Here is a 57,671-nt window from a genome sequence, read left to right as displayed (position 1 = left end):
ATCTATGCCATGCGTGACCGTCAGGAAAAGATCACGGCGAAGCATTTTGCCTATGCAGTGGACAAGGTCATGCTCGGTGAGAAGGTAGATCGTCAAGCATCAGAGGAAGAGAAGAAGCGCGTTGCACTCCACGAACTGGGACATGCCATTGTCAGTGAGAGTGTGCGACCAGGCTCTGTCTCGCAGGTCACGCTGAGTCCACGTGGCAAAGCACTAGGATACGTCCGACAAAATCCAATGGAAGACCGCTATCTGTATACCAAGGAAGCAATGGAGAAGCAAATCATGGTTAGCCTTGGGGGAGCCGTAGCGGAGGAAATCTACTACGGTGGGCGCAGTACTGGATCGAAGAATGACTTCGAGCAAGCGCTGGGAATGGCACAGGAAATTGTACAAAGCGGTATGTCCGAGCTAGGGATTGTACATTTGCAATACGTGGATAAGAATCGGATTCATGACGAGGTTGAGCGTTTGCTGGAGGGATTGCTCGTAGAAACTCGCAATCTTTTGAGACAGTACGACTCCGTATTCCAAACGGGCTTGTATACATTGTTGGAAGCGGAAGTTCTGCAAGGCGATGAGTTCAGGGCGCTATTGTCACAAACGAAGGAAGAAGTTGCTGTATAAGTGAAGATAAAGAACCTGCTAGCCAAAGGAAGAGTTGGTGAAGCAGGTTTTTTTGTGTTTGCTGGCAACTTTGGCAAATCAGGGTGAAACAATTTTGTAGACACGGTGCCAAATAGGGAAATGGATGAATATCCTACAAAAGTGATACGGGAATGAAATCAGGAGGCAAGGAGACCCTATGGCCAATGTGAACCGGCGAAAAGCTAACAAAAGTCTGAGTAAAACCTTTAGGCAGACCATGAACGAGTTACCGCTCTCATATACATCATCACCTGATCGGGAGTGGATGGAAGACCTCGAATTAAATCTGCTTGAAAGTAATTTGGAGAGCACTCACAGAATACCTCCCCTCTCTGCTGCCACACCGAAAGAGCAACAAAAACCGATTCCCAAAGTACCCAAGCAGGACCTATCCTCCAAACAGGACTCGTTTTCCAAGCAGGATACATCTTCCAAACAGGACTCGTTTTCCAGACAGGATTTGACTTCCAGACAGAATTCAATTTCCAGACAGGACCCAACTTCCAAACAGGATTCAACTTTCAGACAGGACTCAACTTCCAAACAGGAGGCATCTTCCAAACAAAACGCATCTTCTAAACAAAACGGATCCTCCAAACAAAGCTCAACTGCCAATCCGAACTTTTATTCGAAGGTCATCAAAGATCGCAATGATGATCGTGTCCAATCGTTTGTCTATACAGACGACTTGACAGATCAATCGGTGACAACTGAAAAAATTGCGAACCGTGCCATTGACGCGTCCAAGATTAAGCAAGGCGCCGTGGATAATTCGATTTTGAAGGATTATGCCGTGGACAGCAGTAAACTCGCGGACAAGAGCGTAACTTCCACCAAACTCGCACCGCACGCGGTACAAAGGGATCATCTGGGGCAAGGAATCGTAAGTGGCGAGCATTTGCAGGATTATTCGATTTCTGCGCAAAAATTGATCAACCATAGCATTACGTCGGAGAAGTTAGCTGATAAAACCATCGACTCGATGAAATTTGCCGACCACTCGATTCAGAGCAAGCATATTCAGGATCAAGCGATCACGAATGAGTTGCTCCAGGATCAATCGATTACTTCGGAAAAAATAAAGATGGGGACCATTCAAACAAGTAATCTCGCCAATTATGTGATAAACACAGTGAAGCTTGAGGATGGAGCTGTCACAGGCGATAAATTACGCGATGGAGCAGTAACTTCCACGAAGATAGACGAAGATGCAATTGAATCTCAGCATATTCGTGAAGGGTCCATTTACCACCATCATCTCACGGAAGAGCTAATAGATGGCAGTAACATTAGCGCTGGCAGCATCACGGATCATCACATTGCATTTCAGGCCATTTATAGCCAGCATTTACATCCAGAAGCGGTGACCAGTGATAAAGTGGGGCCATATGCGATATTGACTGAGCATTTGGACAACAACAGTGTCACGTCAGAAAAGCTCGCCAAAGAATCAATCGGCAGCACACATTTACAAGCTGGCAGTGTCCTATCGAGTCACTTGCAAGACGGGATGCTAACGGCTAAAAAAATCGGTGATCAGCAGATTACCACAGCCAAGATAGCTGATAAGGCTATCACTACCGACAAATTGGCGAACAGGAGTGTAGGAGAGCAACACTTGCTCGATGAGAGTGTGAGTTCACGACATCTGATTGACGGGACCATTCGCTCAGAAAAGCTGGCAAGAAGATCTGTGGAAGAACAGCATTTAACTGACAGAATCATTGGGGGCAATCATCTACGCGAGTACATCATCCAGACCCAGCATCTGCATGACCACTTGGTGACCACATCAAAATTGGCGCCGGAATCTGTTTCCACAGACAAAATTTCAGATTTAAGCATTACGACAAGCAAACTTGGAGATGCCGTTATCACAGCGCCCAAAATAGCTAAAGATGCGATCAAGACACGCCATCTGGGCAGATCATCCGTCACGGGGGAAAAAATTGCGGAAAAAGCAATTTCCTCTACACATCTCAACAGTCACATCATTCAGGCAGACCATCTCCAAGGTAACTCCATTTCCAAGGAAAAATTACAGGACGGCAGTGTCACTCGAGATAAAATAGCCGATCAGAGCATTGATGCGAGTAAGCTGGATAGCCATTCTGTTCATGGAGCTCATGTCATAAAAGGCAGCTTGGATGGAACGCACATTAAGGAAGGAACGCTCAAAGGGAATCATCTTATCAGCAAGAGCATAACAGAACAGCATCTGCAAAACCGGATTATTACGCAGGAAAAACTGGCAGAGGACTCCGTGACCGGTTCTAAAATTGCGTCCAAAGCTGTCACTACGCATCACATTGCGGATCAGTCCATTAGCGCTGAGAAGATGACCTTTCCCGTAATTGAGACGCATAATCACATAGGAGTAACCTTGCAACAATTCGGTTTCGTCCCCTTCAGACTTTCTGCCACTAGCAAGTCTACAGATGTGATCGTTCGATTGCCACAACCTTATGCGGATACACATTATTGTATGGTCGCGATGACAAATCAACCGGGGATATATACGTCGCTCAAATACACGAAAAGGACTTCAGCGATGATCACCGTATTTCGCAATCAGGAGGGGCAGGAAGCGACTGGAGTGATTCACTGGATCGGGATTGGAGTAAAAGGAGTAGATGTCCCACACGAAATGCTGGATTGGTCAACAGAGATGGGACAACTGGAGGCAGAAGAAGTCGAGGAAGATCAAAGTGACGAAGATCACGACTTTGAAACGGAAGACATGGATGATGAAGATACGTATGATGAAGACGTGGAAGTGGAGGACGTAGAAGACGAAGATATGGATGATGAAGACGCGGAAGATGGGGACATGGAAGACGAGGATACGGATGATGAAGACATGGAAGATGAGTACACCGACGAGGAAGACATGGAAGATCACGACATGGATGAATATGAAGAGGAAGAAGACACGGATGAAAGTGATTTCGAACAAGATTATGAAAGTAGTGAAGAATACGATATCGAGTACGATAAATAATTCGGTAGGAAACAACAATGGGGCGAGTGGATGATTCAGAAGCAGGGAGGCCGATGTTGAGATCAGGTCTCCCAAATGTACAATTGTTTACATAATTATTTTATGGTTAACATTTTGCAGGGAGACTTTCATTGAATTTGCAGGCCCCCAATAGTATAATTGGTAGGTATACTTAGTCTGTATTTGCGTGGCATGGTAAATGGAGGGAATCATTCAATGTTGACGACGATTGCCCGAATCGGGCAGCATGTTGGACAAGAAGTACGCCTGGGATGCTGGTTATACAACAAACGCAGCAGCGGCAAGATTCAATTTTTGCAGCTTCGCGACGGCTCCGGCTTCATCCAAGGTGTAGTAGTAAAAGCGGAAGTAGCGGAAGACGTGTGGGAGAATGCTTCACAGCTCACACAAGAAAGCTCACTTTACATAACCGGTGTAGTTCGTGCGGATGACCGCGCACCAAGCGGTTACGAACTGACAGTAACAGGCGTGGAAATTATTCAGATCGCCCAGGAATATCCGATTTCCTTGAAGGAACACGGTGTTGACTTCCTCATGGACCATCGCCACCTGTGGCTGCGTTCTCCACGTCAGCGTGCAGTCATGGCTGTGCGTTCTGAGGTGATTCGAGCCATGTATGAGTTCTTCCACGAGAACGGTTTCGTAAAAGTAGATCCACCGATTTTGACACCGACCTCTGCGGAAGGTACCACGAATCTGTTCCATACCAAATATTTTGAGGAGGATGCGTACCTCTCGCAGTCCGGCCAGCTTTATATGGAAGCAGTCGCTATGGCGTTAGGTCGCGTTTACTCTTTCGGTCCAACTTTCCGTGCCGAGAAATCCAAGACACGTCGTCACTTGATCGAGTTCTGGATGATCGAGCCGGAGATGGCTTTCGTGGATCATGAAGAAAATCTGCGTATTCAGGAAGCGTTCGTTTCTCATGTGGTACAATCCGTATTGAAAAACTGTGAGCGCGAACTGAAAACGTTGGAGCGCGATACAACAAAACTGCAAAATGTAACGGGGTCGTTCCCACGCATCTCTTATGATGATGCGATCAAACTGTTGCAGGAAAAAGGTAGCGAGATCAAATGGGGAGACGACTTCGGGGCACCGGATGAGACGATGATTGCGGATCACTTCGACAAGCCTGTTTTCATCACCCATTATCCTACTGAAATCAAGGCTTTCTACATGAAGCCACACCCTGAACGTCCAGAAGTGGTTCTGTGCGCGGACATGATCGCACCGGAAGGCTACGGTGAAATCATCGGGGGTAGCCAGCGAATTGATGATCCAGAACTCTTGGAGAAACGTTTTGCTGAGCATGAGCTTTCGGAAGAGGCATATCGCTGGTATTTGGATCTGCGCAAATACGGTACAGTTCCTCACTCCGGCTTCGGTTTGGGTCTGGAGCGTACGATTGCATGGATTTGCGGTCTGGATCACGTGCGTGAAACCATTCCATTCCCACGCATGCTGAATCGTCTCTACCCTTAGAGAGTTCCTTTATCACTGAACGATCTACACCCTGTTGCGCGAGGGCAGCAGGGTGTTCCTATTGTTTGACAGCGCGTTTTACGCACTCCCTTGTTATTCCAACCCAGAGGTGAATATGCGTTATGGACTCCCATATATTGCAATTGTTGCAAGAAGGAGCAACATCCGTCTCCAACCTTCTTTTGAAAATGTATAAGCGTATGTCATTGACTGATGACGAGATGATGCTGTTGATTCATCTGCTGTCCTTTCAGCAGGAAGGGAATCGATTCCCGACCTTAACAGAGCTGGAGGAACGCATGTCCATGACGAGCAGGAGATTGATTCAATCTCTTCAAAAGCTATTAAAAGAAGATTGGATTACGATAGATGAGTTTATCGATCCACAGACTGGCATGCGTCATGAACAATACAATTTGACCCCCTTGTACAAAAAGCTGTACCAGACCTGGCGGGAGCAGCAAGCAGACCCGAGAAGCATGGAGCCTTTTATGGAAGTGGCCGTTTCTCTGGATGCCGAACCTGTTGCCATTTACGCTCGTTTTGAGCAGGCATTCGGTCGCCCGCTAGCGCCATTTGAATTGGAGAACATCCACATGTGGACCGAACAGGACGGCTATCAGGAAGAATTGATTTTGACCGCTTTGCGTGAGGCTGCAACCGTTGGCAAACTCCACATCCGCTATATCGACAGGATCTTGCTCGAATGGCAAAAGCAACAGATTACAACCGTAGAACAAGCGCGTCTTTACAGCTTGAACTTCCGTAGACAAGCAAATATGAGAGACCACGGGCAACCGCTTTGATTTCCTCCAAATCAAGCGGTTTTTTCTATGTCACCGTACACGTACCCATTTTCCTTGACTGTCATAACATATTACGTAGATGCAAGCTTCAGGAGGCGATGACTTGTGGAAAAACGGAAAAAATGGGATCTGTCTCATTGGGTAACGCCAGGTGTGTTTTCAGGAAGTTATGTCGTAGATGAGGCAGTTCAACGTATTTCAATTGTAAAAGCCAATGAAAAAGAGGAAGAGGAAGTAACGGAAAACGTCCAGGAGTTGGTCGTAAATACAACAGGTGAGCAGCCGAAGGAACTGGTCTTGGAGCCTACCTTCGAAATTATTATGAGAGAGACCGATGAGGCAGTCGTAGAACAGGTTCACAAGCTTGAGCAAGAAGTGTTGGTACTGAGAGAGGCGCTGGCTTCGTGGGAAGAAAGGTGGGAGAAGCTTGAAGAGAACCATACAAAACAATTGCAGTACTTGTATCAAGTAGTTCTTTCACTGAAAAAGGAGTGGGAGATCGAGCGAAATGAACATCGCAATTATTAGTCCGGGTCCCTTTTCTGTACCACCGGTCAAAGGAAGCTCGGTCGAACACGATATAGACGAGGTCACAAAGATGATCGAGCCCATGCATAACGTGACGATCTACACTCGTAAATGTGCGACCTATCCAACCTCATCCGTGGAAGAAAACCGGCAGTTCATTCGCGTCCCGTATCAAGGGCCTAAGCCTTATTTGCGCCGGATCATTAACCATATCAAAAAGAACAAGCCAGATGTCATTCTCGTGGAAAACAGACCGATCTATGTTCTCACATTAAAACGCCATTTTCCCAAGATCCCGGTCTTCGTGAATATGCACTCTCACGTGTATGGATCACAGCCAATCATCAGCAGGGAAAAGATGCGGCGCGCCGTTCGCCAGGCAACAGGTTTTATTACGAACAGTGAATTTTTACGTCAACATTTTATTCGTTCGTGCAAGATTCCTGCAAACAAAATTCATGCGGTTCACCTCGGAGTCGATGTCACTCCTTATCAGGTTGCAAAGATAGCGGTCAAAAAAATGCGTCAAGAACTCGGATTGAAGCCAGATGATCGCGTCTTGTTTTATGCCGGCAGACTCATGCGGGGTAAAGGGGTGCATGTGCTGATCAAAGCCTTTCGTCAGGTGAGCAAACAAGATCCGAAAGCTAAACTCGTCATTGTGGGTGGCACGGGATACGGCAGTAATCGCCTGAATCCGTACGTTCGTGAGCTCAAGAGACTTGCGAAGCCTTTGGGTGAAAAGGTGCGTTTCGTCAATTTCGTACCATCCGCAAAAATGCCGCTTTACTACCAAATTGGGGATGTCGTGGCGACACCATCCGTTTGGAAAGAAGCGTTTTGCCGTGTCAATTTAGAGGCAATGGCTTCCGGAAAGCCCGTCATTTCCACTCCACGTGGCGGCATTCGTGAAGTCGTTGCCCACGAGAAAAGTGGCTTTATCATTCCGCCAAAAGATTGGAAAAAAGGATTGCCTGCTGTCTGGGAACTGTTGTGGAGTTCACCCGCCGTCCGGAATGAAATGGGCAAACAGGCTCTGCAACGAGCTAAGTTTTTTTCTTGGTACGCAACTGCGCAAGGCTATCTGAACGTGTTTGAAACAGTTGTTCCAACGCGGAGTGAAGAGAAACAACCGCTTTTAAAAACAGGTTAATTCGAATGGAACGGATGTAGGTGGTTGCCTTTTCTTGCGCCAATGTGGACGTCTGCCCTGTCCAGCTATTCAGATACGCATACCTTATAAGTATCGCAGAGCACAACTGGGGAGTGATACTTGTGAAAGGGTTAATCTTGTGTGCTGGACGTGGGACGCGACTGCACCCCTTTTCCTATTCGCAACCGAAAACCCTCCTCCCTGTGGCCAATCACCCGGTCTTACACTACTGCATTCGCAAACTGCGTGAAGTGGGCATTCAGGACATTGGCATCGTGATACATCCTTCTCAAGTACAGATTCCTCCCATGGTGGGCGATGGTAGTCAATTCGGGGCTACCATTACGTTTATCAGGCAGGAGGTACCACTGGGAATTGCCCATGCTGTCCAGCTAGCGCAACCGTTTTTGCAAGACGAACCGTTTATCTTGCTACTAGGTGATAATTTGTTAATGGATTCGCTTCACGGGCTAACAAAAGCGTTTACGAAGGGAAAATCTGACGGTGTCGTGATGCTAAGTAAAGTGGAGAGACCACAGGACTATGGGATCGCAGAAGTACAAAAAGGAAGACTGATCTCTGTAGAGGAGAAGCCACGTCAGCCAAAGAGCAATCTGGCGGTTATCGGCGCATACCTGTTTACGCCACCTATTTTTGAGTCGATTGCTAACCTGCAGCCATCTCCACGAGGCGAACTAGAAATAACGGATGCGATTCAATCGATGATTAATCGCGGATTCAAATTGGCTCACTCCGTCACCAACGGAAAGTATTCGGATGTGGGAACCATCGATCGCTGGCTGGAGGCCAACCAGTGGATGCTTACGAAGGAGCTAGGCAATCAACATCAAATTGGCAAAGGAACCATTGTGAAAAATGCGAAGATTACGGGTCCTGTAAGAATCGGTGAAGATTGTGTGATTGAAAATTGCCAAATAGGACCGTACGTCTCGATCCAAAATGGCGTAAGCTTGAGAAATTGCTCGTATATCGAAAATAGTATTTTGCTGGAAAACAGCTCGCTGCAAGACATTGCTTGGAAAATAACAAACAGCGTTTTCGGCCGCTCATCGATGATGACGGGTCAATCTTCTAACAGTACGGGAGTTTTCATTGTAAGCGACAAATCGTCCATTTGCATTCCGGCTGTCAAGAGGGAGGACGTATGAATCCGACCTTTACTGTAGTCATTCCGACATACAATCGCGCCAAGTTTATTCGCAAAGCCATCAACAGCGTTTTGAATCAAACCTCAAAAGATTGGAAGCTGTTGATCATTGACGATGCGTCCACCGATCACACCAGAAGTAAAATTGAAAAATATATGTACCACCCAAACATTCTGTATCATCGAATGGAAAAAAATTCTGGCATCGGCAAAGTGATGAATCAGGCATTGTCAATGGTGGATACCCCTTATCTCGTACAACTCGACTCCGATGACTGGTTACCGAAACGAACGCTGGCAGTGATCAAAAAGTACATTCACAAAAGCAAGAAAAGCACGGCTCTCTTCTACGGGAACATGAACATCTGGAAAGTTAAGCGCGGAAAGTATACCAAGACGATTAAGGTGAAACACAAGACCTTTCATAACAAATACCAGTTTTTGAAATACAATCGCTGGATGGTCTCTCCACGCTGCTATCGCGTAGAAGCTCTGCATCAAGTGGGTGGTTGGGATACCTCGGATCGATACGAGGGAAGGATTATGGAGGATCGGCGAATCATTTTGCGGTTAATTGAAAAGTATCCAGTGAGATACATCAACAAAATTCTTTACAACCGGACGAAGCATAAAGGTCAGCTCACGGACAGCAAGATGAAGTTTCGCCGTAATTATTTGCGAAAAAAAACATTCAAATATTATCTGAAAAGGTGGGGCAAGAAGTACAAGGCCATCTATGGTTACAAAAACGGTTATTTAGTCATTAAAAGGCTGAAGAAAGTGAGGCGTCGGAGACGATGAAGAAAGCTCTTGTCACCGGCTGTGCAGGCTTTATTGGGTCTCATTTGACACAGCGCTTGTTGAACGATGGCGTGACAGTCATCGGGATAGACGGTTTCATCGATAACTACGATGTTGCTGCGAAACTGCGTAATCTGGCCGAAATAGGAAAACATCCTGCCTTCACCTTCCACTCTACAACACTTCAGACTGGGCGTTGGGACATTTGGCTCGAGAACGTCGACGCTGTTTTCCATCTCGCTGCCTTGCCGGGCGTAAGAAATAGCTGGGGAAAGTCTTTTGCCGATTATGTTAGCCATAATATTTTGGCTACACAAGAATTGCTGGAGGCTTGCTTGCAAAGACCGAAGCCACCTGTCATCGTGGTCTCGTCCTCTTCCTCGGTTTACGGGACGATGCAAGGGACCGTAACCAATGAAACTGCGCCTCTTCGCCCGGTTTCCCCTTATGGTGTGACCAAGGAAGCGATGGAACAAATCTGCTCGGTTTATGTAAAAGCTTATGGACTCCCGGTTAGCATGCTTCGCTACTTTACGGTATACGGTCCCAGACAGCGTCCCGATATGGCTTTTCATCGTTTCTTTCGTCAAATGATGAAAGGCGAGCAGGTCATCATCTATGGGGATGGCCAGCAATCCAGAGACTTTACGTATGTGACAGACGCGGTAGAGGCGAATCTGCTCGCTGCACAGCATGCTGTTCCCGGTGACATTTTTAATGTGGGGGGAGACCGGGAAATCAAGCTCATCGATGTGCTATCCATCATGGGCACGTTAATGAATCTGACCCCTCGCATTACGTTTCAAAATGGGCCGGCAGGTGACTCCTTACGAACCTGTGCGGATATCCAATTTGCCCAACAACGCTTGGGATACAAACCAAAAGTGACGCTAGAAGAGGGACTTCGCCTTCAATTAGAAGAGATTCGTTCTCAATCGAAGGGGTAACACCCGTCATCAAGGAGGCCAGTTGCATGCATCGGGTCCTCGTTTATCGCAGAAAGTTTCTTCCCAAGAGTGAAACATTTATTTATGAGCAATTGCTTGGACATCAAGTGGTCAAACCCGTGGTGTTGACCCGACAGCGAGCCTTTAACCGAAAACAATTTCCTTATTCGCCGGTCTATGTGCGCAAGCATATGGCCGGCCTCTCCACTTGGCTGCGACGTAAAAAAATTAAATGCCTGCATGCCCGTTTTGGTCCTGCTGGATTAGAATTGCTTCCTTATGCACAAAAAAGCAAGCTCCCCCTGATTACTTCCTTTCACGGCTTTGATGCCACCAAGCGTGTCAAAGAAAATCCATTGTACAGACGGTCCCTTTCGCGTCTCTTTCGAAAGGGCCATGCGTTTACCGTCGTGAGCAATCACATGAGAAAGCGATTGATTCATCTGGGCTGTCCCCCATCTAAAATTACCCTTATCCGCTCAGGAATTGATTTGCGCAAATTTCCCATGCTGCCGCCACAGCCGGTGGAAAATGGGGAGTACCGATTGCTAAGCGTAGGGAGACTGACTGAAAAAAAGGGTATGGATACGTTAATTAAGGCGTTTACCCATGTGCATAAAAAACATCCCAAGGCAAAGTTAATCATCGTCGGCGATGGAGAAGAAAAAAAGAAACTCAAACGACTGATCAAGAAAAATAGGTTAGGCACACAAGTCGTGCTCAAAGGGGCTCTGCCACATCGTGAAGTCCAGCGTGAACTGGCCAAGTGCCATTTGTTCATCATCGCATGCAAGACAGCGAGAAATGGCAACCAGGAGGGGATTCCTAATGTCATCATGGAAGCGATGGCTAGCGGACGCCCTGTCATTTCCACCTATCACGCGGGAATCCCTGAGCTGGTTGAACACAAAGTGACTGGATATCTGGTTCCGGAGAAATCACCGACTGCGCTCGGGAAAATGATAAACCGTGTACTAACAGAAAGTCACGAGTGGGCACAGATCACGACGGAGGCTCGGCTGAAAGTAGAAAAAAACCACGATATCCACCAGCAACGGATGAGACTAGAAGAGCTTTATTTGCGTGTGTCGAAAAAATGATGAGGTGAAGGAATGAAAGTTGCCGTTATTGGGACCGGCTACGTAGGTTTGACGACTGCAGTTTCCCTAGCCATGAACGGTCATCAGGTGACGGGTATTGACCTCGTTGCATCCAAAGTAGAAAAACTGCGCCAAGGGATCTCGCCGATTTACGAGCCGGGCTTAGAAGAGGCATTGAAAAAAGTATTGGATGCTGGCGCACTTGCTTTTTATACAAATTTGATAGAGGCGAAGGACGCAGAGGTTTTTTTCATTTGTGTGGGGACACCTGAAGCAGCAGACGGCACAGCCGATTTAACGTATTTACTCGGGGCTGTTTCTGACATTCACAAGGTCCATTTGCTCGCACCGCAAGAACGCATCGTGGTAATCAAGAGTACCGTACCAGTCGGAACTGGCGAAAAAGTAGCGGGGATGCTGGCTGGCTGCCAAGGAGTATCTGTTGCATCCAACCCGGAGTTTTTACGGGAAGGGAGTGCATTATTGGACGCATTGGAGCCTTCGCGAATCGTCATTGGTGTAGACAATTCTCAGGCAGCCGCTCGCATGGAGGAACTGTACAACGGCGTGAAGGCACCGCGCGTCATCACCACCAGGGCTAATGCGGAGCTGATCAAATACGCTTCGAATGCATTTTTGGCAACCCGGATCTCCTTCATGAATGAGCTAGCACGGTTAAGTACTGCGCTCGGGACGGATATCGTGACGATCTCGCGAGGAATGGGACTGGACAGCCGAATCGGTCCGCAATTTTTACGGGCAGGAGTAGGCTACGGCGGCTCCTGCTTTCCGAAGGATACGATTGCGTTATTGCAGCTCGCAGCAGAGCGCAATATTCACTTAAGTATTTTGGATAAAGTGCGAGAGGTGAATGCTACACAGCCTGGTTGGTTTTTGGAGCAGTTGTGCTTGCAGCTCCCTGATCTGACAGGCAAACAAATTGCTATTCTGGGGCTGACGTTTAAACCGGATACGGATGACATCCGCGAAGCGCCATCGCTCAAATTGATTGAAATACTCCTGCAAAAAGGTGCCATCGTGAAGGCGTTCGATCCGATTGGAGCACCCGGTGTCAGCAAGCAGTTTCCACAGATCACGTACACGCAATCCGCGGCAGAAGCATGCGAGGGAGCACACGCCGCATTATTGGTTACAGAATGGGAACCGTGTGTTCGTCTGAATTGGAAACAGGTTTATCAAAGCATGGCACAGCCGCTCTTGCTAGACGGACGAAATGCCTGGCCGAACCAGGAGGTAAAGGAAGCAGGTTTTCATTATATTGGAGTAGGGAGAAGCTGACTTTCCATTTCGGGAAGCTCGGCTTTTTTTCTGTGGAAAACGTGAAAGCGCCTGATTGATTTGAACCTGTAGGCATAATACGATAGGATACACATATGGATGATTTGACCATTTCATCTTACATGAATAACGAGGGAGTGATCACGGTGAATAAAAGCAAAACACTGCCGAAACGCAGTGACGTCCCCGCTGAATACAAATGGCGTCTTGAGGACATGTATCCCACTGATAATGATTGGGAAGCGGACGTACAAAAAGTAAAACAGCTCACAGAAAAAATCGCAGCAATGAAAGGCTCTCTGGCTACTTCCGGTAAACAGTTGCTGGCCGTGTTGACTCTGCAAGATGAATTATTGAAGACGCTTGATCAAGTGTACGTCTACGCACGTATGCGTCGAGACGAAGACAATGCGAACAGCAAGTATCAAGGGCTGACTGACAGGGCGACCAGCCTTAGTACGCAGGTATACGGTTCCATTTCGTACATACAGCCAGAGATTTTGGCGATTGCCACGGAAGATTTGCAAACGTGGATCAAAGAAGTAGAAGGACTTGAGCACTACCGCATTTTATTAGAAGAGATTACTCGCTTCAAGCCACATACGCTATCCGCAGAGGAAGAAGCATTGCTGGCAAATATGAGCGAGCTTGCATCTTCTCCATCCAAAATTTTTGGGATGCTCAACAACGCGGACATGAAATTTCCGATGATCACGGATGAAAACGGCGAGGAAGTCGAGCTGACCAAGGGACGCTACACGCAGTTCATGGAAAGCAAAGACCGACGCGTGCGCAAAGATGCATTCGAGGCGCTGTACAGTACGTATGGCAAGTTCCGCAATACGATCGCAGCCTCGTTGACATCTGCCATCAAAGGGGATGTTTTCTACGCACGGACGAGAAAATATCCGTCTGCCCTGTACGCTGCCTTGTTTGCCGATAATGTGGAGCTCCCTGTTTACGATAACCTGATTGCAACGATCCATGAGCATCTGCCGCTCATGCACCGATACATTGCCTTGCGCAAAAAATTATTGGGCGTAGATGAATTGCACATGTACGATTTGTACGTGCCGATCGTACCTGAGACGGACATGAAAATCCCGTATGATCAGGCTGTTTCAACGATTAAAGAAGCTCTTCATCCACTGGGTGAGGAGTACGGTCGCATTTTGGATGAGGGCTTTTCCAACGGTTGGATTGATGTGCATGAAAACGAAGGGAAGACAAGTGGAGCCTATTCATGGGGCGCCTATACGTCACATCCGTTTGTACTCATGAACTATCAGGACAATGTCAACAACATGTTTACGCTAGCGCATGAGATGGGGCATGCTTTGCATAGCTACTATTCCAATCACGCACAGCCTTACACGTATGCCGATTACAAGATTTTCGTAGCAGAAGTGGCTTCTACACTGAACGAAGCACTACTGATGAATCATTTGCTCGAGACGACGACTGACAAGAAACAACGCATGTACTTGATTAATCATTACCTGGAACAGTTCCGTGGAACGGTATTCCGTCAAACGATGTTTGCTGAGTTTGAGAAAATTGTGCACGCAAAAGAAGAGCAGGGAGAGCCGCTGACAGCCGAATCTCTCAGTACGATTTACCGTGAGCTCAATGTTTCCTATCACGGACCGGACATGGTTGTAGACAGCGAGGTAGATTTGGAATGGGCACGAATCCCTCATTTCTATCGCGGCTTCTATGTGTATAAGTACGCGACTGGCTTCTCGGCCGCGACGTCTCTTTCCAAGCAGATTGTGGAGGAAGGCCAGCCAGCCGTAGATCGTTATTTGCAGTTCCTCAAGGGCGGCAGTTCAGATTATCCGCTTAATCTGCTCAAGGGCGCAGGCGTAGACATGACGTCGCCAACACCGATTGCAGAAGCATTGAGTGTCTTCAAGGAATTGCTCGAGGAACTGGAACAACTGATTGAACAATAACAGGGCTCAAATTCAAAAGGCAGTTCAAGTCTATGACTTGGCTGCTTTTTTTGTAAATTTTTCCTCAAGATCGTCCAAAAAAAGGTAACTTTCCCAGTTTTCTTGCGTATCTATTTATGCACTGTTAGGTACTGTTCTCCGTCTCGGGGCGGATATGAATTTCCACCCGCTGACTGTTTTGCAGCAGAGGTAAAAACTGGCACAATTACGCCATGAGGAATGATTGTGAAAATTTGGAGGAATTCTTGTGAAAAAACGGGCATCAATTATTCTGGCATCGGTAATGTTGGTCACTGCTGGTTGTTCAGCACCAGCACCAGAGGCACCGCAGCAGACAGAGGCAAAGGCGAAGGTAGTAGAAGTAGTGAAGGTTCAAAAAGCAACAAAGCCAGTGATGCTCGCAGTCACAGGGATGGTAGAAGCCAAGCGGGACGCGGTGTTATCGTTTGGTACAGGCGGAACGATCTCCGCGATCTCTGCGACCAAAGGAGCAAAAATCGCGCAAGGTCAGTTATTGGCCACATTGGATACCCGTTACCATCAAAAAGAAATTGCAGCGGCACAGGGGCAAGTAGAGGAAGCAGCAGCGCGGAAAATCAAGACGTTAAAGGGCGCGACAGCAGAAGCACTTGAGCAGAAGCGTCTGCAGGTAAAAAGCGCGCAAGACAGTCTGGATAAAGCAAAGCAGGATCTCGCAACAAGTGAGAAGCTATTAGCTGGTGGAGCCATTTCGCAAAACGAAATAAATGCGAGTAAACGGGCTGTTACACAAGCAGAGATTACACTGCGTGACGCTCAGCTGTCTCTGAATGAACTGCAAAAAGGAGCGGAACCAGAAGATGTCATGGTCGCCAACGCATCGATTAAAGCTGCTGCCGGCGGTGTAGACCGTGCGAAGAAGAGCTTGGATGATGCGAAAATTCAGGCGCCATTCGCAGGAACAGTCGTGGATGTGAAATTGCAAATTGGAGAGCAGGTGTCTCCCGGTCAGGAAATCATTCGCCTCGTCGACCTGTCTGAAGTGAAGATAACCTTGGATGTTTCCAATGATTTGATCAGTCAGTTCCATGAAAAAACGAAGGTGCAGGCGCTATCTGACGATGGAAAGAAAAGTGAAGGAACGATTGCCTTTATATCTCCAGTTGTGAACAAGGATACAGGTAAATACCGCGTCGAAATCACGATTCCGAATGCAGATGGTTACTGGCGTGGTGGAATGGCCGCAACAATTGAGGTGCCTCGCCAAGTAAATGGCTTCCTCGTACCGCTGGAAAGTGTCGGCGTGAGTCAAACAGACCATTACGTAATGGCAGTAGAGAATGGACTTACTGTAAGAAAACCAGTGAAGACCGGTCAATTGGTCGGAGACTCCATCGAAATCGTATCTGGAGTGAAAGAAGGCGACCAACTCCTGCGCAGTGGAATTACATTCTACGTCGAAGGGCAAAAAGTAGAGGCGAAGGGAGAATAGTTACATGAACAAGGTGATTCTCTTTTTGCTGAAAAGACAGCTAATCGTCTACTTGTTTACATTTTTACTCGTGATTGCAGGTTTGGGGTCCTTATTCAGCTTTAATATCGAACTCGTTCCAAAAACGAACTTTCCTGATATTTACGTAAGAATTTCCGGTGGTGCACTGCCACCAGAAGAGATGGAAGAAAAAGTAACGAAGAAAGTAGAGCAAGAACTAAAATCGATTAATGATATTAAAAAATACTCTTCTTCAACAAGTGCAGGTTCTGTCAGAATCAATATTTCAGCAAATGAAGGTAAAGGCGAGCAGGTTAAGCAAGATGTACAAAATGCCGTCAACCGTCTCCGAAACGGTTTTCCGAAAGCTGTTGACTCTGTAGATATCTCCCAGAGCAATATGGGTAGCGATCAAATGATTGATTTTGCCGTCGTGGGAGCAGAGCCGAAGACCATGCTGAGTTTGGCAAAAACTTCAATCAAGGACCGCATTGAAGAAGTCGAGGGAGTCAAGGAAGTAATCGTAGAAGAGAAAAGCTTCGAGAATAAAATTACCATATCTTTTTTGCCACAGCGATTGAATGCCTATCAAACAACGCCAGCGGCTATCATTTCACAGCTTCAGGATACAAACTGGAAGCAAGGGATTGGTACACTGGAGAACACGGGATTTGATACAGTTGTCATGATTGACAATACTTATCAGACTCCACAGGAAATAGAGGCACTGCCAATTGATACACCGAGAGGAACCGTTTCTCTGAATCAACTGGCACAAATTGAAGATTTGCGTGGAAAAGTGAAAGACTTCGTCGCTCTGACAAACGGTTCCGTGTTTATTCAACTCAGCGTGACGCGGGCAGACGGCTATGACTTGATCACAACACAAAAGAACGTAGAAGAAGTCGTTCGCAAAATGAACACAGAAGCAAACGGTAAATACAACATCAAAGTCATGTTCGAAGGAGCTTCCTTTGTTGAGCACGCCGTGAGCAACCTCAGCCGGGATGTCATGATTGGTGGGGCGCTTGCGATCATCATCTTGTTCGTCTTCCTACGCAACTGGAGGGTCACACTCGTTATCGCTACTACATTGCCGCTCTCTGCGTTCATGACGTTCATCGCGATGAAACTCGCAGGCTACAACATTGATATGATCAGTTTGCTGTCCTTGAGCTTGTCAGTCGGCTTGATCGTCGATGCCGCTATCGTCGTATTGGAAAGTATCTATCACTACCGGGAAAAGGGCGAAGAGCTGAAGCAGGCTATTATTAAAGGAACGAGAGAAGTTTTGACACCTGTGTTCACCTCCCAGCTCACGATCATCATCGTCTTTTTGCCACTTGTCTTCGCGGATTTTGAAGATTGGTTGAAACCGGTTTTGGCTACAATCGCCTTTACGGTATCCGCTGCCATTATTGCATCGACGATCGCTGCTTACTTCTTCGTTCCCGTGTTTTCCAATCGCTTCTTGCAGAAGGATAAGCACGTTTCGCTAGAAGGAGAAGGCAAGGAACACTTTATCATTCGCGTATTCAGCGGCATTTTACATGTAGCGATTAGACATCGGATAAAAACGGTTTTACTCGCAGTAGCATTGCTGGTTGGTGCCGTTTTCCTCACACCTTTTATGAAAATGGGTCAAGGGATTAACCCGAATGAAAATATCGTCTTTGTCAATATGAAAATGCCAATCGGAGCTACGTTGGAAACAGCTCAAAAAGCAGCCGTCACCGCGGAAACATCGCTGCGGGAGATCCCGGAAATCAAGGATGTATTCTTCTTTACTTCAAAGGAAGAAGCAACATTGTTCATTTCCTTAATTCCGAAGACGGACAGAACACGTGATAAGGACGCTTTGAACGAGGATATTAACAAGCGCCTGAATGAGACCCCAGGAATCGAATCTGTCTCCATGTCTTTCGGACAACAAGGCGGAAGCGGCCCGATCCAACTGGATGTTTACGGGGATAACATGGAAGTCATGCGGAAGATCGCAACCGATCTGGAAACGATGCTTGGCACGATCAACGGGCTCACCAACATTCGTAACGATTTTAAAGAAGGAAAAGAAAAAGTTACGTTGCTGCCAAAACAAGAAGCGCTTACCAGACTGAATGTCGATCATCGTTCGCTTTTGCAACAACTGAGCGTGTTAATCGGCAACCAACCAATTACGTCCATCACACAAGATGGAATCGAAGTCGACATCGTTGCCAAGATGCCGGACAACTGGCTGAAGCACCCGGATCAGCTCAAAACGATTATGGTTACATCGAAAGACGGGGCAGCAGTGCCTTTGGCAGATCTGGTGGAAATGGAGTACAGTAAGTCTCCGATCACGATTGAGCGGAAAGAAGGCGAACGCATCGTTACGGTTTCTGCCGAGATGCTGGGAAGTGATTTAGGGGCAGTAGGCCGTGAGCTAAATGAGAAATTGCCAACCGTACCTGTACCAGCAGGGTATAATGTCGAAATCGCTGGTAAGCTAAAAGAGCAAAGCACGAATATGAGCCAGGGGATATTCGTATTCCTGGGGGTTCTGGCTCTGATTTACGTCATCATGGTTGCCCAGTTCGGACGGATGTCCCAACCGTTTATCATCATGCTGACGATTCCAATGGCCTTGGTCGGTGTTGTGCTTGGATTCGTCCTTACGCAGCGGACATTCGGTGAAATGGCGATGATCGGGATCATCATGCTTGTCGGTATCGTCGTATCCAATGCGATCCTCTTGATCGACAGGATCAACCTGCTGCGCAAACGTGGAATGGAAACCGCAGAGGCGATTATCCAAGGAACGAAGGAACGTATTCGTCCCGTTATCATGACGAAGCTGACGGCGATTCTCGGGATGCTGCCGATGGGTCTTGCCATGGCGGAAGGCTCTGATTTGGAAGCACCACTCGCAACAGCCGTTATCTCCGGCTTGATTTTCCACACGATTGTAACACTGGTGCTCGTACCAGTCCTGTATTCCCTGTTTGAAGGGGCGAAGGCAGGAAGACTGGCACGAAAAGCTGCTCGCCAAGCGAAGCGCGAAGCGAAACGAGCAGCAAAACAAAACAAAGATAAGAACGTACCTCCGACAGAGGTATAGTGATTCGCAAGAGAAGGGGAGTATGTGCTGCACCCCTTCTCTTTTTCTTTTCCTTCGTCTGAAAGTTCTGTAGAATAAAGAGATCAAGATACATACATGAGTGGACCATGAAAGGAGCATGCACATGGATCTATTTTTGCAAGGAAAAACGGCTCTAGTACTCGCCTCATCAAAAGGATTGGGGAAGGCAACAGCGCAGTGCCTCGCCCAAGAAGGAGCGAATGTTACGATATGCGGTAGAGATGAAGCTGCTCTGGAAATCGTTCGTGCAGAGATCGAACAAGCTACTGGAAAATCACCTCTTGCCGTAACCGTGGATGTGACGAAGGAAGAAGATATCAAGCGGGTTGTCGAAGCAACGGTCAAGCATTTTGGCAGCGTCGATATTTTAATCAACAATTCTGGTGGACCTGCAACAGGCAGATTCGATCAGCTCACCGACGAACAGTGGATGCAAGCCTTCCAGCTAAATTTGCTCAGCTATGTACGTGCCATTCGTGCTGTTTTACCGCATATGCGAGCGAACCAATTTGGAAGAATCATCAATTTCGCTTCCTCGTCCTTTAAACAGCCAATTGAGAATTTGCTTCTGTCCAATACGTTTCGTACTGGGGTATTGGGCTTATCCAAGACGCTTTCTTCAGAACTAGGACCGGATGGGATTCTGATAAACACCATTGGGCCAGGCAGAATTGCGACGGATCGGGTGGCACAACTGGATGGACTTACCGCAGAGGCGAAGAGTATCAGTGCTGATGAAGTTAGGGAAAATTGGGAGAAGCAAATCCCATTGGGCAGATACGGCCAGCCTGACGAGTTTGCTCGCATGGTGACGTTCTTGGCTTCGCCAGCCAACAGCTACGTGACAGGTCAATCCTTCCTCGTCGATGGTGGGTTGATTCGAGCGATCTAATAAAAGAGAGGGGAATTCCTTTGAGTAAAGAGAGCTCATTTGATATCGTATCCAAGGTAGAGTTGTCCGAAGTGAACAATGCGATTCAGACCGCATTAAAAGAAATAGAAAATCGCTTTGACTTCAAAGGGAGCAAGAGCAGCATCTCTTTGGAAAAGGAAGAGCTCGTCCTCGTCTCCGATGATGACTTCAAGCTTAGTCAGGTAAAAGATATTTTGCTTGGCAAGCTCGTCAAACGGGATGTCCCGATCAAAAACCTTGACTACGGAAAGGTCGAACCAGCAGCGGGCGGTACAGTCCGTCAGCGTGTAAAGCTAGTGCAGGGGATCGACAAAGACAATGCGAAAAAGATCAACAGCATCATCAAAGATACAGGACTCAAAGTGAAAACACAGATTCAAGACGATCAAATTCGCGTGACGGGAAAAAGTAAAGATGAATTACAGCAAATCATCAACGCAATTCGCAAGGCTGATCTGCCTTTGGAAGTACAATTTATTAACTACCGCTAATTACTAGAAAAGTTTTTGCTTCTAACTCTCTTCACTCTCGCATATGCATGTACAAATAAGTGACAAGCACTTGCGAAAGGGAGAGTAGAGACATGAAGGTCTTTATTATCAGTATGCGCAATCTCATTTTGGGCGGAATTGTGTTCCTTGTAGCACTGGTGGCGGGCATCGTACTTCTGGTCAAAGACCCTCTGAGCGTCTCGGACTCCTACCGACCGTCAGACCCGATTACTTCTGTTACAGCGACGGCACCCATGAACCAGCCAGCAGGGTCAGAAAAGCCAGCGCTGAATATGGAGGTCAAAATGGATGGGACGACGGCAGAAGTATCCTTGCTTACAGAGAACTTCACGTTTGTTCAGGACAATGGAGAATTGGCCGAGGCACCAGTCTTTGGTGAGGGACACGCACATTTATACCTGAATGGCGAACCAAAAGGGATGATTTACCAACCAGAGTTTTTACTGAAAAAGTTGCCTAAGGGAGAGCATGAAATTCGGGTAGAGCTCAATTACAGCAACCACCTGCCATACAAGGTAGAGGCTACGAAAAAAATCGTCGTGAAGTAAAACAGATGGCGTTCCACAACAGGGACGCTTTCTTTTTCGTCAAAAGAAAGGGGCGTTCTTGATATGGAAAAATCGTCATCATTGAGGGAAGAATTATTAGCCGGAGGAAACGTAACGAACGTTTACCGTTCTGGCAATACAGTCAGAAGGGAAGTAAAGCCAGGGAGCAAGAACATTCATGGATTATTGAAGCACTTGGAAAGAAAAGGATATCCGTATGCGCCGAAATTTTTAGGCATGGATGAAAAGGGGAGAGAAATCCTGTCCTTTATAGAGGGAGAGGCAGGTCATTACCCTTGGAAGGAATATATGAAGTCAGACGAAGCGTTACAAGTAATTGCGAAAATGCTTCGGCTTTATCATGACGCTGTGAGTGATTTTCCTTTCGATGATCTGTGGCTTTCGTTCGTTCACACGCCTGGTCCGCGTGAAGTCATCTGTCATAACGACTTTGCTATGTACAATATCATTTTCCATCAACAAAAACCGATAGGCATTATCGATTTTGATTTAGCGGCTCCGGGTCCAAAACTTTGGGATATCGCCTATACGCTCTATACCTGCGTGCCTTTGAGCAGATTTTCTTTAACGGAATCCGGAGAAAAAATCCATTACCAACCATTGGTGCATGCCAACCAGCGAAAACAGCGAGTGGCCATGTTCTTTGAGTCGTACGGGATGGAAAGGAAGGAAGGTACACTAGAAATGGTCTTGCTTCGTTTAGAAGAACAATGCAAAACCATTGCCAAAAAAGCCAGTGAAGGCGATGCTGCTTTTCAAAAGATGGCCGAAGAAGGACATATTCTTCACTATCAAGAAGACATCGCATTTATCAAGGAACACATGAACGAATGGTTATAGAACGATAACGGAAAAGAAGGGATTGTGGCGTAAAAGAAGAATCCTACAGAATAGTCTGAATGTTTTGGGGGTGCTTATATGATTCATATGACCACAATCGGCAACATGTTAGACGACACAGCGAGTAAGTATCAGGAAAAGGAAGCGCTGGTTTATCACGAACGAGGGCTTCGCTATACGTTTGGAGAATTTCAAGCGATATGCAATCAGGCAGCGCGGGGATTTATGTCCTTGGGCATTCAAAAAGGGGAAAATATCGCGATTTGGGCAAAGAATGTACCAGAATGGGTGATTTCGCAATTTGCTACAGCGAAAATGGGTGGTGTACTGGTAACGGTCAATACGAGCTACCGGGTACATGAACTGGAATATTTGCTGCGTCAATCCGAATCGACGACGCTTCTCTTAATGGATTCCTATCGCGATGCGAATTATCTTGCCATGATTCAAGAGATTTGCCCGGAGTTACAGACATGTGAACCTGGAGCGCTACAATCCAAAAGGCTTCCGCATTTAAAAAATGTGATTTATCTAGGGAATGAGCGACAACCCGGAATGTTTTTGTGGAGTGATTTGCTCGAACGTGCAGCATGGGTCACAGAAGAAGAGCGGATCGCGCGCCAGGCGACGCTCTCACCTGATGATGTCATCAATATGCAGTACACATCCGGCACGACCGGTTTTCCAAAGGGAGTCATGCTGTCGCATGTCAATATTGTCAATAATGCCATCAAGGTAGCAGAATGTCAGCGGCTCGGGTTTGAGGATAAGGTGTGTATTCCTGTGCCGTTTTTCCACTGTTTTGGCTGTGTGATGGGGACCTTGGCATGTGTGGTGACAGGTGCGACGATGGTTCCTGTCATCGCCTTTGATCCCGGTGTCGTACTTGCGGTTGTGGAGGCCGAACGCTGCACAGCACTGTATGGTGTACCCACGATGTTTATTGCCGAATTGAACCATCCGACGTTTGCCGAGCGTGATCTGAGCTCGCTGCGAACAGGCATCATGGCTGGTTCTTTATGCCCGATTGAGGTCATGAAGAAGGTCGTCGATCAAATGGGAATCCGTGACATCACAATTGCGTACGGACAAACTGAAGCTTCTCCTGTCATCACACAGACCGTACCAGAGGATTCTCTCGAGCGAAAAGTATCCACTGTCGGTCGTTTGCATGCAGAGGTAGAAGCAAAAATCATCGATCCGGCGACAGGTGACATTTTGCCGTCAGGTGCACAAGGCGAGCTGTGCACCCGAGGATACTTGGTCATGAAAGGCTATTACAACATGCCAGAGGAGACAGTAAAAGCAATCGATCACGAAGGCTGGCTACATACCGGAGACTTGGCAACCGTCGATGAAGAAGGCTACTATCGGATTACTGGCAGGCTGAAAGACATGATCATTCGCGGAGGGGAAAATATTTATCCTCGTGAAGTGGAAGAATTCCTCTATACACATCCAAAAGTGTTGGACGTCCAGATTGTAGGTGTACCTGATGCCAAATACGGAGAGCAGGTTTTGGCGTGTATTCGGGTAAAACCTCACGAAACGTTGACGGAGGAAGAGGTACGGGACTATTGTGAAGGGAAGATCGCTCATTACAAAATCCCCCGCTACATACAGTTTGTAGACGAATATCCGATGACCGCTTCCGGTAAAATTCAAAAGTTCAAGCTGCGAGAGCAAGCGTTGCAGCTATTTGGGCAAAGCAACCCAAACCAGACGGGAACGGCATAGGATAGGTTCAAGCGCTAGGGAGATGCTCCTGGCGCTTTTTTTAGATAGTTCTTTACTTTCAAGTAACTCTTGACTAAGATTAGTGAAAATCAAAAATAAGAGAGGTGCAGCCTAGGATGGAAGTTAGATTTTTGGGACCAGACGATGCAGAAGAGTTGGTAAAGATTAGACTGGAAGGGCTGCAAACAGACCCAGACGCTTTTGGCTCTACCTATGAAGAGGCAATTCAGGTATCGATGGAAGAGTGGCTGCAAAGACTTTCTCAAGGGGAGTCAGGTGATAGCGGCTATTTTGGTGCATTTGTGGAAGGACAGTTGGCTGGGATCATTGGTTTTTTCCGCCACAAAGGGCTGAAAGCAAAACACAAAGCCTCTGTCGTCTCTATGTACGTACGTGAAGCGTATCGCGGGACAGGTGTCGCACAAGCGCTCATGCAGGCAGAACTTGCCTACTTAAAGGAGCGGGGAGATATCGATACGATACAGCTCGCGGTCGTCACGACCAATCCGGCTGCCATTCGTCTCTATGAAAAAATGGGCTTTATTCCATACGGTTTAGAGAAGCGTGCACTGAAAATCGGCGATCAATATTTTGATGAGAGCCACATGTATATTCTTTTATAAGACAAACATGAAAAAGCGAAGGCACTCAATCGTGGATGCCTTCGCTTTTTCTATGCGCTACGCTACGGATGGAAATTAACGACTTGCTTCGTATGCAGAAATCTTATCTTCATACTGCAACGTAATTCCAATATCGTCGAGACCATTCAGTAGGCAATAACGACGATAGGAGTCTACCTCGAACGGGTAGGAGAGACCTTCACTGTCACGAACGACTTGTTCTTGCAGATCGATGGTCAACTGGTAGTTCGGCTTGTTTTGAGCACGATTGAACAGTTCATCGACTTGCTCTTCACTCAACTTGATCGGCAGGATGCCGTTTTTGAAGCAGTTGTTGTAAAAAATGTCCGCAAAGGATGGAGCAATCACACAGCGAAAGCCATAATCCAGGAGTGCCCATGGAGCATGCTCACGAGAGGAGCCACAGCCAAAATTGTTGCGGGCAAGAAGGACAGTAGACTCCTTGTACGCAGGCGTATTCAGAATGAACGTATCGATTGGCGTACCATCGACAGTAAAGCGCCATTCGTAGAACAGGAATTGACCAAAACCGCTGCGCTCAATGCGCTTCAAGAACTGCTTAGGGATAATTGCGTCCGTATCTACGTTTACACGATCGAGTGGGGCTACCACTCCGGTGTGGATGACAAATGGATTCATTGGAATACCTCCTTGCTAGCGTTCTCGCTTTTCCATTCACGTACATCGACGAAGTGACCTGCGATAGCTGCTGCTGCTGCCATTTCCGGACTGACCAGATGAGTCCTTCCGCCGCGTCCTTGACGTCCTTCGAAGTTCCGGTTGGAGGTAGAAGCACAACGCTCACCCTCGGACAGGATATCCGGGTTCATCGCCAAACACATGGAGCAACCAGATTCGCGCCAGTCAAAACCAGCTTCTTGGAAGATGAGGTGCAAGCCTTCTTGCTCAGCGAGCTGCTTAACTGCTTGAGAGCCAGGAACGACCATTGCGTGTACGGAAGGGGAGACCTTGCGTCCTTTGGCCACTTCGGCTGCTTTGCGCAGGTCCTCGATCCGACCGTTTGTACAGGAGCCGATAAAGACGCGATCGATTTTGATTTCGCTCATAGGGGTGCCAGGTGCAAGGTCCATGTACGCCAGAGCATCTTGTGCCGCTTTTCGCTGTGCGGTTGTCTCGAATGACTCAGGGTTTGGAACGGTGCTCGTAATGTTCGTACCCATACCAGGGCTCGTTCCCCACGTCACTTGCGGTGCGATCTCGGCTGCCTCGATTTCTACACAAGCATCAAACGCTGCGCCTTCGTCTGTGCACAGCTTTTTCCAAGCCTCGACAGCTGCCAGGAAATCTTCCCCTTGCGGAACGTAGCGCTTGCCTTTCAAGTAGTCAAAAGTAGTCTGGTCAGGAGCGATTAAGCCAGCACGAGCGCCACCTTCAATCGTCATGTTGCATACCGTCATGCGTTCTTCCATGGTCAGGTTGCGGATCGCAGCACCTGTGTATTCTACGACGTAGCCAGTTGCAAAGTCAGTTCCGTATTTTGCGATAATCGCCAAAATTAAGTCTTTTGCACTGACACCGAATGGCAGGTCGCCGTTTACGCGTACTTCCATCGTTTTTGGTTTGGATTGCTGCAAGCATTGTGTTGCGAGTACATGCTCCACCTCACTGGTACCAATACCGAAGGCGAGGGCACCAAATGCTCCGTGAGTGGAGGTGTGGCTATCACCGCAGACAATTGTTTTGCCTGGATGTGTGAGTCCGAGCTCAGGACCAATGACGTGGACGATCCCTTGATCCGGGCTGTTCAGATCTGCGAGTGTAATCCCGAACTCCTCACAGTTCGCCGTCAAGGTTTCCATTTGTTGACGAGAAATCGGATCCTTGACATTAAAACGGTCAGCAGTCGGTACGTTGTGGTCCATGGTTGCGAAGGTAAGCTCTGGACGGCGTACCTGGCGGCCAGCCAAGCGGAGTCCTTCAAAGGCTTGCGGCGAAGTCACCTCGTGAACCAGGTGCAGGTCGATATACAAAAGGCTCGGCTTGCCTGCCTCTTCGTGAATAACGTGATTGTCCCAAATCTTTTCAAACATCGTACGGGCTGTCATTATGTTTCCTCCTTCGTTCAAAAACTCTTAACAAGGTTGTAACATGGCAAAGAGAATAGTTCAAAGATATAATAATTATAAGAAGGATAGTTTTTGCCTATCGGGAGGTCTATATGGAGTTACGACAAATTCGTTATGTACTCGCTGTTGCGGAAGAACGCAGTTTCTCCCGGGCAGCCAATCGATTACATTTGGCCCAACCATCGTTGAGTCAACAAATTGCGAAGCTGGAGAAAATACTCGGTGTCAGCTTGTTCCATCGCTTGCCACAGCACGTAGAACTGACTGATGCGGGCCAGCGCTTCATACAGGTGGCGCAAACGCTCGTCGACATGTCAGAGGGGCTAGAGCGGGAAATGCGCGCTTATGCCGTAGGAGAAAGCGGAAAATTGCTAGTAGGAAGCTTGCCGATCACAGGGGCGTACGTGCTGCCAAGGGTGTTGCCTACGTTTACACAGCAATTTCCCGGTGTGGAGCTGCAATTGATGGAGGAAACGTCGAGTCATTTGGAGCAGCTACTCGTGCGAGGGAAAATTGATGTAAGCTTACTAACCATGCCCATCAGTGATCCGTCTCTGGAAATCATCCCCGCGATCAACGAAGAAATCTTTTTGGCGGTACCAGCCAATCATCCGCTCGCGAAACGGAAAGAAGTCGATCTCGCAGAGGTAGCCGATCAGCCATTTATTCTGTTAAAAGAAGGACAAGGCTTCCGCACGATTTCACTTCGGCTCTGTGAGCAAGCGGGATTCCGACCGAGAATTGTGTTTGAGAGCTCGAACATCCAGACGGCTCAGTCACTTGTTGCAGCAGGAATGGGGTTATCGTTTGCGCCGAAAATGATTACGCTCGCACCCGGAACGATCGAACCGCCAACTTATGTACGGATAAAAACAAAACCTTCTCGCACACTCGTCGTGGCGTATCGAAAGGACAAACCGCTGTCACGCCCGGCTGAAGCGTTTGTGCAATGTCTCCTCGAGCAGGGGGGGAAAATATAAAGGCAAACAAGAAACCCAGTCGCCGCAATCATTCGCGCACACTGGGTTTTTCATCTTGTGGCTCTATATCTTGAACAAGTTCGGAAAAGACGACGAGCCTTCGAGCATGCTCCTGTGTTTTCTTGTTAAATTTTCCAGAGCAGGTTATCAAATTCAGATGGGATCGCTCTGCATTCCCAAAAATCTGATCGATGGGCGCTTCGGCAGTCTGGAAGCTTTCTACTCTTCGAACCTGGAAAGTAAGCGTTTTTCCTCTTGCTTCACGCACCGTGATTTTGTCGCCGGGTTTTAGTTTTTTCAGATGGTAAAAAACAGCCGGACCTGTATAATGATCAAAATGACCAGCGATCACTGCATTCCCCTTCATTCCGGGCTTCGTCCAGGGCGCCAAAATACCCACGCGATCAAAAGCCTTTGGGACGTCCATTTGCCCATTCGGTAAAACGCCGACTGGTTCTACACGAGCTTGCAGGTTCAGTTTGGGAATATGTAGAAGTGTAGGCATGATTCCGTCTGGAAGAGGAGGGGCAGGAAGGAACGTCGGTTGAGGTGGCAGCGATGGACCATAAACGGTAACCGTTCGTTTGATATGGATGGGCCCTGCTGGTTTTGGCATGGTATTCGTGATTTTTGGAGCTTCGACTGGTTGTTTAGCTGTATGACCGCAACCCATTGTAACCAAACTAATGAATAGAAGGAACCCCAGTAGTTTTTTCATAGATCGCAAAGAAAAGGGGGAAGATCCCCCTTTAATTGCTTGCCCCACCCATACCAGTTTTCGGCATAGCCTTGATATGCACTTTGCCTTTATGTGCTTTGGTTTTCATGTGGTGAGCTTTGGTCTTCATATGATGCGCTTTTGTTTGTACCTTGTGGTGTTTTTTGTGACCGTCATGTGTTGCAGCAGATACAGGAATTGCAGTAGTTACCAAGCATGCAACCATCAACAAAGCAGCGAACTTCTTCATGAGTAGCACCTACCTTAAAAATTATTGGCTTACAACCAATAGGATTTCCGTTTGTTGTTTTGTTAGTGATGGCAATTGTTTCTCCTAAACGTCCCAAACAGCCCGCGCCTGTGGTACACTATTTCCAAATCATTCTGGGAGGAAGATAGCATGAGAGAAATTAAGACAGAAGCTGAATTCGAGCAAGTAATCGCAGCAAACAAGCCAGTCATTGTCAAATTCTTCACGGATTGGTGCCCAGATTGCCATCGCATTGATCCATTCATGCCTGCTGTGGAAGAAAAATACAAAGAACAGCTGGACATGATTGAAGTCAACCGTGATACTCTCCCGGACTTGTCCCAAAAATACGATGTCTTCGGGATTCCGAGCTTTATTGCGTTCCATAATGGAAAAGAATTGGTTCGCTTCGTGAGTAAGCTCGGAAAGAGTCGTGAAGAGATCGAGCATTTCCTGGACCGTGCGATTCAAGTCAGTAAAGGACTCGAGCAAGCATAATTGCATGAACATAGAACAGGGAGATAGACAGAAATGTTATTCATGAAAAAAGAAGGAGAATGGCTCGTTGCTCACTTACGCGACAATGATGATGCCATTCCGATTGGGAACCTGCTGCGCGAAGAGTGGAAGCTGCCTCGCAAGCAGGTCCATCTTTTATTCCAACACAAAGAAGTACTGCTGGATGGCGAACCAGTTGCTCAGCATGTTGCAGGAAAAGCAGGGCAGGAAGTTCGCCTGCGTATGTGCAAGCCTGAGCCATTGGGGCTTGATCCGGCTAGCGAAGCTCCTGAAATCTTGTACGAGGACGATCATTTGCTCATCGTGAATAAGCCGGTTGGCCTTTTGTTACATCCGACCGAACGACATCATCATGTGACGTTGGATCATCTCGTATCGGGGCACTTTTTCCGTACAGGTTTGGAAGCAAAAGTCCGCCATGTCCACCGGCTGGATCAGGATACGTCAGGCGTCGTTCTGTACGCGAAGCATGCCTGGGCCTCTGCATTGTTAGATGAAATGCTGCGTGAGCGTACAATCAAGCGTACATATGTCGCGTATGTATCGGGACAAATGCCCAAAGAGCGCGGGAAAATTAATGAACCCATTGGAAAAGATCGGAATCATGGGACGCGAAGAAGGGTCACACCAAACGGAGATCCAGCGATTACCCATTACCAGGTGAAAGAACGTTTTCAAACAGCTACGAAAGTAGAATGTCAATTGGAGACGGGGAGAACCCATCAAATTCGCGTTCACTTCAGTCATATCGGGCACCCGCTTTTAGGGGATGAACTGTATGGTGGCAAGCGCGAACTCATTAAGCGACAAGCGCTGCACGCAGCAGTGCTCAAATTTGTGCATCCATTCGGTGGAGAAGTCATCGAAGTAACGGCTCCGTTGCCACTCGATCTATTTCACTTGGAAAAGAAGCTGAGATAATCGCCATTTGACTACGGACTGAATAAACTGCCAAGGAGGAAACGAGAGAGGGTGGTCTTTTGAAACGACCCATTATCGGCATCTTGACTTGGCGGGAAGGCAAACGCTTTGCAGAGCCAACCTATTTTCGGCGACTACTTAAGGCTGGACAAGAACTAGGCTGTACCGTTTTCTTGTTTTCCCCAAATGATGTGCTTGCGGCCGGCAAGAAGGTGAGAGGGTATATTCCGGGGAGCAATGGCGGCTGGCAAGCAAGGATATTTGACCGTCCAGACGCTGTTTTCGACCGATACCGCTATACACCGACACAAGCATTTAAGAACTATGTGGCCTTTCGACGGACGAGTAATTTTTTGTACGCAAACAATCGCTTGGCAAACAAATGGCGTGTACATGAGGTGCTGCATCGGGACCCCAGAATGCATCGCTGGCTTCCGGAAACCCACCTCTATAACCGCCAAAGCCTGGTCAACATGCTAAGTAAGCATCCATTGCTCTACGTAAAGCCACTCAATGGAACTGGAGGACGAAACATCTTGTCCATTGAAAAGCGTGGCGACGAACTGAGACTGCTCGGTCGTAATAAACAAAGGGCAAAAGTATCCACAGTAGTAAGAGACAAAGCCGCTGCCCAGAGATGGGTAGATCGTTGGACGAGACAGGAGAAATACATCGTTCAGCAAGGGCTTCGTTTGCAGCTGGTTCCTTCGCGAGCAGTAGACATGCGCCTCTTGATTCAAAAGAATGGGCAAGGTGAATGGGGTATCACAGGTCATGGAATTCGCGTGGGTCCAGAACGCAGTGCCACCTCTAATCTGCATGGTGGCGGAAAAGCTATCCCTGTATCGGAATTTCTCCGACCGAGGTTTGGGGAGGAACGCACTGCGCAGATCGTGCGTGATTGCGAACAGCTCGCTTTTCAAACAGCGGAAACACTCGAGGATCATTTTGGACGGATGGTTGAATTTGGGCTGGATATTGGCATCGATGTAGATGGTCACGCTTGGCTGATCGAAGTGAATCCCAAACCAGCTCGGGAAATTTTCCGGGAGATGGGAGCAACGGGGCAGTACAAGAATGCCATTACTCGCCCGCTTGAATACGCCATCTACCTTGCAAAAACACAGGGACGTGAAGGTCGCGAGCCACTTTTGAAGAGAAAGGTCGCCAGAGGATAATGTAAAAGCAGAACAGCGGCAGTCTTCGTCTGCCGCTGTATTTGTTAAGTGGAGATAGAAAGCGGTAATTGCAATTTGCTCGGGGTGTCAGGGGCGTAATCGGGTGTATGGATAACAGAAAAAGTGTATCCTTCCCGGACGAACGTAAGCTCTTGGGCATCCGAATGGAAGAGGACATTACTTTTTTCAAAGCGTCTCCGTACTTTTTGCAGGAACGTTTGGTCAGGTGTTCCAAAAGTGACGTGCATTTTTGGTGGTAGCGCTTTCATTGCAATGGGAATCCAGGGCCTGTTTTTCCATGTGGCTACAATATGCGCCGTTCCCCCAATGACGAAGTTAAAAATTTCGCCATCCTCATAAGTTTTCATGCTTATATTCGATTTTAGCCATTGCGTAAAAACAGGCACACTTTCTACGGGACAGCCCACTTCTCGTAAATACAGAATGTGCAGGGGAGTGGATGGCTCGACGATCTCTTCTGATACATACTCGTGGGCAATAATCTCAAGAAGATTCCCGTCTCCATCGCGGAAATACAGGTTCATCCGTCCTTTTTCCTGATCAATGTCATGCCCATCCTCCCATCGAACAATCAAAAGACCAGATTCTTTGATCTTTTTCGCTGATTCATGAAAGAGGGAATAAGGTACTTGAAAAGCTATATGGGCGGGTGAGATCGGTTCATATACTTCTTCAAAGGTTAAACAAAAATCGGGTGTGACTTGAAACGTAATCTGTTTATTTGACTGAGATGAAATCGGAAAGCCGAGAGAGTCTGCGTAAACCTGGCGTACCCCTTGGATGGACACAGTTTGTAAGGTTAATTTTGAAAAATGCGTGATCACCTGGCATCACCTTTTCCTATAAAAAGATAACATAATATAAATTATGTATACTCATTTGATTCACACTGTTTCTAGACAGTCTTCTCAAATATCTTGAGAGAGGCGAACCATATCTACCACCTGAATCCCGTTTTCGTAAATCTCTTCCTCATAATGCCGCAAGAAAAAGTCCCGATCGATCCAATTCATCCGAAATCCACACTTTTGATAAAGGGCGAGCTGACCCACGCTAGAATTCCCTGTGCCGACCTCGATCGTCTTATAACCGAGAGATTTGGCTACATCAATGGAATGAAGAACGAGCTTTTTGCCAATGCCCTTGCCATGATGGGCCTCATCGACGGCAACATTCACGAGTTCAATCGTATCTGGTCTGGTTGGAATCAATACGTAGACACCTACGATGCTATCCTCCAGAATAGCGACATAGCATTGACCTCGTTGTAAATAATCTTTCACCAATCTGACAGAGGGGTCAGCCAATAAGAGTAAATCCATTGGTGGTTGTTCTTGTACGGCAAGCTTGCGAATTTCCATCCGTGTTTCTCCTCCGATTTAAGTGGTTACCGGTTTTGGCAATGGAGCTGTTTCATAGTTGACAACCTGGTTGTTTTCGTACGTAAAGAAATGCTGACAAGGATCAGCCTCTTCCAACATGTATGGTAAAAACAGGGGAAGGTTTTCTGGGACGCCAGCATTGTCGGGGTCCAAGATCCATGCTAGCTCTTTCCAGTCAAGGATACCTTCTTCCACTACCTGTGGGGTTTGAGAGCGCTCGTAGTTGTCTGGAAGATGAGCGAGAAATGCATACATACCGCCCGTTTCCATTCCATCGACCAGCCAAGAGACAGTGCCTTTGTAGCAAGCGGTTTCTAGCAAAATGCCCGTCTCTTCCCGAACCTCGCGAAGGACACTGTCCAGTGGAGTCTCTCCGTGCTCTAGCTTACCGCCTACGCCATTCCATAGCCCCATCAACGGTGATTTGTTGCGATTCAGCATGAGTATTCCATTTCTATGTTTGAGAAAGCATATGGTATAGCGATACATGTTATCACTTTCCTTTTTGTTACAATCGATTTCTTTAACACGACCATTGTATCAAATGAGTGGTTTCATCAGTAATTTTTATTTGGTTTTCCCAAAGAAGTTTCGTAATATTTCGTTATAATAACAAAGAAGATGGAAGGAAGAATAGGGGGCTCGTTCAACATGCGAAACAATGAAAAGGTAGAAGGGCTAACAAGGGAGGAGTGGATAACGAAATATCCGCTTCTTCCAAACATGATGGAGACGGATGAAGTTTTCTGGACAAACCCTAGCTATGATGAGATCGCAAAAGCAACTCTCCCCGTTACGCCAGAGGAAGTCCAGGATGCAGAAGAACGGTTGCGGCGTTTTGGCTCGTTCATTCAAGTGGCTTTTCCTGAGACGAGAGAAGCTGGTGGACTGATCGAGTCCCCACTTGTTCCGATAAAAGAGATGCAAAAGCACTTGGAGTCTCGCTTTGCATCGGATATACAAGGGGATCTCTGGTTAAAATGCGACAGCCATTTGCCTATTGCAGGTTCCATCAAAGCGCGGGGCGGCATCTACGAGGTGCTGGCACATGCAGAAGAATTGGCCCAAAAGCATCAGATGCTGCAACCGGACAATGATTACGCTATTTTGGCTTCGGATGAGTTCCGGGAACTGTTTTCCCGTTATTCCATTGCGGTAGGCTCGACAGGAAATCTCGGTTTGAGTATCGGGATCATTAGCGCGAAGCTCGGTTTTCAAGTCACTGTACACATGTCAGCGGACGCCAAAACATGGAAAAAGGAATTGCTGCGGGCAAAAGGGGTCCAGGTTGTGGAGTACGCATCGGATTACGGAAAAGCGGTGGAAGAGGGCAGGAAGCAGGCAGAAGCCGATCCGAACTGCTATTTCATCGATGATGAGAACTCCAAGCGATTGTTCCTCGGCTATGCAGTAGCAGCCGGACGATTAAAGAAACAGGTAGAGGAGCAGCAGATTACAGTAGATAACGATCACCCGCTGTTTGTCTACTTGCCGTGTGGGGTGGGGGGAGGGCCTGGCGGTGTAGCTTACGGATTGAAGCTTATCTACGGAGACAATGTTCATTGCTTTTTTGCGGAACCAACTCATTCTCCCTGCATGCTGCTAGGTTTAATGACAGGCCTCCATGACAAAGTCTCCGTTCAAGATTTCGGGATAGACAACAAGACAGAGGCGGATGGCCTGGCGGTTGGTCGACCTTCCCGATTTGTAGGAAAAATGATGGAGAAGCTACTGAGTGGCGTGTTTACAGTGGACGACGAAGAACTATATGCGTTATTGCGAGCCTTGCGCGATCACGAATCCATTCGATTGGAGCCTTCTGCATTGGCTGGAATGCCAGGACCTGCTAGATTGTTTCAGCAGGAGACTGGGCGGATGTATATGGAGAAGCAAGGTTTGACGGAGGAAAAAATGAAAAAGGCGACCCACATCGTATGGGCGACGGGTGGGAGTATGGTGCCGGAGCATATTCAGGATGAATACTATGCCAAAGGTCTGGAAGGCAAAATCGATACAGATACATAATGTCTGTCCTTGAAGGAAAGCCCGGATCACTCCTCCGGGCTTTTGTTCATTCATTTCAAAGTCTTCTGTGTCTTGAAAATAATAAACGTCGGTCTTCTTACTTCGGAAATCTGATGCGGCTGCAAGAGGAGTCCTTCTGGCGTGCAGGTTGGCTCGATGATCTCTTGCAGGGTAAGCCCCGCTCGGATTAACGTATTGACGGCAGTGGACATGGAGCGGTGGTAAAAAAGGGCCTTTCTGCCGTTCATCATGTACATTTCACGTTCTCCATCTTCTAGGTAGTTGTCCAAGGGCCAGAAATGCTTCTGTCCTTCCTCGTCCCGTACCCAGCCCTCGACCTTTTTGCGAGCGGTAATATGCGGATGGAGTGTAGAGTAAACGAAATGTCCTCCGTTGCGTAAGGCGCGGCTTACTTTGTTGATGACATGCTCATAGTCACGAACATAGTCCATGACGAGAGAGCTCGTAATAAGATCGTAGTCATGATCGGCAAGCTCAATGTCCTCCAGGGAGCCGTGTAGATATTGAATGTTCTCATGACTGTTATTCGTTCGGGAATACTCCAGCATGTTGTGAGAGAGATCAACACCGATCACTTCACTGGCTCCTTGCTCCACGCAGTACTTGGCAAACTGTCCGCCACCACATCCGAGGTCGAGTACACGCAAGCCTTTTAGCAAGGGGAGACAACCACGAAAGGCAGGCTGTTCAATCAAATCATTCTCTGATTCACCGGACAGACGGAGCTTTTGATAGTCCTGATAAAAATCCGGTTGATCATACAGATTTTGTTTCATCCCATATCACCCGTTTCCATTTTTTTCTCGGATTCCTATTATGGATAAAAGATGAAGATGATGTCAATTATTCGTTTAAAACGATTGAAAATGAGAGCAGGAGTTTGCCTTTTTTACGAGAATTAGTGTGAGACAACCCATTTTTGCGATTCCGTCCGCTTTGCTGAGACGGTTTTTTTCTGTAAGAAGATTTGGTTTCGATATTTTTTGGCGAGACTGAAATCGAAGGAGGGATAAAGGTGGACCAAATACTTCAACTGATCAAAGATTACTGGCCGATTGCGCTAGGTATCATAATCATTATCATGGCTGCCCAATGGGTGGTGCGAAGTATCATTCGAATTATTTCGCTTGCTGCTATTATTGGTGTTGTGCTCGTGTTGTTTTTCCAGTTCAGTCCTGAAGAAGTGATCCAGATGGGACGTCAAGCAGCCGTAGCTACACAGGAAGTCGTCGACAAGACTATTACACCAGTCTTGGACAAAGAGCTAAAGGATGCTGATATTTCCTTCAAGGAAGACGGAACCTATGAAGTGAAGACAACGAATATTCGTATCGTGGGCAAAAAAGGCGAATCGAAAGCAACTGTTTATTACAAGGATGAAGAATGGGAAGTAAATATCGGTCAATTGAGTAAGCTGTTCCAGGACCGACTTGGTAAAGCGGAGCAAGAAAGTAAGACGATGTAGAAAGGGAAAAACGCATGGGGCCAAAAAGGTCTCATGCGTTTTTTGCTGGATAGGCGAGTACTTCCTTTACCCATGTATCTAGCAGATGCTGATATTCTTCGCTCGTTTTGATTCCGGGGGCTGAGGCAACTTGTTTTTCGAGTGGGAGCGTGCGTAGTTTTTTAGCAAATTTCCCCTCGATATCATCTTCATCTTCGAGTAGCAGATAGACGACATCTTCCAAGGAGCGATAGCTCGTAACGCTATACTCGATTCCATTTATGATCGTTTGAAAGTGACCGTGACGGTATTGGCAAAGGATGAAAGTGAAATCTAGGTTGTTTATGATTTCCAAAAATCTGTTCAAAAACGCCGGTTCCACCATGATACACTCCAGCATTGTGGGTGGATAATTCGAGTGACTGATGTGGAATTCCGGGATAATTTGGATAAAGTCCTGCTGGCGTTCAGGACTGGCTTTGTCATAGTAATCATCGTTGAATTTGCGAATGATTTTCTTCAGGTGCTTGAAAGGGATTGCTGTACCTATAAAAAGTCCATAATATCGGTTCATTCTGTGCTTCCTTTAATCTTTCGTCATATTCGGAGCTACACGCAGTCGAGTTGCTTGCTCATAAGCGTAGGCCAGGCGAAGAAGAGTAGGTTCCTGGAATGCCAGACCGGTCAGCATGAGGCCAAATGGCTTGCCCGCAGAAGTATAGCCAGCCGGAACCGTAATCGAAGGGTAACCAGCTTTGGCCGGGATAGCATAACCCGTACTGCCGGGGTACAAGAGGGCATCGAGTTCGTGCTCCTTCATAACAGCATCAAGGCCTTGCTTCTGTGACATTTCCAAATCGAACAGGCGATTCGCCAAATACTCAGGCTCTGTCAGTGTACCACTTGTCTGCTCCGATTCTTCCAGTAGCTCTTGTCCATATAGCAGGGCTTGTTCTTCATGAGCCCGATTAAAAGCAATGACATCCTGTAGGGAGCGGATCGGGTAGGAGGCTGGTAACGTTTTTAAGTACGCATTTACCCCAACCTTGAATTCATGTACGAGAACATGTCTATCCCACTCGGCATTTTCTGTCGGAATGGTGACCGCATCTACGACAGTTGCGCCAGCCTCTTTGAGCTTTTCAATAGCTGCTTCATACAAGGCGATTTCTTCGTCTTCACACTCAGCCAAAAACCTGGAGCGTACAACGCCGATGCGCGCACCCCGCAATCCATCTGCATCGAGGAAGGGGAGGTAATCGGTATGGCCTAGACCTTCACTTTTTCCAGTCACCGGATCATTTGCATCTATGCCAGTAAGTGCGCCAAGCAAAATAGCTGCATCTGTCACGGTTCTCGCCATCGGTCCGGCTGTGTCTTGGCTATGGGAAATCGGGATGATACCCGAACGGCTGATTAAGCCAACAGTAGGTTTGATTCCCACGAGCGAATTTTGTTCTGCTGGATGGAGAATCGACCCAGAAGTCTCCGTACCGACTGCCACAACAGCAAAACCTGCGGCAATCCCAGCAGCCGACCCCGAGCTAGACCCGCCGACATCGAGTACACCAGGACCGTATGGGTTCAACACTTGTCCACCGCGCGAGCTGTAGCCATCTGGCATGTCATTGGAGATAAAGTTAGCCCATTCCGTCAGATTGGTTTTCCCTAAAATAACCGCGCCCGCCTCTCGGAGCTTGGTAACGACGAATGCATCCGCAGAGGCAAACGAATCAGCTAAAGCTAGAGCTCCAGCCGTCGTGTGCATCTTGTCAGATGTCGCAATGTTATCCTTAATCAATACAGGGATACCGTGAAGCGGCCCACGACTGCCTGACACCGCTCGTTCTCGATCCAGTGACTCTGCGATCGCTAGTGCATCTGGATTTAGCTCACAAATGGCGTTGATTCGGATGCCTTGTTTGTTGTAGGTGGCAATCCGCTGTAAAAAGGAGAGAGTCAATTCCCGCGAAGTCGTGGTTCCAGCTGTCATTGCAGTTTGCCATTCGAGAATGCTCGTTTCATGAATCACTGACATAATGTATCCCCTTTTGCGAATGATTTGATTTTTATTATAGTACCAAATTCAGGGAAAGGGAATGAGAGGGGAGTGTGAGCCTTTTACCTATAAAAAAACAAGCTGACTCTACGAGAGAGTCAGCTTGTTTGTATTTGTACCAAATTATGCGTTTGATCCAGCAGCTTCCAGCTTCGCTTTTTCTTCCGCTTCTACATAACGGTTGCGAGGGTGCTCGCGGCATTCATCGGAGCAAGAACGCTTGAATTTTGTCTCGCATTCTGTGCAGCAGAAGTGCTGCTTGTTGCAGAATGGGTTGGCGCAGTTTACATAGCGGTCTTCGACAGTACCGCAGTAATGGCAACGGCCAATGACGACGTCTTCTTCGGTATGATTGATCGGTACGGAGATGCGCTCGTCAAACACGTAGCATTTTCCATCCCACAGGCGCCCTTGGACTTCTGGATCTTTACCATACGTGACAATTCCGCCCTCAAGATGGTACACATTTTCAAAACCTTGTTGCAGCAAGATACCTGTCAGCTTTTCGCAACGAATACCGCCTGTGCAGTAGGTGAGGACTTTTTTATCCTTGAACTGGCTCATGTTTTCACGAATCCACTCAGGGAACTCACGGGATGAATCCACTTCAGGGCGAATCGCACCACGGAAATGTCCCAAATCGTATTCGTAGTAGTTGCGACCGTCAAGGATCACGACGTCTTCTTCCTGCATCATTTCGTACCATTCTTTTGGATTCAGATAGGTTCCGACTAATTTATTCGGATCAACATCTTCCTCCAAACGCCAAGTTACCAACTCTTTTTTCGGGCGTACAAACATTTTTTTGAACGCATGTTCTTCCGACTCATCTATTTTAAACCACATATCACTAAAACGTGGATCTTTTCGCACATATTCCATGTAGGCGTCAGTTTGCTCAATCGTTCCGGACACGGTTCCATTAATGCCTTCCGGCGCTACGATAATCCGCCCTTTCAGCCCGTTATCCTTGCAAAATTGCAAGTGCTCGGCTGCGTACTCCTCATAATTTTCAATAGGAGTATACTTGTAATACAACAAAATGCGATATGGTTTTTGTACTTGCAAGGTACAATTCCACCTTTCTTTTTCAATTGTGATTTTAGATGCAACGGTGATTATACCACATCCCATTGTTAAAAGCGCTGAAAAAGAAAGGGATTTGTGAGGTTTTTATGAAAATCGGTGCTTCTTGCTGGAAGTGGATGCATCCTGTAAACTATGAATGGTATTCTGCTGACAGGCTATAGAGGAGAGACATTACATGAACATGGCAAATGAGCGCCTGGTTACACAGGTGAAAATTAAAAAGCTCCATCAAGACGCGGTGATCCCAGCGTACGCGAGAGCAATGGACGCGGGCTTTGATCTGGTCGCGGTAGAGGATACATTGATTGCCCCTGGACAATCTGCAAAAGTTCCAACTGGCTTGGCGTTCGCGCTTCCAGAAGGATTTGAATTGCAAGTGCGCCCTCGCTCCGGGATCAGTGCAAAAACAAAGCTGCGTTTGTCCAATGCACCGGGGACTGTTGATGCAGGCTATCGCGGTGAAGTATGCGTACTGATGGATAACATTCGAATCGCATCCGGAAAAAATGGCAAGGTATGTCTGGGCGCTGGCGAAAACGAAGTAACCGTTGAACAAGAAGTCGATGCACATAGCTACTTGATCAAAAAAGGGGATCGAATTGCACAAGGCGTGATTGCAATCGTTCCAGTCGCGCAGTTCGAAGTAGTCGATGAGCTCGACGAGACTGAAAGAGGAGCGGGCGGCTTCGGCAGCAGCGGTATCAAGAGCTAGTTCTATCGAGTAAAAATACAAGACCCCTGATCATCAGCCGTGTAAATGCACGTGAGCTGTTACGTCAGGGGTCTTTGTTTTGATCATATCCTCATCCTTTGGTGGATAAAAACTGGTCAATTCTCGAAAGGTCGTCAGCCGTCAACGAACGTCCATCTGCTTTGACGAATACGCAAGGTCCATAGACCCAATCTAAAAAACCGTCTGATGTGATGGGGAAATTGTTCGCTTGTACCCCGCGAGCATCTTCATTCACTACGAGGGAGATTCCCTCCAGATGGTCATCTTCCACGACCTCATAGTCACCACCCACCAGTTCCTGTAGTTCATCCGTCCCAGCGATTTCTCGAACAACTGCATGTTCATGCGGAAGCTTTATGTATACCGTAGTCAAGCGCAATCACTCCTTCTGACATCTATCATAACGTATGACGAATGAATTGTGCGATAGGGGAGCGGATGCCTGTTGGCGTGTTGGTTATCCTAATGATTGAGATTGAAGAAGCGTCCGTATTGATACTTTCAGCCTGAGGGGACATGCTGATGATATTCGTGACCGGAAAATTGTATTGGCCAGAAACATTGCCAACGCCACCCCTCTATCCCTCTCTGGCCGAGGATGTGAAGTGTGATGTCCTGATCATTGGTGGCGGAGAGGCAGGAGCACTCGTTTCCTATTATTTGAAGCAGCATGATGTGGACGTCATCCTCGTGGATAAACGGCGGGTGAGTGGGGGCAGCAGCAGCGCTAACACGGGTTTGCTGCAAATATGCAACGATAAAACATTGACAGCCTGTATCCATTCGTTCGGTGAGCAAAAAGGAGTTCGTTTTTACGAATTGACGAGGCAGGCTGTTGATGAATTGGAAAAAATCTCTGGGCAGCTAGACCAATCTCCAGATTACATAAGGCGTGATAGCTTGTATTATGCAAGTGAACCAGCCGATGCGGAGAGCTTACGGACAGAGTACCAGTTATTGAAGAAGTACGGCTTTCCGGTCACGTATTTGGAGCGACGGGATATAGAGAAGCGATTCTCTTTTTCGAAGGAAGGGGCTATTTATTCCAAGGGAGATGCGGAGCTCAATCCGTACAAATTTGCCAACGGTGTGATCGCCCACTCTGTGAAAAAAGGGATGCGTGTATACGAAAACACGGAAGTTGTGCATCAAAAAGTACAGGATGGAGGGCTTTTGGTCTATACCAAAAGTGGGCACACTATCAAGTGCAAGCGTGCCGTGTTTGCCACTGGCTACGAAGCACAAACCATGAAGCGCAATGCCAACGCCGTGATTTCCAGCTCGTTTTCCATCGTGACCAATCAAGTCGAAGCGTTTCCGGGCTGGCCACAAGCATGTTTAATTTGGGAAACAGCCCGTCCATACTTGTATATCCGTACGTGTCCGGAAGGGAGAATCATCGTCGGAGGACTCGATGAGCCGTTGAACGACTTACAAAAGAAGGATGCTTCCAGTCTGAAGAAGCGGGATCATTTGCTCGCAAAGATTCAAGAGTTATTTCCACAGATTCCAATGCAAGCCGAATATTATTGGGGAGCGACTTTTGTCGATACCCATGACGGACTCCCGCTGTTTGGGGAGCAGGAAGGCTATCCGCACTGCTTGTTCCTACTAGGTTACGGTGGGAACGGAACCGTCTATTCGACCATCGGGGCCCAAATCATCCGTGATCTGATTACAAAAGGAAGTCATTCGGACGCTGATCTTTTTGCTTTTGAACGGATGAAATATGCCAGTGTCACCATCTGATCGAAAAAGCTTTCCCATTCAACGGGAGGGCTTATTTTTTTGAAAATGTCAGAACGGGCGGGCCCAAATTTGCTGAATGGGCAAGTAACATTTGAACGTGGCCTACCTGCCTAGCATAGGGTAGATGGAAATATCGTTGACAGGAATAAAAAGGCAGGTATAATCTTCAATAACAGAGTATTCCGAGTAAAATACTATAGATTAAAAGAGGAGTGAAGGTGAGCTGTATGAAAACCACGAAAGGCAAGGTCCAGACGATCCTGCAACGCGTAGGAATCGTTGCTATGGCGGCAGCTATGGCAGGCTGCTCGGCTGCCGCACCGGCAGAAACAGGTAATGGAGCGGCGGGCAGCAACTCTACGGTAGAGCTGCTCAATGTTTCCTACGATCCGACGCGAGAGTTTTACCAAGATATCAACAAGGAGTTTGCCTTAGAGTGGCAACAAAAGACAGGTCAAACCGTGACGATCAAGCAATCACATGGCGGGTCAGGCAAGCAATCGCGCTCCGTCATTGATGGTTTGGAAGCAGATGTAGTCACCCTTGCCCTCGCTTATGATATTGACGCGATTGCCGAACGTGGTCTGATTCCTGCTGATTGGCAAAAGAAGCTCTCGGACAACAGCTCGCCTTATACCTCCACGATTGTGTTTCTCGTGCGAAAAGGCAATCCGAAGCAAATCAAAGATTGGGATGATTTGATCAAGCCTGGTATCGCCGTGATCACACCGAACCCGAAAACGTCTGGGGGAGCCAGATGGAATTACTTGGCTGCCTGGGGTTATGCTCTGAAGACAAATGGGGGAGATGAAGCGAAGGCACAAGAATTCGTGGCACAATTGTTTAAAAATGTACCCGTCCTCGATTCTGGTGCACGTGGTTCGACCACTACATTTGTCGAACGTGGCATTGGGGATGTACTGATTGCATGGGAAAACGAAGCGTATCTTGCGGTCAATGAACTAGGGAAAGACAAGTTTGAGATTGTGAATCCGTCCTTGAGCATTTTGGCTGAACCGCCTGTCACCATCGTTGACAAATACGCTGACAAGCACAAGACAAAAGAAGCAGCGGAAGCATACCTTCAGTTCCTGTATAGCAAAAAAGGCCAAGAGCTCGCAGCCAAGCACTATTACCGTCCACGTTCACAGGAAGTACTCAAAGCACATACACCCGCATTCCCTGACATCCAATTGTTTACTATCGATGAGTTGTTTGGTGGCTGGACGAAAGCACAAAAGACTCATTTTGCAGATCAAGGCGTCTTCGATCAACTTTATAAACCATAGACCTACACTTTCCTCAGAGGAGTTACCTTCATGAGAAAATCATTTCGCAACAGAGGGTTCTTGCCTGGCTTTGGCATGACCATGGGGTATACCATCATCTACCTGAGTCTTCTGGTACTAATCCCTCTGTCTGTCTTGTTTTTAAAAGCTTCGACGATGAGTTGGGAGCAATTCATTGGGACGATAATGGATACGAGGGTCCTTGCCTCTATTCGTGTGAGTATTATGACTTCTTTTTTCGCGGCTTGTCTCAATGCAGTGTTTGGTGTCTTGGTGGCTTGGGTATTGGTACGCTATCAGTTTGCGGGGAAGCGGATCATTGACGGCATAGTTGATCTGCCATTTGCTTTACCTACCGCTGTAGGCGGAATTGCCCTGACTTCTATTTATGCTGAAAATGGCTGGATCGGACAGTACCTGGCGGAGTGGGGGATCAAGGTTGCGTACACTCCCATCGGTATATGGGTTGCCCTAACATTCATCGGTCTTCCTTTTGTCGTCAGAACCGTCCAGCCAGTGTTGCAGGATTGGGATTTGCAAATGGAGGAAGCGGCGGCAACGTTGGGCGCTACCCGATGGAATACATTTTGGCGGGTGGTGTTGCCGCATCTGTTACCGGCGATTATTACGGGTTTTGCGCTCGCTTTTGCCAGAGCATTGGGAGAGTATGGCTCCGTCGTGTTCATCTCCGGGAACATGCCGTTGAAAACAGAGATTGTGCCCCTCTTGATTATGACCAAGCTGGAACAGTTTGACTATGCAGGCGCTACGGCAATTGCAACGGTCATGCTAGTGATTTCCTTTATCATGCTTTTGATCATCAACTACTTGCAATGGAAAATCAATAAATTCGATGCGGCCCGTTAGGAGGTATTACGGATGAAGCATTTGACGGAGCCAGCCTATATCCGATGGACACTGATTATCGTGGCCATGCTCTTCCTTGGCTTGTTTTTGATCCTGCCGCTAGTCGCTGTTTTTACAGAAGCATTTCGACAAGGAGCGGAGGTGTTCGTGGCGTCCATTACAGAGGAGGAAACGTTATCCGCTGTCAAGCTCACCTTGCTTGTCGCAGCCATTAGCGTCCCGCTGAATGTAACGTTCGGGATCGCGGTTGCATGGGCCATTGCCAAGTTTTCGTTCCCGGGTAAAAATGTGTTGCTTACGTTGATTGACTTGCCATTTGCCGTTTCGCCAGTCATTGCCGGCCTGATTTTTGTCCTCTTGTTTGGGAGTCAAGGTGTGGCAGCGCCCTTACTTGCGGCGTGGGATCTCAAAATTATATTTGCGGTTCCAGGTATCGTGCTCGCGACGACCTTTGTTACCTTTCCGTTCGTCGCTCGTGAACTGATTCCGGTCATGGAAGCGCAGGGAAGAGACGAAGAGGAAGCAGCAGTCTCGCTCGGAGCAAGTGGCTGGAAAACATTTTTACGCGTCACGCTGCCAAACGTAAAATGGGGACTCCTGTACGGAGTCATTTTGTGTAATGCCCGCGCCATGGGTGAATTCGGGGCAGTATCCGTCGTTTCCGGTCATATCCGAGGCATGACCAATACGCTCCCGTTGCATGTGGAGATTCTCTACAACGAATATCAATTCGCTGCTGCCTTTGCGGTAGCCACCTTGCTTGCTGCCTTAGCCTTGGTGACGCTTATTCTGAAAAGCTTGATCGAGTGGAAAACCGAGCGGCAGGCAAAGCTGGATGAGGAACAACACTACGACGTGACAGGAGAGAGAGCCGGATGAGTATCGAGGTAGTGAACATTACGAAGTCATATAAAAGCTTTACGGCGCTGAAAAATGTGAATCTGCATATCCCGGAAGGCGAACTCGTAGCGCTTCTCGGGCCTTCCGGATCGGGAAAGACGACGCTTTTGCGTCTCATCGCTGGACTGGAGCAACCGCAGGAGGGGAGCATTCTCTTTCACGGAGAGGATAATACGAACCGCGACGTGCGCGAGCGGCAGGTTGGATTTGTTTTTCAACATTACGCCTTGTTTCGGCATATGAACATCTTTGACAACATTGCGTTTGGATTGTCCGTTCGCTCCCGCAAAACACGACCGAGCAAGGAAGAAATCAGTGAAAAGGTTCATTCGCTGTTAAAACTCGTGCAGCTAGAAGGTCTCGCACATCGCTATCCCTCACAGCTATCTGGTGGGCAGCGCCAGCGTGTTGCATTGGCGAGGGCGTTGGCAGTGGAACCAAAATTTTTGCTGCTGGATGAACCATTTGGCGCTTTGGATACGAAAGTGAGACAGGAGCTGCGTCGTTGGCTCCGTCATCTACACGGGAAGCTCGGGCTGACGATTTTGTTCGTCACACACGATCAGGAGGAAGCAATGGAATTGGCGGATCAGGTTGTTGTGATGAATGAAGGGCGAGTGGAGCAGGTAGGATCGCCCGAAGAAATTTATCATCATCCGGCGAATCCGTTTGTGTATAGCTTTCTGGGGCGAGTCAATCTGTTTCACGGACGAATCCAAAATGGCAAAATCAAGCTTGGTGAGGCAGAGTTCGAGACGGATTGGAAGGATAAAGGCGTGGAGGCTCCCGCTGTCGGATACATGCGTCCACATGATGTAGAGATATCGTTGCGACCGCCTGAGGGGAAGTCTGCCAGATCTGTTCAGGCCGAGATTAACCATATTTCGCTCTTGGGCCCAATTGTTCGCCTTGACCTGAAGCGTTTGGACACGGAGGAGGTGTTTGAGGCAGAGATGAGCAGGCAGCGCTTTATGGAGTTGAACGTAGAAGAGGAGAGCATTGTGTATGTGACATTGCACAATGTATCGATCTATGTGGATTCACAGCCGGTACAGACACATCGCCCTGCACGCGTTCCGTTGCAGGCCAGTGTTTGATCCGATTTAATGAAAATAAACCGGTCTGCATATGCCGCAGGCCGGTTTTTGATGGAGTCACTAAGCTATTCGCCGCGTTGCTTGGAGCGTGTCTGTTCTTTGCTAATTGTGTTCGATCTACGGGTTTGCGAAGGGTTTTCTTTCTTTCCCATCTCATTTTTGACACCATTTTGCTTGGACATTTCTTAAGCCTCCTTTTCACTGGATTGCCATGGTAGTTTTCCCTGCCAAAGTCCATTTCATGAGCCCAGTATTTTTTGCTGTGCGCGAAAACGTTTACCTTTTGCAAAATGAGGTCATCTCTGGTAAGATAAGTGTTTGAACGATTCAAAAAAGGCAGGTATTGCGACGATGATAAGCACTCAGAACGTGACGCTGCGCTACGGCAAGCGCGCACTGTTTGAAGATGTATCCATTAAGTTTACCCCGGGTAACTGTTACGGCCTCATCGGTGCGAACGGTGCAGGGAAGTCTACCTTCGTGAAGATCCTCTCCGGAGAGATCGAGCCGACGAGCGGTCACGTTTCGGTGACACCGGGCGAGCGTATCGCTGTATTAAAGCAGAACCACTTTGAATTCGACGAGTACGAAGTGTTAAAAACGGTAATTATGGGCCACAAGCGCCTGTTCGAGATCATGGAAGAGAAGACCGCTCTTTACATGAAAGAAGATTTCTCTGAGGAAGACGGCAATCGCGCGTCCCAATTGGAGGGAGAATTTGAAGAGCTGAACGGCTGGATGGCCGAAGCAGATGCAGCTAGCTTGCTGATCGGCCTCGGTATCCCGACAGACCTGCACGACAAGCAGATGAAGGACCTCTCTGGTACGGAGAAGGTACGTGTTCTGTTGGCGCAAGCACTGTTCGGTAATCCACACATCCTGCTCTTGGATGAGCCGACGAACCACTTGGACATCGAGTCGATTCGTTGGTTGGAAAACTTCCTGGCGGATTATGAAAACACCGTCATCGTTGTATCCCATGACCGTCACTTCCTGAACAAGGTGTGTACGCACATTGCGGATATTGACTTTGGCAAAATCCAAATGTACGTGGGTAACTACGACTTCTGGTACGAATCCAGCCAACTGGCGCTGAAAATGGTTCGTGATCAGAATAAGAAGAAAGAAGAAAAAATGAAGGAACTGCAAGAGTTTATTGCGCGTTTCTCTGCGAATGCTTCCAAGTCCAAGCAGGCGACTTCGCGTAAAAAGCTGTTGGAGAAAATTACGTTGGAGGACATTCGTCCTTCTAGCCGTAAGTATCCGTTCATTAACTTCAAGCCAGAGCGTGAAGCGGGTAAAAACCTCGTAGCCATCGAAGGCTTGAGCAAGACAATTGAAGGCGAGAAACTGTTTGAAAACCTTCACCTCACCATCAACAAAGGGGACAAAGTTGCGTTTGTCGGACCAAATGAGCTGGCGAAAACAACCTTCTTCCAAATTTTGATGGGGGAAGTTCAGCCTGATAGCGGTTCTTTCGAATGGGGCGTTACGACTTCCCAAGCGTACTTCCCAAAAGACAATGCGGAGTACTTTAACTCCGATTTGAGCCTGGTTGACTGGCTGCGCCAATACTCCAAAGATCAAGACGAGACATTCATTCGTGGATTCCTCGGTCGCATGCTGTTCTCTGGAGATGAAGCGCTGAAAAAGTCAAACGTATTGTCCGGGGGAGAAAAAGTTCGTTGCATGCTGTCCAAGATGATGCTGGCGAGTGCCAACGTATTGATCATGGACGAACCGACGAACCACTTGGATTTGGAATCCATTACTGCATTGAACAACGGCTTGATTGAGTTCGACGGTACACTTCTGTTCGTATCTCATGACCACCAGTTCGTTCAAACCATTGCGAACCGGGTCATTGAGTTCACGCCGAAGGGTGTCATTGATAAAATGATCACGTATGACGAGTACCTGGAGAGCGATGAAATCAAACGCCTGCGTGACGAGCATTACGCGTAAGTTGCTACGCACATATAAAAAGCCCTTGACTTCACACAGATGAAGTCAGGGGCTTTTTCTCATGTTACGGGGTCTTCCACGAACTCGATTTTGTTAAGGAACGCTTCCTTGCTCGAGAAAATAACGCGTTCCTTTCGCGGGGAAGTAAAGAACACCACGATATACTGGTCATCTATGTATTCTACCGTGCCTCGTTTCTTTGGTCTTTGTATGGTCTTCACGGGTTTATTCAACCATTCGTTCATCTGTTGTTCCTCCTACCTAGCTTTCCCATTCATTATACCAAGATTAATGACGATGCCCAATGACATGTGCAGTTATGGCGATGCGCAGCAGCATTTGATCGTGTCCGTTTTCCGCATTCAATCCGGTCCACTCTCGGATGAGCTGGATGCGGTATTTGATTGTATTTTTATGGACATACAAACGACGCGCGGCTTCCGCGTAATTACCATCCGCTTGCAAAAACACTTGCAAGGTTTGTAAGAGTTGTCCGTTCTTGTCTCGATCATAGCTTTGGATTTTGCCCAGACATTCTTCTGCAAACGCTTGGGCTTCTGTCGCAGGATCGTCTGCGTACATGATTCGCTCGAGTCCCAAGTCGTGGTAGCTTTTGATGACGCTAAGAGAAGAGATGGTGGTTGTGTTTGCAGAATGTAAAGCGGTTTGCAAGCTGATCAGTGCTTCCCGATAACTACGAACGATGCCTTCCCGTTTCGGATGATATCGCCCAATTCCTGCAAAGACGGGCTGATCCAGTTGCTTGGTGGCCGTCTTCAAGCACTGTTCTTGCAGCCATTGCGAGAGTGATTCAGTGGGCGCATGAATAGACATCGGCACGAGCAAGAGGACACGATTTTCCTGATCCAATCCATACAGAATCGCTCCATGGGAAGAAAAAAAGCTGTGCAACGCGTTCAGAAGATGATGGTTTTCTTGCCAAAGTTCCATGCTGGTTTTGTCATGGGGGGAGGTGCTTAGGAGCATCGCGATATAATGATCGGACAACTCCCAGCCGACTTCATCCGCCTTTCGCATGAGCATTTCGTGTGAGACGATCTGGCCGCTGACAAGTTGTTGCAAAAAATCATTGCGAAAACGCTGGAATGTTTCCTGGATGGCTCGTTGTCGCTGCATTTCAAGTGCCAAGAGGGCAGCACTTTGCTCGATGGCGACTTTTTCCCACGCGTATAGATCACGCTCCCGCTGTCCAATGATGATGGTTCCCTGCACGATCTGGTCGTGGAGAAGCCACCGGACATGGATGCCTTCTTTTTGTTTGCTAAGAGGCTCTTGTGTTAGTCGAATCGGGGCGCGTTGACCATATAGCTTGTCCAATGAATGATCAAGTGGGAGCGGAGTAAGAGAAGAATCCCATTTCCATTTATGCTGGGGGACACGGATGGAGACAGGAGCATCAAGGATATCGGACAGTAAATCTGTCAATGTAGAAATCGGAGCTCCTCCCGTCAAATAGTAATGAAACCGTTCATAAATGGCATGGGTTCTGTCCAGCTCGATGCGCTGTTTGTCATTGATGTACTGAACGACTGGCACGATGACATCTGACCAAGCTTTATCCATCGGAAAGGACAGGATGGGAAATGCCTTTTTCGTAGCATGGGTGAGAACGGCTTCAGGAAGGTTCTCGATGTATCGACCTAATTTGATGGCAAGCCCGGGGGTGCCGATGGCGACTAGCTCATCGATGAGCGTAATCAGCCGTTTCGTACATGTTTTTTGCTGAGAGAGAAATGGAAAGCCTGTCGTCAGAACGAATTCACCAGCTCGCAACCATCTGTGGCCATCGGGAGAATCAAAGGAAGTAACATTCAACAGCTCATTTTCTAAAGAGTCCGCGCCAGCAAGCACTGACGATTCAGCAAAGCCACCAACTTGTATGAGCTCACGGACAGTAATCATTACGCTCACCATGCCTTCATCATCTTTTAGCTACTCGCACAAAACCCCGTTCCGTTTTCTAGCCATGTGAACAAAGGAGATATTTGAATTTTTCGATAATACTAATGTACATGTCCAGGATGTGTGCAGGCAATGGGACAAATCGAGCAAACTGGGGGGAGTCGTATGAAAGCGAGAGATTGGCTAGGGGTACTGCCGTTCATTGGGATGCTGGGAGGAATTCCGTTTGTGAATCGGGTTGAGCCTTACGTAGTAGGCATGCCGTTTGTCCTATTTTGGATCGTTCTCTGGGTTGTCTTAACTTCCGTCATCATGGCATTCCTCAACAAAATCGACCCTGCTACAAAGGAGGACGGCCAATGAATATCGCCTTGATCATTATTTTTGCCTTTTTATTGCTGTCCTTCTATTCCGGTATTCGTGCGCAACAAGGGAAAGACATGAATATGGAACAATGGACAGTTGGTGGCAGAGGATTCGGTTCGATCTTTATTTTCTTGCTGGTAGCAGGCGAGATTTATACGACATTCACCTTTTTGGGAGGCAGTGGTTGGGCGTACTCCAAAGGGGCACCTTCTTATTACGTTCTCTCTTACATTTCCCTCGCCTATGTGATTTCCTACTGGCTCTTGCCGCCCATTTGGCGGTATGCCAAAGAGCACAGGCTTGTCTCCCAATCCGATTTTTTTGTAAGCAAATACAAGAGTCCGATACTCGGAATTTTGGTTGCAGCGGTCGGAGTCATTGCGATTATTCCGTATCTCGTCCTCCAATTCAAAGGCCTGGGGATCATCGTATCGGAAGCATCCTATGGCTCGATTTCGCCTGCTGCTGCGATATGGATCGGAGTCATTGTTGTGACCATTTACGTCATGATCTCAGGGATTCACGGTTCGGCTTGGACGGCTGCGATCAAGGACATCATGATTTTCTTTGTCGTCGTTTTCCTCGGGCTTTATCTTCCGTTTCATTACTATGGGGGCATCCAGCCAATGTTTGAAGCTGTACAAGCCTCCAATCCGGGTTTCTTGACGTTCCCAGAGGAAGGATTAAGCATTTCCTGGTACATTTCAACGGTGCTTGTCACGGTGTTCGGATTTTACATGTGGCCGCATACATTCGGCTCTGTATTTTCCGCGAAAAATGCAAATGTGTTCCGCAAAAATACGATCATGCTGCCGCTCTATACCTTGATGCTTTTGTTTGTGTTCTTTGTCGGCTTTACGGCGATCCTGCAAGTGCCCGGTTTAAAAGGGGCGGACGGTGATTTGTCCTTGCTCCGTCTGTCGTTGCAAACATTCGATCCGTGGGTGGTTGGCATCATTGGAGCAGCAGGCTTGCTCACGGCGCTCGTACCAGGCTCGATGCTTTTAATGACAGGGGCGACGCTCTTGGCGAAAAATGTGTACAAAGTTATGGCTCCGCACACATCTGACGTACAAATCGCCCGGATTGCCAAATGGTTGGTGCCTGTCATCTCGTTGATCTCGTTGTATTTTGCACTGAGTGGGGGAGATACGCTCGTAACGCTGTTATTAATGGGCTACAGCTTGGTCACACAGTTATTCCCGGCATTGCTTTTCAGTCTCCCTGCCAAGCCATGGGTGAATAAATACGGTGCGTTTGCCGGGATTTTATGTGGGGTGTCAACCGTTGCGTATGTGACGATTTTCCAAGTGACGATTGCGACCATGTTCCCGAATTGGCCAGCCGCTGTCAAAGACTTGAACATTGGTGTCGTGGCATTGCTGGTCAATCTCGTCGTGATGTTTACTGTGACATTTGTGACGAGGAATCTTTTTGCACTGAATCGTCATACGGCTAACACAGAAGGGACACCAACTCTTTAATCCTAATTTCTTAAAGGAGGCAGTTACATGGCAGATACTGTTTTTCTTAACGGACAGGTGGTCACGGTAGATCAAGAGAATCGGGTGGCAGAGGCAGTAGCAGTCAGAGGGAATCGCATCCTTGTTGTCGGGTCTAGTGAAGATGTGAAACCGTTGATTCAATCACATACAAACGTCATTGATTTGCAAGGGAAGAGTCTATTGCCCGGCTTCATCGATGCCCATCTGCATATTACGATTTACGGTACGAACAAGCTGGGAGTCGATTGCAAAGCGAGAAGGATCACGTCAATTGATGAACTGCTCACTGCACTGCAAGAACAAGCGAAAAAAACACCAGCAGGGGAATGGGTGAGGGCATGTGGGTTCGATGAGAATCTCATGGTCGAGCAACGCTATCCGACACTTGCCGAGCTGGATGAAGTGACGACAGCGCATCCTGTTTTTGTCATGAGGACGTGTGCTCATCATTCTGTCGTAAACAGCAGAGCGCTTGCCATTGCGGGTTATGACCGAAACACAGCCGATCCCCAAGGTGGACGTATTGATCGTGATGCAGATGGTGAGCTAACGGGATTCCTCATCGAAACGGCACATATGAACATGTTTGAAAAAGCTGCTTTTACAGAAGCAGAGTACATCCAAGGCCTGCGATTGGCTTCGAAAGACTTTGTTGCTGCGGGCATTACGAGTGTCCACGATGCGGGAGGATACGGGCCAGAGAACTATCGGGCGATGCAAAAAGCGGTACAGAAAGGTGACGTGAAAGTTCGCATCTACGCAATGGTTTGTGCGCTGAATCAATCCGACGATTTTGTCCGAAAGATGATCGATGCCGGGATGGTAACAGGTACGGGGAATGCTCGCTTCCGAATCGGACCCGCGAAGGTTTTTACCGATGGGGCAAGCATTGCGCCCACGATGGCCATGCGTAAACCGTTCACCAGCCGACCCGATGATTACGGAATTCTCTACTATGAACAGGACGAGTTGAATACCATTTTGGGAGAGGCACATGCAAGAGGTTTTCAAATTACCGCTCATGCCCAGGGAGATCGAGCGATTGACATGCTGCTCACATGCTTTGAAACGGCACTAGAAGCACATCCGCGCGCGAATCACCGACATCGAATTGAACATGCGGGTGTATCTGCGCCAGATCTGCTGGCGAGAATGGCTCGGCTAGGTGTCGTACCCATTCCGAACCCTGCTTTTATCTACGATTACGGCGATTCGTATGTGAACAACATCGGAGAGCGTGTCGGGCATATGTTTCCGGCGAGAGATCAGTTCGACGCGGGGATCATTACGGCGGGAGCATCGGATAGTCCCGTGACTGATTTCAACCCACTGATCGGGATTCATGCTGCTGTTAATCGGTTGAGTAAAACAGGTCAGGATGTGGGGAGCAATCAAAGGGTCAGCATCATGGAGGCGATTCGCATGTTTACTTGGAACGGAGCGTACGCCAGTTTTGAGGAGGGGATCAAAGGGAGTATTGAGGTCGGGAAGCTGGCTGATCTCGTTGTGCTGGACGGCGATATTTTGGCAACGCGGGCAGATCGCATCAAAGAGCTGCGCGTAGACAAAACGATGATAGATGGGGAGTTCGTCTATCTACGCCAAGATGAGGAGGTTCTACAAGCATGAACGTAAAAGCGAGAAAGCTGACGATCAATGAAGAACGACTGCAAAAAAGAATCGAGCAATTGGCGCAAATCGGGAAAATAGGTGAAACGGGTGTATGTCGACTCGCTTTGTCCGCTGAAGACCGGGCAGGCGTAGAGCTGGTGCGTAGCTGGATGGAAGAAGCCGGTCTTCAGACCCGGATCGATGACTTCGGCAATTTGATTGGTCGGATGACGGGGAAGGATGAGCAAGCTCCGATCTTGATGATTGGCTCGCATATCGATTCGCAGCCGTACGGCGGTCAGTATGATGGGGTGATCGGGGTATTGGGTGGACTAGAAGTCGTCCAGACGTTGAATGAACAAGGGCTTATGCCGGAACAGTCGATTGAAGTCGTTGCGTTTTGTGACGAAGAAGGATGCCGGTTTCAAAAAGGACTGTTTGGTTCCAAAGGCATTCTCGGGATGCTGGACCCAACGGACTTGGAGAGGACGGATAAAAACGGGATCACACGCAGGCAGGCACTGATTGATTTTGGGTGCGACCCTGATTGCCTGGAAGCGTCTATTTATCCAAAAGGCAGCATCGGTGCTTATCTGGAGCTGCATATTGAACAGGGGCCGATTCTCGACGATGCAAAAGAAGCGATTGGAATCGTGTCGGCGATATCGGGGCCTTTGTGGTGGACGGTCGAGCTGACTGGCTTTGCCGGGCACGCTGGTTCCGTACCGATGCCGATGAGAAAAGATGCACTAGTCGGCGCGGCAAAAGTAATTTTGGCAGTGAACGAGCTGGCAAAGCTCGATCCACAAGCGCCAACAGTCGGTACAGTCGGTCACTTGGAGGTTTTCCCGGATTCGCGCAACATCATTCCCGAGCGGGTGCGTTTTTCGATTGATTTGCGGGATATCGATTTGAAGCGTCGCGATGAGCGCGAACAAGCGTTGCGCGAGGCGATTGAGCTAGCCGCCGTAGAAGGTGGATTGAAATATACCATTACGGAAGATACGAATAGTGACCCGCGTTACTGTGCCGACTGGATAAAGGCAATTATGCATGAGGAGAGCAGCAAGCTCGGTGCCTCTGTACGCGAGCTGATGAGTGGTCCTTTCCACGACGCATTGGCACTCTCCTACGTTTGTGATTACGGGATGATTTTTGTCCGCTGCAAGGACGGTATCAGTCATAATCCGCAGGAATACGCAGCCTATGAAGATGTGGTACTGGGAACAGAGCTGCTCTACAAAACCGTATTGCGGATGAGTATCAATCAATAAGAGAGAGGGTCGCCCGTCTAAGCGGATAGGCGACTTTTTTTCATACAGCCAATGACGAGACTTTACAGACTGTTTTTGATATATTTTAGTCTGAGAGGTTCTTATCACGTTTAAGGAAGGAAGAATGGCATGAAAATGCGTGTTTCCGCTGTGCAGTACCATCTGCATACCATACATAGCTTTGAAGACTTCGCCAATCAAGTTGAGCACTACGTGAAAAACGCGCAAGAGTACGACACAGAATTCCTCCTTTTCCCGGAGCTGTTTACGACTCAACTCATGTCAATCGGAGACGAGCAGGGCAATGCGCTGCCAATTACGGCATTGCCGTCATTCACGGATCAATATGTCGAGCTGTTTCGATCCCTCGCTGCCAAATATGAGATGCATCTGATTGGTGGAACACACATCATCGAGGAAAACGGCAAGCTTTACAATACGGCTTTTCTGTTTTACCCGGATGGACGTGTAGGGCAGCAGAAAAAAATCCATATCACCCCATGGGAAGTAAAAGGCTGGAACATGGGGGCTGGCGACTCGTTGCAAATCTTTGAGACCAACAAAGGGAAGGTCGCGATGATTATTTGCTACGACATCGAGTTCCCTGAGTGGGTGCGCATCGCCAAAGCACGGGGCGCAGACGTCATTTTCTGCCCATCCTGCACGGATGATCGCCACGCATTCCACCGCGTACGTTACACCAGCCATGCCCGGACGATTGAAAACCAGGTGTATGTCGTGTTGACTGGTACTGTAGGCTCGCTGCCGACAGTTGATTTCATGCGAGCGAACTTTGGACAAGCGGCGATCCTGACGCCAAACGATGTTCCATTCCCTCCTCGTGGCGTTCTGGCTGAAGGGGAGATCAACCACGACATGATGGTAACCGCTGACTTGGATATCCAATTGCTATACGACGTACGAGAAAAAGGCTCCGTCACAACGTGGCGCGACCGCCGCACCGATTTGTATACCGACTGGAAGTAAGCAATCCATCGTGATTTGGACAGCAGGAGGATGAATATGTACAGAAAAGAGCTGTATGTATTTGAAGGGAACAAGCCGCGGAAAGCCGTTATTCGCAACTACAATCGCGCAGATTTCTTCGAATTGATCCAAATACAGGCGGAGAGCTTTCCACCACCGTTTCCGTCTGAGCTATGGTGGAACCAGGAGCAGTTGACGAACCATATTACCCTGTTCCCGGAAGGTGCCATTTGTGTAGAAGTGGACGGTGTTTTGGCAGGTTCGATGACAGGGTTGCTCGTGAAGTTTGATCCGGCTCACCCCGAACATAAGTGGGAAGATGTCACGGATAGCGGTTATATCCGTAATCATGATCCTGAGGGTGACACGCTGTACATCGTAGACATTTGTATTCGTCCGAGCTTCCGCAAGCTGGGATTGGGCCAACAGATGATGCAAGCGATGTATGAGCTGGTGGTACAAAAAGGACTGCGCAGATTGCTCGGCGGAGGTCGCATGCCAGGATATGGACGTTATGCAGACCAATGGACACCTGAGCAGTATTTGGAGCGTGTTCTGACAGGAGAAGTAAGAGACCCGGTGGTTACATTTCTCATGCGCTGCGGTCGTACGCCTGTTCAGGTCGTGGCGAATTATTTGGAAGATGAGGAATCTCGCAACTACGCGACACTCATGGAATGGAAAAATCCATTTCAGCAGCATCTCTAGGGTTTTTCCGACATAATCGATCGAGAGGGGATTTGACTGATGGAATTCGTACGTATTCAACATATCGACAATCCGCTGTTTGCGAAAATGCACCGTTTGATGCAAGAGGTTTTCCCACCTGAGGAAGTATTGGAGTACGATCTGTGGAAAGAACCGCTGGAAGATCCGGGCATTCGCGTATTTGTAGCTGTACACGAAGGAGAAGTTGTGGGGGCTACCGAATACCGTTATTACACGGACATGAACGTAGCCATGACAGACTTCACGATCATCGGCCGAGAAGGACTCGGAGTGGGACGATTCCTCGCCAGAGAGCGTCAAAAGGACCTGCTTGCTTTGGCTGCTGAAAACGGCAAGGAGCTGTACGGAATGTTTGCAGAAATCTACGACCCGTACCGTGTGGAAGAACACAACTTTGGCGGAATCAAGCCGATGGACCCATTTGTACGTCGGGAAGTGCTCTCTCATCTGGGATACAAGCGTACGAACTTTGCATATGTGCATCCGTCCTGGCAAAATGACGGCGAAGCGGTATCCGGACTGGATCTCGGCTTTATGCCGACAAACGAAGAGCAAACGACCCTCGAAGCGGATCTGATCGTCACCTTCCTGAAGCGTTATTACGCCGTGCTTCCACAAAAGCCACAAGCATGGCTCGACATGGTGAAAGACTTGGAGAGCAAAGAAACGGTGGAGCTACTCCCTATTTAATCGCAAGACAACAAGAACCAACTCTCCTGTGGAGCATTATTCACGGCTCCATGGGAGTTTTTCGTAGTAGGGTAGTCAGATTATTACGAAAAATTCAAGCTGGATGAAGAGGGAATCAAAATGAAAATTATCACCCTATGCGGGTCTACCAAATTCAAAAAGGAATTTGAGCAGGCGAATACGTATCTGACGCTCCAAGGAAACATCGTGATGAGCGTAGCCTTTTTCGAGCAGAGTGAGGGTTTTGCGATATCACAGGAGCAAGCAGATCTACTCACAGACATTCACTTTCGAAAAATCGATTTGTCCGACGAGATTTTTGTCATCGATGTAGAGGGGTATATCGGTAGCAGTACAAGCAAAGAAATTGCGTATGCAAAAGAACAAGGGAAGCCCGTTTATTATTACTCCAAGAGTGGGATCAACGATAACGTGATTGCCGCATTCTTTCTCTAACCAGAAAAAACAGAGGTGAAACAGGTGAAAGCTCAAAATCTAGCGTCGATCTTCCTCTACATAGCCGTCATCTTTCACTTGCTGGGCATGAGTGGCTGGACTTCTGCAAAGCTAGCA

Annotated in this window: 56 protein-coding genes (2 of these 56 running past the window's edge); 42 read left to right on the top strand and 14 right to left on the bottom strand. The window is 47.9% G+C overall.

Translation table 11 applies throughout. From position 1 onward, the window contains the following. The 20 genes from HP568_RS06740 to HP568_RS06645 form a co-directional block, all read left to right on the top strand. Positions 1-627: the 3' end of an AAA family ATPase gene (locus HP568_RS06740; protein ID WP_173628691.1), read on the top strand. Its footprint begins 885 nt before the window's first position; only the last 627 of its 1,512 coding nucleotides appear in the window; its start codon lies beyond the left edge, outside the window; the stop codon is at positions 625-627. 178 nt (positions 628-805) lie between these two features. Further along, positions 806-3,649 carry a WIAG-tail domain gene (locus HP568_RS06735; RefSeq protein ID WP_173628690.1) on the top strand — a complete coding sequence of 948 codons (2,844 nt, stop codon included), beginning with the start codon at positions 806-808 and terminating at the stop codon, positions 3,647-3,649. Between the two features lie 216 nt (positions 3,650-3,865). Next, on the top strand, positions 3,866-5,155 hold the full coding sequence (asnS, locus tag HP568_RS06730) for an asparagine--tRNA ligase (protein WP_173628689.1): 1,290 nt from the start codon (positions 3,866-3,868) through the stop codon (positions 5,153-5,155). A gap of 122 nt (positions 5,156-5,277) precedes the next feature. Continuing rightward, entirely contained in the window at positions 5,278-5,961 is a 684-nt protein-coding gene (locus HP568_RS06725; protein WP_007723121.1) for a DnaD domain-containing protein, read from the top strand. A gap of 105 nt (positions 5,962-6,066) precedes the next feature. Further along, complete coding sequence (locus HP568_RS06720; RefSeq protein WP_048032678.1) at positions 6,067-6,489, top strand: hypothetical protein; 423 nt, start codon at positions 6,067-6,069, stop codon at positions 6,487-6,489. Further along, the gene (locus tag HP568_RS06715) at positions 6,470-7,642 is read left to right on the top strand and encodes a glycosyltransferase family 4 protein (RefSeq protein WP_173628688.1); all 1,173 of its coding nucleotides are present in this window, start codon (positions 6,470-6,472) and stop codon (positions 7,640-7,642) included. Before HP568_RS06720 ends, HP568_RS06715 begins: the two co-directional genes overlap by 20 nt. Positions 7,643-7,764: 122 nt before the next feature. Continuing rightward, on the top strand, positions 7,765-8,811 hold the full coding sequence (locus HP568_RS06710; RefSeq protein ID WP_048032680.1) for a glucose-1-phosphate thymidylyltransferase: 1,047 nt from the start codon (positions 7,765-7,767) through the stop codon (positions 8,809-8,811). Further along, on the top strand, positions 8,808-9,611 hold the full coding sequence (locus HP568_RS06705; RefSeq protein WP_173628687.1) for a glycosyltransferase family 2 protein: 804 nt from the start codon (positions 8,808-8,810) through the stop codon (positions 9,609-9,611). The genes HP568_RS06710 and HP568_RS06705 overlap by 4 nt, the downstream gene beginning before the upstream one ends. Continuing rightward, positions 9,608-10,558: an NAD-dependent epimerase/dehydratase family protein gene (locus tag HP568_RS06700; RefSeq protein WP_048032682.1), complete on the top strand. Its 951-nt coding sequence runs from the start codon at positions 9,608-9,610 to the stop codon at positions 10,556-10,558. The genes HP568_RS06705 and HP568_RS06700 overlap by 4 nt, the downstream gene beginning before the upstream one ends. A 26-nt stretch (positions 10,559-10,584) precedes the next feature. Beyond that, complete coding sequence (locus HP568_RS06695; protein ID WP_048032683.1) at positions 10,585-11,658, top strand: glycosyltransferase; 1,074 nt, start codon at positions 10,585-10,587, stop codon at positions 11,656-11,658. Positions 11,659-11,670: 12 nt separating this feature from the next. Then, a complete protein-coding gene (locus HP568_RS06690) occupies positions 11,671-12,957 on the top strand; it encodes a UDP-glucose dehydrogenase family protein (RefSeq protein ID WP_173628686.1) in 1,287 nt (428 codons plus the stop codon). A gap of 95 nt (positions 12,958-13,052) precedes the next feature. Further along, positions 13,053-14,912, top strand: coding sequence for an oligoendopeptidase F (gene pepF, locus HP568_RS06685; protein WP_048032685.1), 1,860 nt, complete (start codon positions 13,053-13,055; stop codon positions 14,910-14,912). A gap of 247 nt (positions 14,913-15,159) precedes the next feature. After that, complete coding sequence (locus tag HP568_RS06680; protein WP_048032686.1) at positions 15,160-16,383, top strand: efflux RND transporter periplasmic adaptor subunit; 1,224 nt, start codon at positions 15,160-15,162, stop codon at positions 16,381-16,383. Positions 16,384-16,387: 4 nt separating this feature from the next. Continuing rightward, the gene (locus tag HP568_RS06675; RefSeq protein WP_048032687.1) at positions 16,388-19,483 is read left to right on the top strand and encodes an efflux RND transporter permease subunit; all 3,096 of its coding nucleotides are present in this window, start codon (positions 16,388-16,390) and stop codon (positions 19,481-19,483) included. Positions 19,484-19,607: 124 nt separating this feature from the next. Further along, a complete protein-coding gene (locus tag HP568_RS06670) occupies positions 19,608-20,396 on the top strand; it encodes an SDR family oxidoreductase (protein WP_048032688.1) in 789 nt (262 codons plus the stop codon). Between the two features lie 20 nt (positions 20,397-20,416). Continuing rightward, complete coding sequence (locus HP568_RS06665) at positions 20,417-20,908, top strand: YajQ family cyclic di-GMP-binding protein (RefSeq protein ID WP_048032689.1); 492 nt, start codon at positions 20,417-20,419, stop codon at positions 20,906-20,908. Positions 20,909-21,000: 92 nt separating this feature from the next. After that, positions 21,001-21,477 carry a hypothetical protein gene (locus HP568_RS06660; protein ID WP_173628685.1) on the top strand — a complete coding sequence of 159 codons (477 nt, stop codon included), beginning with the start codon at positions 21,001-21,003 and terminating at the stop codon, positions 21,475-21,477. Positions 21,478-21,540: 63 nt separating this feature from the next. Next, complete coding sequence (locus HP568_RS06655) at positions 21,541-22,338, top strand: phosphotransferase (protein ID WP_173628684.1); 798 nt, start codon at positions 21,541-21,543, stop codon at positions 22,336-22,338. 78 nt (positions 22,339-22,416) lie between these two features. Then, positions 22,417-24,075, top strand: a complete 1,659-nt coding sequence (locus HP568_RS06650; protein ID WP_173628683.1) for an AMP-binding protein — start codon at positions 22,417-22,419, stop codon at positions 24,073-24,075. Between the two features lie 116 nt (positions 24,076-24,191). Continuing rightward, on the top strand, positions 24,192-24,698 hold the full coding sequence (locus tag HP568_RS06645; RefSeq protein ID WP_048032693.1) for a GNAT family N-acetyltransferase: 507 nt from the start codon (positions 24,192-24,194) through the stop codon (positions 24,696-24,698). Positions 24,699-24,773: 75 nt separating this feature from the next. Here HP568_RS06645 and leuD read toward each other — a convergent pair whose 3' ends face one another. Further along, a complete protein-coding gene (gene leuD, locus HP568_RS06640) occupies positions 24,774-25,358 on the bottom strand; it encodes a 3-isopropylmalate dehydratase small subunit (protein WP_048032694.1) in 585 nt (194 codons plus the stop codon). Further along, positions 25,355-26,785: a 3-isopropylmalate dehydratase large subunit gene (leuC, locus tag HP568_RS06635; RefSeq protein WP_173628682.1), complete on the bottom strand. Its 1,431-nt coding sequence runs from the start codon at positions 26,783-26,785 to the stop codon at positions 25,355-25,357. Before leuC ends, leuD begins: the two co-directional genes overlap by 4 nt. 113 nt (positions 26,786-26,898) lie before the next feature. Here leuC and HP568_RS06630 point away from each other — a divergent pair, with 113 nt between their 5' ends. Next, a complete protein-coding gene (locus tag HP568_RS06630) occupies positions 26,899-27,786 on the top strand; it encodes a LysR family transcriptional regulator (RefSeq protein ID WP_048032696.1) in 888 nt (295 codons plus the stop codon). Positions 27,787-27,814: 28 nt separating this feature from the next. Here HP568_RS06630 and HP568_RS06625 read toward each other — a convergent pair whose 3' ends face one another. Together HP568_RS06625 and HP568_RS06620 are read right to left on the bottom strand one after the other, a co-directional pair. After that, positions 27,815-28,504 (bottom strand): class F sortase, encoded by a 690-nt coding sequence (locus tag HP568_RS06625; protein WP_173628681.1) that lies wholly within the window; start codon positions 28,502-28,504, stop codon positions 27,815-27,817. Positions 28,505-28,535: 31 nt separating this feature from the next. Further along, positions 28,536-28,754 carry a hypothetical protein gene (locus tag HP568_RS06620; protein WP_007723065.1) on the bottom strand — a complete coding sequence of 73 codons (219 nt, stop codon included), beginning with the start codon at positions 28,752-28,754 and terminating at the stop codon, positions 28,536-28,538. Between the two features lie 150 nt (positions 28,755-28,904). On the opposite strand from HP568_RS06620, the gene HP568_RS06615 reads away from it, so the two are divergent. From HP568_RS06615 to HP568_RS06605, 3 genes are read left to right on the top strand one after another with little or no spacing between them, the layout of a single operon-like run. After that, positions 28,905-29,252, top strand: a complete 348-nt coding sequence (locus HP568_RS06615) for a thioredoxin family protein (protein WP_173628680.1) — start codon at positions 28,905-28,907, stop codon at positions 29,250-29,252. Between the two features lie 33 nt (positions 29,253-29,285). After that, a complete protein-coding gene (locus HP568_RS06610) occupies positions 29,286-30,194 on the top strand; it encodes an RluA family pseudouridine synthase (protein ID WP_173628679.1) in 909 nt (302 codons plus the stop codon). 59 nt (positions 30,195-30,253) lie between these two features. Beyond that, positions 30,254-31,372, top strand: coding sequence for a YheC/YheD family endospore coat-associated protein (locus HP568_RS06605; protein ID WP_048032699.1), 1,119 nt, complete (start codon positions 30,254-30,256; stop codon positions 31,370-31,372). Between the two features lie 44 nt (positions 31,373-31,416). Here HP568_RS06605 and HP568_RS06600 read toward each other — a convergent pair whose 3' ends face one another. The 3 genes from HP568_RS06600 to HP568_RS06590 all read right to left on the bottom strand — a co-directional run bounded on the left by HP568_RS06600 (position 31,417) and on the right by HP568_RS06590 (position 33,264). Continuing rightward, complete coding sequence (locus tag HP568_RS06600) at positions 31,417-32,217, bottom strand: VOC family protein (RefSeq protein ID WP_173628678.1); 801 nt, start codon at positions 32,215-32,217, stop codon at positions 31,417-31,419. 84 nt (positions 32,218-32,301) lie between these two features. After that, positions 32,302-32,754, bottom strand: a complete 453-nt coding sequence (locus HP568_RS06595) for a GNAT family N-acetyltransferase (RefSeq protein WP_048032701.1) — start codon at positions 32,752-32,754, stop codon at positions 32,302-32,304. A gap of 18 nt (positions 32,755-32,772) precedes the next feature. Beyond that, the gene (locus HP568_RS06590; RefSeq protein WP_173628677.1) at positions 32,773-33,264 is read right to left on the bottom strand and encodes an NUDIX hydrolase; all 492 of its coding nucleotides are present in this window, start codon (positions 33,262-33,264) and stop codon (positions 32,773-32,775) included. A gap of 162 nt (positions 33,265-33,426) precedes the next feature. Here HP568_RS06590 and HP568_RS06585 point away from each other — a divergent pair, with 162 nt between their 5' ends. After that, a complete protein-coding gene (locus HP568_RS06585; RefSeq protein WP_173628676.1) occupies positions 33,427-34,800 on the top strand; it encodes a D-serine ammonia-lyase in 1,374 nt (457 codons plus the stop codon). A 50-nt stretch (positions 34,801-34,850) separates the two neighbouring features. Here the strand turns inward: HP568_RS06585 and HP568_RS06580 are convergent, their stop codons facing one another. Then, positions 34,851-35,597 (bottom strand): class I SAM-dependent methyltransferase, encoded by a 747-nt coding sequence (locus HP568_RS06580; RefSeq protein ID WP_173628675.1) that lies wholly within the window; start codon positions 35,595-35,597, stop codon positions 34,851-34,853. Between the two features lie 239 nt (positions 35,598-35,836). Here HP568_RS06580 and HP568_RS06575 point away from each other — a divergent pair, with 239 nt between their 5' ends. After that, positions 35,837-36,286, top strand: a complete 450-nt coding sequence (locus tag HP568_RS06575; RefSeq protein WP_048032705.1) for a hypothetical protein — start codon at positions 35,837-35,839, stop codon at positions 36,284-36,286. A 31-nt stretch (positions 36,287-36,317) separates the two neighbouring features. Here HP568_RS06575 and HP568_RS06570 read toward each other — a convergent pair whose 3' ends face one another. The 3 genes from HP568_RS06570 to trhO form a co-directional block, all read right to left on the bottom strand. Beyond that, positions 36,318-36,839: a hypothetical protein gene (locus HP568_RS06570; protein WP_173628674.1), complete on the bottom strand. Its 522-nt coding sequence runs from the start codon at positions 36,837-36,839 to the stop codon at positions 36,318-36,320. Positions 36,840-36,851: 12 nt separating this feature from the next. Next, positions 36,852-38,303: an amidase family protein gene (locus HP568_RS06565; protein ID WP_173628673.1), complete on the bottom strand. Its 1,452-nt coding sequence runs from the start codon at positions 38,301-38,303 to the stop codon at positions 36,852-36,854. Positions 38,304-38,447: 144 nt separating this feature from the next. Further along, positions 38,448-39,392 carry an oxygen-dependent tRNA uridine(34) hydroxylase TrhO gene (trhO, locus tag HP568_RS06560; RefSeq protein WP_048032708.1) on the bottom strand — a complete coding sequence of 315 codons (945 nt, stop codon included), beginning with the start codon at positions 39,390-39,392 and terminating at the stop codon, positions 38,448-38,450. A gap of 196 nt (positions 39,393-39,588) precedes the next feature. On the opposite strand from trhO, the gene dut reads away from it, so the two are divergent. Then, positions 39,589-40,125 carry a dUTP diphosphatase gene (gene dut, locus HP568_RS06555; protein ID WP_048032709.1) on the top strand — a complete coding sequence of 179 codons (537 nt, stop codon included), beginning with the start codon at positions 39,589-39,591 and terminating at the stop codon, positions 40,123-40,125. 91 nt (positions 40,126-40,216) lie between these two features. On the opposite strand, the gene HP568_RS06550 is transcribed toward dut, so the two are convergent. Then, positions 40,217-40,519 carry a DUF3846 domain-containing protein gene (locus HP568_RS06550; protein ID WP_173628672.1) on the bottom strand — a complete coding sequence of 101 codons (303 nt, stop codon included), beginning with the start codon at positions 40,517-40,519 and terminating at the stop codon, positions 40,217-40,219. A gap of 149 nt (positions 40,520-40,668) precedes the next feature. Between HP568_RS06550 and HP568_RS06545 the strand changes: the two genes are divergently transcribed. From HP568_RS06545 to HP568_RS06520, 6 genes are all read left to right on the top strand, one after another. Further along, positions 40,669-41,895, top strand: coding sequence for an NAD(P)/FAD-dependent oxidoreductase (locus HP568_RS06545; RefSeq protein ID WP_173628671.1), 1,227 nt, complete (start codon positions 40,669-40,671; stop codon positions 41,893-41,895). A gap of 296 nt (positions 41,896-42,191) precedes the next feature. Further along, the gene (locus HP568_RS06540; protein ID WP_375154925.1) at positions 42,192-43,184 is read left to right on the top strand and encodes a sulfate ABC transporter substrate-binding protein; all 993 of its coding nucleotides are present in this window, start codon (positions 42,192-42,194) and stop codon (positions 43,182-43,184) included. Between the two features lie 30 nt (positions 43,185-43,214). Then, positions 43,215-44,051 carry a sulfate ABC transporter permease subunit CysT gene (gene cysT / locus HP568_RS06535; RefSeq protein ID WP_048032713.1) on the top strand — a complete coding sequence of 279 codons (837 nt, stop codon included), beginning with the start codon at positions 43,215-43,217 and terminating at the stop codon, positions 44,049-44,051. A gap of 12 nt (positions 44,052-44,063) precedes the next feature. Next, positions 44,064-44,930 (top strand): sulfate ABC transporter permease subunit CysW, encoded by an 867-nt coding sequence (gene cysW, locus HP568_RS06530; protein ID WP_173628670.1) that lies wholly within the window; start codon positions 44,064-44,066, stop codon positions 44,928-44,930. Then, positions 44,927-46,048 (top strand): sulfate/molybdate ABC transporter ATP-binding protein, encoded by a 1,122-nt coding sequence (locus HP568_RS06525; protein WP_048032715.1) that lies wholly within the window; start codon positions 44,927-44,929, stop codon positions 46,046-46,048. Before cysW ends, HP568_RS06525 begins: the two co-directional genes overlap by 4 nt. A gap of 351 nt (positions 46,049-46,399) precedes the next feature. Then, positions 46,400-48,013: an ABC-F family ATP-binding cassette domain-containing protein gene (locus HP568_RS06520; protein ID WP_048035792.1), complete on the top strand. Its 1,614-nt coding sequence runs from the start codon at positions 46,400-46,402 to the stop codon at positions 48,011-48,013. 59 nt (positions 48,014-48,072) lie between these two features. Here HP568_RS06520 and HP568_RS06515 read toward each other — a convergent pair whose 3' ends face one another. Beyond that, a complete protein-coding gene (locus HP568_RS06515; RefSeq protein WP_048032716.1) occupies positions 48,073-48,258 on the bottom strand; it encodes a hypothetical protein in 186 nt (61 codons plus the stop codon). A 43-nt stretch (positions 48,259-48,301) separates the two neighbouring features. After that, on the bottom strand, positions 48,302-49,948 hold the full coding sequence (locus HP568_RS06510) for a PucR family transcriptional regulator (RefSeq protein ID WP_173628669.1): 1,647 nt from the start codon (positions 49,946-49,948) through the stop codon (positions 48,302-48,304). A gap of 153 nt (positions 49,949-50,101) precedes the next feature. Here HP568_RS06510 and HP568_RS06505 point away from each other — a divergent pair, with 153 nt between their 5' ends. From HP568_RS06505 to HP568_RS06465, 9 genes are all read left to right on the top strand, one after another. Further along, positions 50,102-50,299: a DUF3311 domain-containing protein gene (locus tag HP568_RS06505; protein WP_048035794.1), complete on the top strand. Its 198-nt coding sequence runs from the start codon at positions 50,102-50,104 to the stop codon at positions 50,297-50,299. Beyond that, positions 50,296-51,786 carry a sodium:solute symporter family protein gene (locus tag HP568_RS06500; RefSeq protein WP_048032717.1) on the top strand — a complete coding sequence of 497 codons (1,491 nt, stop codon included), beginning with the start codon at positions 50,296-50,298 and terminating at the stop codon, positions 51,784-51,786. Before HP568_RS06505 ends, HP568_RS06500 begins: the two co-directional genes overlap by 4 nt. Positions 51,787-51,813: 27 nt before the next feature. Beyond that, complete coding sequence (locus tag HP568_RS06495; protein ID WP_173628668.1) at positions 51,814-53,436, top strand: amidohydrolase; 1,623 nt, start codon at positions 51,814-51,816, stop codon at positions 53,434-53,436. After that, the gene (locus HP568_RS06490; protein ID WP_173628667.1) at positions 53,433-54,692 is read left to right on the top strand and encodes a M20 family metallo-hydrolase; all 1,260 of its coding nucleotides are present in this window, start codon (positions 53,433-53,435) and stop codon (positions 54,690-54,692) included. The genes HP568_RS06495 and HP568_RS06490 overlap by 4 nt, the downstream gene beginning before the upstream one ends. Before the next feature lie 129 nt (positions 54,693-54,821). After that, complete coding sequence (locus HP568_RS06485; RefSeq protein ID WP_173628666.1) at positions 54,822-55,679, top strand: carbon-nitrogen hydrolase family protein; 858 nt, start codon at positions 54,822-54,824, stop codon at positions 55,677-55,679. A 36-nt stretch (positions 55,680-55,715) separates the two neighbouring features. After that, positions 55,716-56,387 carry a GNAT family N-acetyltransferase gene (locus HP568_RS06480; RefSeq protein WP_173628665.1) on the top strand — a complete coding sequence of 224 codons (672 nt, stop codon included), beginning with the start codon at positions 55,716-55,718 and terminating at the stop codon, positions 56,385-56,387. A gap of 39 nt (positions 56,388-56,426) precedes the next feature. Further along, positions 56,427-57,098 (top strand): GNAT family N-acetyltransferase, encoded by a 672-nt coding sequence (locus HP568_RS06475; RefSeq protein WP_048032722.1) that lies wholly within the window; start codon positions 56,427-56,429, stop codon positions 57,096-57,098. A 120-nt stretch (positions 57,099-57,218) separates the two neighbouring features. Further along, positions 57,219-57,554 (top strand): DUF4406 domain-containing protein, encoded by a 336-nt coding sequence (locus HP568_RS06470; RefSeq protein WP_173628664.1) that lies wholly within the window; start codon positions 57,219-57,221, stop codon positions 57,552-57,554. Between the two features lie 24 nt (positions 57,555-57,578). Then, positions 57,579-57,671: the start of a hypothetical protein gene (locus HP568_RS06465; RefSeq protein WP_048032724.1), read on the top strand. It continues 150 nt past the right edge of the window; the window shows 93 of its 243 coding nt (coding positions 1-93); its start codon is at positions 57,579-57,581; the stop codon falls past the right edge of the window.

The organism is Brevibacillus sp. MS2.2, from assembly GCF_013284345.1.
Taxonomy (GTDB): Bacteria; Bacillota; Bacilli; order Brevibacillales; family Brevibacillaceae; genus Brevibacillus; species Brevibacillus brevis_C.
This window is presented reverse-complemented; position numbering and strand designations above follow the sequence as displayed.

Coding starts and splice junctions, on each gene's coding strand:
- HP568_RS06735 (WP_173628690.1), top strand. CDS start 806: ATGGCCAATGTGAACCGGCGAAAAGCTAACAAAAGTCTGAGTAAAACC.
- asnS (WP_173628689.1), top strand. CDS start 3,866: ATGTTGACGACGATTGCCCGAATCGGGCAGCATGTTGGACAAGAAGTA.
- HP568_RS06725 (WP_007723121.1), top strand. CDS start 5,278: ATGGACTCCCATATATTGCAATTGTTGCAAGAAGGAGCAACATCCGTC.
- HP568_RS06715 (WP_173628688.1), top strand. CDS start 6,470: ATGAACATCGCAATTATTAGTCCGGGTCCCTTTTCTGTACCACCGGTC.
- HP568_RS06705 (WP_173628687.1), top strand. CDS start 8,808: ATGAATCCGACCTTTACTGTAGTCATTCCGACATACAATCGCGCCAAG.
- HP568_RS06700 (WP_048032682.1), top strand. CDS start 9,608: ATGAAGAAAGCTCTTGTCACCGGCTGTGCAGGCTTTATTGGGTCTCAT.
- HP568_RS06695 (WP_048032683.1), top strand. CDS start 10,585: ATGCATCGGGTCCTCGTTTATCGCAGAAAGTTTCTTCCCAAGAGTGAA.
- HP568_RS06690 (WP_173628686.1), top strand. CDS start 11,671: ATGAAAGTTGCCGTTATTGGGACCGGCTACGTAGGTTTGACGACTGCA.
- pepF (WP_048032685.1), top strand. CDS start 13,053: ATGGATGATTTGACCATTTCATCTTACATGAATAACGAGGGAGTGATC.
- HP568_RS06675 (WP_048032687.1), top strand. CDS start 16,388: ATGAACAAGGTGATTCTCTTTTTGCTGAAAAGACAGCTAATCGTCTAC.
- HP568_RS06670 (WP_048032688.1), top strand. CDS start 19,608: ATGGATCTATTTTTGCAAGGAAAAACGGCTCTAGTACTCGCCTCATCA.
- HP568_RS06660 (WP_173628685.1), top strand. CDS start 21,001: ATGAAGGTCTTTATTATCAGTATGCGCAATCTCATTTTGGGCGGAATT.
- HP568_RS06655 (WP_173628684.1), top strand. CDS start 21,541: ATGGAAAAATCGTCATCATTGAGGGAAGAATTATTAGCCGGAGGAAAC.
- HP568_RS06650 (WP_173628683.1), top strand. CDS start 22,417: ATGATTCATATGACCACAATCGGCAACATGTTAGACGACACAGCGAGT.
- HP568_RS06645 (WP_048032693.1), top strand. CDS start 24,192: ATGGAAGTTAGATTTTTGGGACCAGACGATGCAGAAGAGTTGGTAAAG.
- leuD (WP_048032694.1), bottom strand. CDS start 25,358: ATGAATCCATTTGTCATCCACACCGGAGTGGTAGCCCCACTCGATCGT.
- leuC (WP_173628682.1), bottom strand. CDS start 26,785: ATGACAGCCCGTACGATGTTTGAAAAGATTTGGGACAATCACGTTATT.
- HP568_RS06630 (WP_048032696.1), top strand. CDS start 26,899: ATGGAGTTACGACAAATTCGTTATGTACTCGCTGTTGCGGAAGAACGC.
- HP568_RS06625 (WP_173628681.1), bottom strand. CDS start 28,504: ATGAAAAAACTACTGGGGTTCCTTCTATTCATTAGTTTGGTTACAATG.
- HP568_RS06620 (WP_007723065.1), bottom strand. CDS start 28,754: ATGAAGAAGTTCGCTGCTTTGTTGATGGTTGCATGCTTGGTAACTACT.
- HP568_RS06615 (WP_173628680.1), top strand. CDS start 28,905: ATGAGAGAAATTAAGACAGAAGCTGAATTCGAGCAAGTAATCGCAGCA.
- HP568_RS06610 (WP_173628679.1), top strand. CDS start 29,286: ATGTTATTCATGAAAAAAGAAGGAGAATGGCTCGTTGCTCACTTACGC.
- HP568_RS06595 (WP_048032701.1), bottom strand. CDS start 32,754: ATGGAAATTCGCAAGCTTGCCGTACAAGAACAACCACCAATGGATTTA.
- HP568_RS06590 (WP_173628677.1), bottom strand. CDS start 33,264: ATGTATCGCTATACCATATGCTTTCTCAAACATAGAAATGGAATACTC.
- HP568_RS06585 (WP_173628676.1), top strand. CDS start 33,427: ATGCGAAACAATGAAAAGGTAGAAGGGCTAACAAGGGAGGAGTGGATA.
- HP568_RS06580 (WP_173628675.1), bottom strand. CDS start 35,597: ATGAAACAAAATCTGTATGATCAACCGGATTTTTATCAGGACTATCAA.
- HP568_RS06570 (WP_173628674.1), bottom strand. CDS start 36,839: ATGAACCGATATTATGGACTTTTTATAGGTACAGCAATCCCTTTCAAG.
- HP568_RS06565 (WP_173628673.1), bottom strand. CDS start 38,303: ATGTCAGTGATTCATGAAACGAGCATTCTCGAATGGCAAACTGCAATG.
- dut (WP_048032709.1), top strand. CDS start 39,589: ATGAACATGGCAAATGAGCGCCTGGTTACACAGGTGAAAATTAAAAAG.
- HP568_RS06545 (WP_173628671.1), top strand. CDS start 40,669: ATGATATTCGTGACCGGAAAATTGTATTGGCCAGAAACATTGCCAACG.
- HP568_RS06540 (WP_375154925.1), top strand. CDS start 42,192: ATGGCAGGCTGCTCGGCTGCCGCACCGGCAGAAACAGGTAATGGAGCG.
- cysT (WP_048032713.1), top strand. CDS start 43,215: ATGAGAAAATCATTTCGCAACAGAGGGTTCTTGCCTGGCTTTGGCATG.
- cysW (WP_173628670.1), top strand. CDS start 44,064: ATGAAGCATTTGACGGAGCCAGCCTATATCCGATGGACACTGATTATC.
- HP568_RS06525 (WP_048032715.1), top strand. CDS start 44,927: ATGAGTATCGAGGTAGTGAACATTACGAAGTCATATAAAAGCTTTACG.
- HP568_RS06520 (WP_048035792.1), top strand. CDS start 46,400: ATGATAAGCACTCAGAACGTGACGCTGCGCTACGGCAAGCGCGCACTG.
- HP568_RS06515 (WP_048032716.1), bottom strand. CDS start 48,258: ATGAACGAATGGTTGAATAAACCCGTGAAGACCATACAAAGACCAAAG.
- HP568_RS06510 (WP_173628669.1), bottom strand. CDS start 49,948: ATGGTGAGCGTAATGATTACTGTCCGTGAGCTCATACAAGTTGGTGGC.
- HP568_RS06505 (WP_048035794.1), top strand. CDS start 50,102: ATGAAAGCGAGAGATTGGCTAGGGGTACTGCCGTTCATTGGGATGCTG.
- HP568_RS06500 (WP_048032717.1), top strand. CDS start 50,296: ATGAATATCGCCTTGATCATTATTTTTGCCTTTTTATTGCTGTCCTTC.
- HP568_RS06495 (WP_173628668.1), top strand. CDS start 51,814: ATGGCAGATACTGTTTTTCTTAACGGACAGGTGGTCACGGTAGATCAA.
- HP568_RS06490 (WP_173628667.1), top strand. CDS start 53,433: ATGAACGTAAAAGCGAGAAAGCTGACGATCAATGAAGAACGACTGCAA.
- HP568_RS06485 (WP_173628666.1), top strand. CDS start 54,822: ATGAAAATGCGTGTTTCCGCTGTGCAGTACCATCTGCATACCATACAT.
- HP568_RS06480 (WP_173628665.1), top strand. CDS start 55,716: ATGTACAGAAAAGAGCTGTATGTATTTGAAGGGAACAAGCCGCGGAAA.
- HP568_RS06475 (WP_048032722.1), top strand. CDS start 56,427: ATGGAATTCGTACGTATTCAACATATCGACAATCCGCTGTTTGCGAAA.
- HP568_RS06470 (WP_173628664.1), top strand. CDS start 57,219: ATGAAAATTATCACCCTATGCGGGTCTACCAAATTCAAAAAGGAATTT.